The sequence below is a fragment of the Clostridium sp. JS66 genome (assembly GCF_033561535.1).
GTDB classification, from domain to species: domain Bacteria; phylum Bacillota; class Clostridia; order Clostridiales; family Clostridiaceae; genus Clostridium_AM; species Clostridium_AM carboxidivorans.
This window is the reverse complement of sequence record NZ_CP131467.1, coordinates 5,363,454-5,421,124: the sequence shown is the minus strand read 5'-3', so window position 1 is coordinate 5,421,124 and position 57,671 is coordinate 5,363,454. Positions and strand designations below refer to the sequence as shown.

The window sequence follows — 57,671 nt, the reverse complement described above, 5'->3', positions numbered from 1 at the left end:
GCAGCAGCACGATATGATATTCCAATATCTATTCATTTAGATCATTTTGAAGATGTTGCTGAAATTAAAAATTATATAGATATTGGTTTTAAATCATGTATGATAGATGCATCAAAAAAAGCCTTTGAAGAGAATATAAGAATTGTTAAAGATGTAGTAGAATATGCACATGAATATGACGTAACTGTTGAGGCAGAACTTGGTAAGCTAGGTGGGAGGGAAGATGATTTAGTAGTAAGTGAGAAGGATGCAATGTATACAAATCCAGATGATGCTGTAGAATTTGTGGCTAGAACAGGTGTAGATTCGCTGGCAATAGCTATAGGTACAGCGCATGGACTATATAAGGGAGAACCTAAACTAGACTTTGATAGATTGGTGGAAATTAGAAAAAAAGTTGAGGTTCCACTAGTACTACACGGTGCTTCAGATGTACCTGATGAATTAGTGAAAAAAGCTATATCTCTTGGAATTTGCAAAGTAAATGTAGCTACTGATTTAAAGATCCCATTTTCAAATGCTGTAAAGAAATACTTTAATGAAAATCCAGCTGCTAATGATCCAAGAAAATATATGACACCAGGAAAAGAAGCAATGAAGGACATAGTAAGACATAAAATAATAGTTTGCGGAAGTAATGACCAAGCTTAGAAAGACAGGTGGTGAAGAGATGATTTATACATTAACAACAAATCCAGCTATAGATATGAATTGTTATTCAAGCAGCAGTGAACCATTTAAAGTAAATAGAACTAATAATTTATCATATTCACCTAATGGCAAGGGGGTAAATGTATCACTAGTTTTAAATCATTACTCTATAGAAAGTAAGGCAATTGGCTTCTTTGGAGGATTTACAGGAAAGTATATTGTAGATGAGTTAAATAAGAGAAATATAGCTACAATACCTTTTTGGATAGAAGAAAATACAAGAATAAATGTGTTTATAACTGTTGAAGGTAACAAGGAATTTAAGTATGTAAATAAAGGTCCATTTGTTCCGGAAGAAACTCAAAAAGACTTATTAGAATATTTATCGTCAAACTTAAAAAAGCATGATTATTTAATAATAAGTGGAAGTTTACCTCAAAGTATAAAACAGGATTATTATAATGAAATTTTAGATATATGTGATGAAAAAAATGTAGAAATTGTATTAGATATTAGTTCTGAAAAATTAAAAGAATTATTAAAATATAAACCATTATTAATTAAACCTAATGATGACGAAGTTAAAGAAATATTTGGGGTTGATTTAAAGGATGAAAATGACATAAAGAATGCATTGAAATATATTAATAAGCTTGGTGCAAGAAATATACTTTTGACTTTAGGTGAAAATGGCATGTATTTTTATGATGGTAAAAAAACTTACTATTGTAATGCACCTAAAATTAAACTTTTAAGCTCTGCATGTGCAGGTGATTCATCGTTAGCAGCATTTTTAAGTGAATGGATATTTGAAGGTGATATTGAAAAAGCACTTAAAAAAGCATCTGCCACGGGAGCAAATGTTGCTGAGTCAAGTGCATTAGGAGACCTGAAGAAGATATCCACATATATGAAAATAATAGATGTTAAGGAGGTAATGTAAATGAAAAAAATTGTTGCTGTTACAGGATGCCCTACAGGAATTGCTCATACATTTATGGCAGAAGAGGCATTAAAAAAGGCAGCTGAAGAATTAGGTGTAGAAATAAAAGTAGAAACCAATGGTGCAGTTGGAGTTGAACATGAATTAACGGACAAAGATATAGAAGAGGCAGTTGGAGTAATAGTTGCATCAGATAAGGATGCCAGAGCTGACAGATTTATAGGAAAACCAACTATAGAGACTTCAGTTGTCGATGGAATACGTAAACCTAAAGAATTAATTCAGGCTGTACTAGATGGAAAAGTCCCTGTAAAAGGTGGAAAGGTATCAGAAAAATCCAGTACAAAGAAAAGTTCTGATGAAGTTGTAGGAAAACAATCTTTAACTAGGGATATATATAAGCATTTAATGAATGGTGTTTCTTACATGTTACCATTTGTTGTAGCTGGTGGTGTACTTATAGCGATATCATTTTTATGGGGTATATATTCCTTTGATCCAAAATCATCACAATATAATGCTACAGCAGCTATGATTAAGGGAATAGGTGGACAAGCATTTTCAGTTATAGTTCCAATATTTACAGCATATATTGCTAATTCCATTTCTGGAAGGCCAGGTATGGTTGCAGGATTTGTTGGTGGACTTATAGCCAATACTACAGGATCAGGATTTTTAGGTGGTATTATTGCAGGATTCTTTGCTGGATACTTAATGCTTTACTTTAAAAAGTTATTATCAGGGTTACCAAAACAATTTGAAGGTTTAAAATCAATATTTATATTGCCAATAATAGGAATATTAATAACTGGTGTATTAATGACTTTACTAGGTGGCCCAATAGCCGCTATAAATAAAGGTGCTATGGGATGGCTGGCATCTCTACAACAAGCAAACCCAATTTTATTAGGAATAGTTATAGGTTGTATGAGCGCGTTTGACTTTGGAGGTCCAGTAAATAAAGCAGCTTATTTAACAGGTACAATGCTTCTTGCACAAGGAAATTATTACTTCATGGCTGGTGTTTCAGCAGCATGTATAACACCACCACTTGTAATTGCTTTAGCTACAACATTTTTTAAGAAAAGATTTGATGAAGAAGAAAGAGCCGCAGGTTTGGTAAACTACATTTTAGGTTGTACTCACATAACAGAAGGAGCAATTCCTTTTGCAGCTAAAGATCCATTGAGAGTTATTCCAATATTAATGATTGCATCTTCTATATCTGCTGTATTAAGTTACTTAATGAGAATTCAAGTACCAGCTCCACATGGTGGATTCTTAATATTGCCACTAGTTAGCAGTCCATTATTATGGGTAGGTGCAATATTAGTAGGGTCAGCAGTTGGTGCAGTACTATATGGAACATATAGAGGATACGTTCAGAAAAAAGCACAATAATTAAGTTTATTATTGAATTAATGTTGTTATAAAGGGATGGATGATGAACTATGAAATTAAATAAACTAATAACAGAAAATACTATAGAATTAAATATAAATGCAAAGGATAAAGATGATCTCATTGATAAAATGATTAATGTGTTAGTAAATGATGGAGTAATACTTGATAGAGATAAATTTAAAGAAGATATTTATCATAGAGAATTTTTAAGCAATACTGGTATAGGCTTTGGAATAGCTATACCGCATTCTAAATCGACAGCTGTAAAGGAACCAAGGATTGCCTTAGGAGTAATTAAGAATGGCGTTGATTATGATTCAATAGATGGAGAACCAGTAAATTTAATATTTATGATAGCAGTAAATGATTCACAAAGTGATCTCCACTTACAAGCATTAGCTAACCTATCAAGAAAATTAATGCATGAAGAATTTAGAAACAGTATATTAAATGCAAAATCAAAATCAGAAATATTAGAGATAATATAATTAGAGATAATATAATAAGGTAAATTGAAAATAAGGCTATTGTATTGAATGCAATAGCTTTATTTTTGTGGCTTTTTTAAACTCAATTGTCATCTTCCTCTGAAAAAAGTTGCGTCGCATTATGCTTTTACTAAGTCAAAATTTTGTATGTTAAAAGCTTGAGCAACATAATTGATGAATTACAAAAATAAGTATGTATATCAATAACTACAAGTGGAGAAAATAGATCTGAGGTGATAACATATGAAAAAAATTGGTGTAGAACAAGGATTGTCTAGAATTGCAGAGTATTTAAGTTCACAAGGATATTCAGTAGAAACTTTGAGTGGAAATTTTGAAAACAATACTTCAAAGTATGAAAACTTGGATGTAATTGTTACAGCTGATTATAATACAGATATGATGGGCTTTAGTGATACTTCTACAAAAGTTCCTGTAGTTAATGCTAGTGGTTTGACACAAGAAGAAGTGAAGAGTATGATTGAACAGAAAATAACAAGATCATAGAGAAAAAATGTATAATTATTCATAAAACAGTGTATTTATAAAAAAATGCAAATAAATTTTGTAAAAAATTTGGTTATTATGCAGTCGCTTACACAACTGACAAAGAAGCTTTGTCAGTTGCTTTTTTTATAAAATTGAATTTATGTATATAAATGTATAAATTGTAATATTCCTTTGGGGGAATATGTAAAAAATATTGAAATTTGCAATTAGGAGTGTTATAGTAATATTATAAAAGAAAATCCGTACTAATGAGAAAAAGTGCGGATAAATTTATTATATGGTAAAAAATGTTATAGACTTATTTGGATTTAAATATGTTTTTTTAATTGGTATTTAATTTTATTATATTTACTTTTATGAGTATATTAAATTTAAATAATAATTGAGAATCATGGTGAATTGTTTTTTTGATATAATTAGTGATGTTAAATATATATAATGACCTTAAATTACATAATATATTATGTTTATGTTATAAGGTAAAAAGGGGAGGTTAAATTAATGGATAAGGGGCAAAAAAATATATTAGTAGTTGATGATTCTGCAACTATTAGAAATTTTATAAGGCTTATTTTAGAAGAAGCAAATTATAAAGTATATGAAGCTTCTAATGGTGAAGAAGGAATTGAGGTATATAAGAAATTAGGTAATATTGATTTAATAATTACCGATATATATATGCCCAAAAAAAGTGGTCTTGAACTTGTAATAGAATTAAAGGGAGAATATGAAGATGCAAAAATAATTGTTCTCTCAGATGGTGGAGAAAAGCATTTTTCTAATGAAATGGGTATTTGTGAAAAACTTGGTGCTACCTATTTTATCAAAAAGGATTTAATAAAAGATGAGCTAGTTAAACTAGTAACTAAGGTGTTTTCAGAATAAATTGTACATAAATTAATACAGAGATTATACTATGCTTATAAAAAGGTTGGAATGATGTTCCGGCCTTTTTATATAGGAAATCCAATTTGTGTTAATAATTAAAAATTAGTATAATAACATAATTACGAGGAGGGACGTTATTGAAAAACAAATATGTAATAGGAATTGATTTGGGAGGTACAAAAATATCTGGAGCTATTGCTGATTTTAATGGAGATATCATTTCAAAGTATATTATTCCTACAAATTCACATGAAGGAGAAAAAGTTGTATTAGAAAGGATAGCTGCAGTTATGGAAAAAGTAATAGAAGAATCCAAGATAGATAAAGATAAAATATCGGATATAGGAATAGGATCTCCGGGGCCTTTAGATGCTAAAAAAGGTATAATTATAACAACTCCTAATCTTCCTTTTAAAAATTTTAATATAGTTAAACCTTTAGAGGATAAGTTTAATATTCCAGTTCATTTAGATAATGATGCCAATGCAGCAGCTATAGGTGAGTATGTTTTTGGTGCCGGCCAGGGAACAAATAATATGGTATTTATAACAGTTTCTACTGGAATAGGTGGAGGTGCTATATTAAATGGAAAGATATACAGAGGAAACACTTGTAATGCATTAGAAATAGGACATACAACTATAGAAAAGGATGGACCAAAATGTAATTGTGGTAATTATGGTTGTGCAGAGGCTTTAGCATCAGGTACTGCTATAGGAAGAGCTGCAAAAGAAGAAGTAGAAAAAGGGGAAAAGACATCACTTTCCTCTTATGAAGAAATAACAGCTTATGAGGTATTCAAAGAAGCTGAAAAAGGAGATGCTGTAGCACAAAAGGTACTTGATAAAGCATTAAACTATTTGGGAATATGTGTAGCCAATGTTATTGCTTCTTTTGATCCTGAAATGGTCATAATTGGAGGAGGAGTTTCAAAAGGAGGAAATATAGTATTTCAGAAAGTGAAGGAAGTAGTTAGTAAGAGGTGCTTTAAAGCTATGAGTGAGAATACAAAAATAGTACCAGCGGCCTTGGGAACTGATGCGGGAGTTATAGGAGCTGTTGCTCTTGCTATAATGGAAAGTAGATAGTTAAAAGGGATAGGATTAATCAATATATAGTTGAATAATCCTATCCTTTTTTTACAACATGGTTAGCAATGATTAAGAAATGCTCAAAAAACGAACTATGCTCAAAAAACGAACGATACTTTTTCAACAATTTTGTATAAAAAATGAACAAAAAGATAATGAATTAATTGAAAACTCAGTAAATTTAACTTGTGGCATGGATATTGCTAATATAATTAACAAGTAAGTAAAAATTTTTTATTGTTAAACAAAAATTGGGGAGGTACAGTATGTTAAAAAAGTATTTGATTGTTAATGGTGTTAAAAGAACTATTATAGCAGATCCAGAGACATCTTTGGCAGATGTTTTAAGAAAACAAACATTTCTTACTGGAACTAAAGTTGGATGTAGAAAAGGAGAATGTGGTGCTTGTTCCGTAATTTTAGATGGTAAAGTTGTAAGGTCTTGTATAACTAAAATTAAAAGAGTTCGTGATGAAGCAGAAATTACAACAATAGAAGGAGTTGGAGATCACAATCATCTTCATCCACTGCAATTAGCTTGGATGATACATGGTGCAGCACAATGCGGTTACTGTACTCCAGGATTTATAGTTTCAGCTAAAGTTTTACTTGAACACAATAGCAATCCAACAAGAGAAGATGTTAGAGCTTGGTTCCAAAAAAATAGAAATGTATGTAGATGTACAGGATACGTACCATTAGTTGATGCTGTTATGGAAGCTGCAAGATTGATGCGCGGCGAAGTGACAAAAGAAGAACTATGGTATAAGCTTCCAAAGGGAGAAAGCTTATTAGGTTCAGATGCTATACGTCCTTCTGCTCTTGCAAAAGTAACAGGTACTTGGGACTTTGGAGCAGATTTAGGATTAAAGCTTCCAGAAGATACACTACACATTAAATTAGTACAAGCTACAGTATCTCATGCAAATATACTATCTATAGATACTTCAGAAGCTGAAAAAATGCCTGGAGTTTTCAAAGTTATAACATATAAAGATGTACCTGGTACAAATAGAATAAATGGATTGGCTTTCCCTACAAATAAAGGTGATGGATTAGAAAGACCTATATTATGTGATAAAAAGGTTTTCCAATTTGGTGATGCAATAGCTATGGTACTTGCAGATACACCATGTCAAGCAGAAGCAGCAGCAGCAAAAGTAAAAGTTGAAATAGAAGAACTTCCAGCATATATGAGTGCACCAGCAGCTATGGCTGAAGATGCAATGGAAATTCATCCTGGAACACCAAATATTTATTTTGAATGTGGTACTGTAAAAGGCGAAGATACAGCACCTTTAATGAAATCATTAGAATATGTAGTTGAAGATGATTCATATGTAGGAAGACAACCTCACCTTCCTCTAGAACCAGACGTTGGATTTGCATATATTAATGAAAATGGAAAATTAATTGTACATTCAAAGAGTATAGGATTACACATTCACGCTGCAATGGTAGCAGATGGTATAGGTGTTCCACTAGATGACTTAAAGATAGTTCAAAATCCTACTGGAGGCACTTTCGGATATAAATTCAGTCCAACTATGGAAGGACTTCTTGGAGTAGCTGCATTGTTAACAAAGAGAACTGTATACTTAGAATTTAACATGTATCAACAAATTACTTATACTGGAAAGAGATCACCTTTCTTTATGCATCTTAAATTAGGTGCTGATAAGGATGGTAAATTTAAAGCATTAGAAACTGATTGGTCTTGTGACCACGGTCCATATTGTGAATTTGGTGATCTTGTAACTACAAGAGGTTCACAATTTATGGGTGCAGGATATAATATTGAAAATATAAGAGGAGAAGGAAGAACTGTTGCTACAAACCACGCTTGGGGTTCAGCATTCAGAGGATACGGTTCACCACAAAGTTTATTTGCTTCAGAAGTTTTAGTAGATAAATTAGCTAAGAAAATGGGAGTAGATCCTCTTGAATTAAGATACAAGAATGTTTATAGAAAAGGAGATAAGACTCCTACTGGTTGTGATCCAGATGTAATTGCACTTCCAGGTTTGATTGAAAAAATAAGACCTCATTATAAAACTGCTAAAGAAAAAGCTGCAGAAAAAAATGCTAAGGGCGGAAATATGAAATATGGAGTAGGAACTTCATTATTAATTTATGGCTGCGGTCTTGATGGTCCAGATACTTCAAATGCATGGGCAGAGTTAACTAAAGAAGGAGTTACTATAGGAAACTCTTGGCAGGATCATGGTCAAGGAGCTGACATGGGAACTTTAACTATAGCTCATGAAACTTTAAGACCAATAGGAATAGCTCCAGAACAAATTAAATTACTTATGAATGATATGGAATTTACTCCAGACAGTGGTCCTTCAGGTGGAAGCCGTTCTAACGTTTTAACAGGAAATGCTACTAGAGTTGCCTGTGAAAACTTATTAGCAGCTATGAAAAAATCTGATGGTACTTACATGACTTATGATGAAATGGTAGCTGCAGGCAAAGAGTTAAAATATGATGGAAAATGGACAGCACCTTGTACAGCTCCAGATCCAGCAACTGGTCAAGGAAATCCATTCCCAACTTACATGTATGGTGTTCTATTGTCAGAAGTAGAAGTTGATACTACTACAGGAAAAGTTAAAGTAGAAAAACTTACTTTAGCAGCTGATGTTGGAACAATAGTAAATAAATTAGTAGTTGATGGCCAAATGTATGGTGGATTAGCTCAAGGTATAGGACTTGCTTTAAGTGAAGATTTTGAAGACTTAAAGAAACACACTACACTTACAGGTTGTGGAATACCACAAGTAAAAGATGTACCTGATCATATAGAAATAATTTACCAAGAAACTCCAAGACCACTAGGACCATATGGTGCTTCAGGTAGTGGTGAAATGCCATTGTCAGCTCCTCATGCTTCTATAATGAATGCAATTTATGATGCTACTGGAGCGCAAATAACAAAATTACCTGCACGTCCAGAAAAAGTTTTAGCAGCACTTGAAGCATTAAAAAAATAGTAAAATATAATTAAAATTGTCTCCCTAAAGGAATCAGAAACGATTAATTCCTATGTTTTAAGTGCCACATACCTCTTAAAAGTTTCTGATTCCTTTTCATTTAAAGGAGGGTAAAAAATTTTATGGATTTAAATAAATTATTGAGCAAGCAGGATTTATGTATTGAAGATAGACCTTCAGCTTGTATAGCAGCTTGCCCCCTACACATGGATGTAAAAAACTTTATAGAGGAAATAGAAAAATCAGATTTTAAAAAAGCTTATAAGATTATGGCTAAAAAGGTTCCCTTTATGAAGATAATAGGTAATATATGTGATCATCCTTGTGAAAATGCTTGTGTAAGAAGCAAATTAGGTGGATCTATAAATATACATGAACTTGAAAGAGCCGTAGTGAAACTAGGCTTTTCTTCTAATAAGAGAGTTATTCCAATTCCTAAAAACGGGAAAAAGGTTGCAGTAGTAGGCGCAGGTATAAGTGGTATTACAGCTGCTTTTGATTTAGATAGAAAAGGTTATGAAGTTACTGTATATGAGAAAAATGATAAAATAGGTGGAAGATTATGGGGTTTTCAAGGAGAGCAACTTTCAAAAGAAACCATAGAAGAAGAGTTGCAGGTAATAAATAAAGGAAATATAAAAATAAATTTAAATCATCCAGTAGATTCAATAGAAATAGATAAAATATTAGGTATGTATGATGCAGTTTATATAGGAACTGGTTCTTGGGAAAAAGATTTAAAGATAGATATGGAGACTTTTCAAGTAGAAGATACGCCTCTATTTGCAGGTGGCAGAATTGCAAATAGAAACGATTCAGTTATATTTTCTATAAGTTCTGGAAGAAGAGCTGTAGTATCCATTGATAGATATATACAAAAAATTTCTCTTACAGTATCAAGGGAAAATGAAGGTGCTTATGAAACCTCCTTAAGACTTAAATTAGATGATATAGAAAGTATAGAAGCAATTAAAAAAACTTCTTTAGAATATAATGAACAGGAAGCCATTAAAGAAGCAAGCAGATGTATAAAATGTCAATGTTCAGAGTGTGTAAAAGCTTGTACTCATTTAAAAAAATATGATATTAAGCCTAAAAGTTATATAAGAGTTATAAATCATAATGAATCCATAATATTAGGTGATCACTATGCCAACAAAATGATAAATTCCTGTACCCTTTGTGGACTTTGTAAAGAAGCTTGTCCTTCAAGTTTAAATGTAAAAGATATAATACAGGAGACTAGAGAAAGCATGGTAGAAAAGGAAAAGATGCCTGTATCTGCTCATGATTTTGCATTAAAGGATATGGAGTTTAGTAACAGTAATTATTTTTCTATGGTAAAAAGCCAGCCGGGTTATGAAAAGGTAAAATATATGTTTTATCCAGGATGTCAGCTTCCTGCTTCATCTCCTGAGTACATTGATAAAATATATAAATATCTTATGAGCAATATAGAAGAAGGCGTTGGTATTATGCTAGGCTGCTGCGGTGCACCAGCTGATTGGGCAGGAAGACAGGATTTGATGCAGAAAAATATAGAAGACATAAGAGAAAAGTGGAATAGCATGGGTAAACCAACTTTAATTTTGGCTTGCTCCAGCTGCTGCAGTATATTTGAAAAATATATGCCAGATATAAATTTTATTTCTCTATGGGAAGTTATACAGGAAAAGGGAATTCCAACTGATAATAAAGAAAAAGAAAATTTAGTATTAAATGTTCACGATGCATGTACTACTAGATATAATAAAAAAATTTATAACAGCATAAGAAATATAGCAGATTCCTTAGGACATAAAGTAGAAGAATTAAAATTTTCAAAGGAAAAAACTAAATGCTGTGGTTATGGTGGGCTTGTATACTTTGCTAATAAAGAACAAGCTAAAGAATTTGCTAAAGATAGAATAGAAGAGGGAAATTTAGATTACTTAGTTTATTGTTCTATGTGTAAAGATTTATTTATAGATGAAGGTAAGAAAACTTTTCATATTTTAGATTTAATTTATAGTGACGATTTAGGAAAAGCTGCTTTAAGAAAAATGCCAACTCTTTCAAGCAGACATGAAAATAGAATACTTGTTAAAAGAAAGCTTTTAAAAGAAATATGGAATGAAGAAGTAAATGATTTAACAAAAGACTATAATTTAAAATTAACTATACCTGAAGATGTGCAAAATCAAATGGAAGATAGGTTGATTTTAATTGAGGATGTAAAGAAAGCAGTAGACAATGCTGAAAGAAATAAGGAAAGATTTTTTAATCCACAAAATTCACATTATTTATGTAGATTTAGAATTACTAATGTGACTTATTGGGTAGAATATGAAAAGAATGACGATGAAATTTTAGTTAAAAGTGTTTATAGTCACAGAATGGAAGTAGTGGAGGAATAATTATGAAGATTAATAAAGACGAAAAAACTCCATGGATTTGTGATAAGTGCAATAAGGAATTAGAACTTAAACAAGTAAAGGTTCGCTATCTTGGAGGAAATTTTGAAGTGGAGCTTATGCAGTGTCCTGAATGCAAAATGGTAATTATAAATGAAGATTTAGCCTTAGGAAAAATGCTTGAAGTTGAAAAGGGGCTGGAGGATAAATGACAAATTGCTGCAATGCTTATGAAAGTGAACATATGAGGAATATTACAGGTGCAACCTTAAGGCCAGGTGGATTTACACTTACAGATAAAGCAGTAGAATTTTGTAAATTTTCTACAGAGGATTTCGTAATGGATCTAGGATGCGGCATGGGTGCTACATTAAATCACCTTTATGAAAAATACAATATAAAGGCTGTAGGAATAGATCCTTCTGAAAAATTAATAGATATAGGGAAAAAAAATTATGGACATTTAAATTTTGTAAGGGGAAGAGGGGAACAAATTCCTTTTGAAAATGAAAAGTTTCAGGGAGTTTTTGCGGAATGTACACTTTCCCTTATGGAAAATTTGGATGATGTAATAAGTGAAGTATTTAGGGTATTAAAAATTGGAGGATGGTTTATTGCCACGGATGTATATGCTAAAAAAACTGAATTCATTGATGAACTTCAAGGAATTTCAGTTAACAGCTGTATGAGAAGTTTGCATAATTTAAAATTACTTAGAGAAAGGATAGAAAAAGCTGGATTTGAAATAATGCTTTTGGAAGATTGCAGCGAGACGTTAAAAGCACTTATGGTTAAAACTATATTTTCTTACGGTTCCATGAGTATTTTCTGGAATAAGGCTGCACAGTGTTCTATAGATGGACAAGAATTTCAAAGTTTATTAAAGAATTGTAAACCAGGATATTTTATAATGATAGCAAGAAAGGTGGATGAATGTTATGAATGATACTGCTTTTCGTATATATAAATTGGCTTCCAGCGGCTTTTGCTGCACTCAAATAATGCTTAAATTAGCACTAGAGGATGAAGAAAAAGAAAATCCAGATTTAATAAGAGCTTTAAATGGCCTTTGCGGAGGTATAGGAGCTGATAACAAAACCTGCGGCGTTTTAACTGGAGCTATAGCTGTTATAGGACTTTATGCTGGAAAAGGTGAGGCTACAGAATATCGCAAAGAAAATTTTCAATCCATGTTAAGTGAATATATAGACTGGTTTCAAGAGGAATTTGAAAGTACAGAATGCAGAGACATAATAGGAATACAAAAAATAACTGATGACAGCGGAAACGTAAGTTATCCTGTAAAATGTGGGGACATACTAATGAAAAGTTATGAAAAAGTTCAACAGATAATATTTAAATATGGTTATGAATTTGGGGATCGAGAAGATATATGAAAAATATAATTTCTAGAACAGAAAGTTTATGTCCCATTTGTTTAAAAAAAATAGAAGCAGAAAAGGTTTTAGATGATAATAAAGTTTACATGGAAAAGTACTGCTCAGACCATGGTAGTTTTAAAACTATTTTGTGGAAGGGAAGTATTCCAATGGAAAGCTGGATTAGAAATAAAGAAAGAGCTTATATAAAAAAGCCCTATACTAAGGTTGAAAAAGGATGTCCTTTTGACTGTGGTCTCTGCAGTGAACATAGGCAGCATACTTGCACAGCTTTAATAGAGGTAACTGAAAGGTGTAATTTAAAATGCAAATTTTGTTTTGCAGATTCTTATTCAGATAAGGAAAAAGATGTGCCTATAGAAAAAATAAGATTTATGTATGAAAGGATATTAGAAGCTTCAGGTGTATGCAATATACAAATATCAGGGGGAGAACCTACATTAAGGGATGATTTGCCTGAAATAATAGAGCTTGGAATAAATTTAGGTTTTAAATTCATACAAGTAAATACTAATGGCATACGTATAGCACAAGATGAGGATTATGTTAAGAAGTTAAAAGAATCGGGACTTAGTTCAATATTTTTGCAGTTTGATGGTACAAATAATTTAATATATGACAAATTGAGAGGATCAGAACTTTTAGATATAAAAATAAAAGCAATAGAAAACTGTAAAAAGTATGATATAGGTGTAGTATTGGTACCTACCATAGTTCCTGAAGTAAATGTAGATAATATAGGAGAAATTATAAATTTTGCTTTGAATAATATACCTACAGTAAGAGGAGTGCATTTTCAACCCGTGAGTTATTTTGGAAGGGTACCAGCTATTCCTAAGGACGAACAGAGGATTACACTTCCTGAAATTATGGAAAATATAGAAAAGCAGACAGAAGGTAAGGTTAAAATTGATAGTATGAAACCGCCGGGATGTGAAAATGCATTATGTTCTTTTCATGGTAATTATATATATAAAAATAAAAATGAATTAATAAATGTTACAAATAATAAAAGCAGCTGCTGCTGTACAAGTGAAAAAGCAGAAGAAGGTGCAAAAAAGGCAAAGGAATTTGTTTCACGAAGTTGGTCTTTTAGAAAAGCATCTGATTCAAATATAAAAATAAAATCTAATAAAGTAAGCAGCTGGGATGAAATATTGTATAGTATAAGAAATTATTCTTTTAGTATATCTGGTATGGCTTTTCAAGATGTATGGAATGTGGATTTAGAAAGAATTAAGGATTGCTGCATTCATGTAGTGAATAGTGAAGGAAAACTTATACCATTTTGTATGTATAATATTACGGATGCAAAAGGAAATTACATTTATAGAAATTGCAAGGTTAATATGGAGGACGCAAAATGAAGCTGACACCACTTGAAGCATGGATACTAAATGAAACAGGGATAAAAGAAAGAAATAGAGAGGATTTACAAGAATATCAATTGAATAAAATAAAAGAAGCTATAAAGTATGTGAAAAAACATAGTGAATTTTATAGTGAACATTTTAAAGATATTGATGAAGCTGATATAAAATCATTTAAAGATTTTGAAAAAATTCCTTTTACACTACCTGAATATATAAGAGAATTTTCTAATAAGTTTTTATGTGTACCTCAAAGAGACATTTCTAGAATAGTTACATTAAAAAGTTCAGGGACAAGTGGAGAAGAAAAAAGAATATATTTTACTGAAAATGATTTAAAGCTTACAGTTGAATTTTTTAAGCATGGAATGAGATCTCTAGTAAATGAAAATGATAGAGTACTTGTTCTTTTGCCTGGTAATAGTTATGGCAGTATAGGTGATTTGCTAAAAAAGGCTTTAAATGAAATAAATATAGGGTGTTATGTATATGGTATGCTCTCAGATCTAAAAGATGCTGCAGAGTTTATAAAGAATAAAGAAATAACTTGTATAGTGGGAATCCCGATACAGGTTCTCCATTTTTCAAGGATGGAAAGTGAAATTTTTAAAGATAATATAAGAAAAATTCTCTTAAGTACGGATTATGTACCAGAAACTTTAATAAGAGAAATTACAAATAAGTTTCAATGTAAAGTTTTTACACACTATGGCATGACAGAAATGGGTTATGGTGGTGGTGTAGAATGTGAAGCCTTAAATGGATATCATATGAGAGAAAAGGATTTATATTTCGAAATAGTAAATCCTTATACAGGTGAGGTAGTAAAAGATGGAGAATATGGTGAGATAGTATTTACTACACTTACAAGAGAAGGAATGTCTTTAATAAGATATAAAACTGGAGATATAGCACGTTTTAATATAAGCAGTTGTGCTTGTGGTACTTTTTTAAAAACTATGAGCAGATCTCTTGGAAGGATAGAAAATAGAATTAAAATAGGTGAAAATGAATTTATATATATGAAGGATTTAGATGAAATAATTTTATCTTTAGAAGAGGTAATAAATTACAAAGCATGTATTGAAAAGGGAGACTTAATATGTATAGATATTGCTGCAAAAAAAGAAGAAGATTTTTATAAAATAGAAAAATTTATTAAGGACAGTATAAAAGAACTTGTTTCAGCAAATAAAAAGTTTAATGAAGAGAATTTAGATGTTTCTATAAGATACTTGAAAGAAACAACTGAGGTGAAGAATAGTATGGTAAAACGGAAAATATGTGATTGCAGGAGGGATGGATAACTATGAAAGACATATACGAAACTATGATTGAACTCATAGATAATAAAGAAGATTTTGTATTAGCTACTATTTTAGAAAAGCATGGGTCTGCACCTAGAGAAGAAGGTGCAAAGATGATTATAAAAAGAGACTTTTCAATTGTAGGCACTATAGGTGGAGGTATATTTGAGGCTATGGCCATAAAACTATCCTCAAAAGTTTTTCAAGATGGAGTTTCCATGGTTAAAAGTTTTTCGTTAACTAATGAAGGAGCTGCAGCATTAGGAGCAGCTTGTGGAGGAAATCTTAAGCTGCTTTTAGAGTATGTAGATTATAATGATAGTAAAATGGTGGATATATATAAAAATGCATTTCAACTTAAAATGAAGGGTGCTAATTTTGTAATTATAACCAAAATACCTAAAGAAGACAGCAGTGTAAGGAAAATAAATAAATGGATTTGCAGTGAATCATCATTTTATGGAGAAGAAGATGATACAGTTCAGTTGATATGTAGGGAATTAAGAGAAAATTTTAAAAATATTGTCATGAAAAACGTCAATTTAGAAGGAGAACAGTATTTAATAGAGCCTATTTTAAACAATGAAGTTATATATATAATAGGAGCTGGACATGTATCGCAAAAAATTGCACAGATAACTAATATGTTGGATTTTAAAACTGTTGTTATAGATGATAGAGATGAATTTGCAAATAGAGAAAGATTTAAAACTGTTGAAGAGGTGATGGTAGTTTCTTCATTTGAAAATATTCTAGAACATATAAAAGTGAATAGTAATAGTTATATTATAATAGTTACAAGAGGACATGCATATGATAAAGATGTGTTAGCACAAGTATTAAAAACTGATGCTAAATATATAGGGATGATAGGAAGTAAGAAAAAGAGAGAATTTGTTTATAACAGCCTTCTAAGTGAAGGATATACTTCAGAGGATTTAAAAAAGGTATATAGTCCTATAGGTGTTTCCATATTTGCTCAAACCCCTGAAGAAATAGCAGTAAGTATTGTTGCAGAATTAATTAAAGTTAAAAGAGGGCCACTAAATGAAAAAAGATAATTTTGGAGCTATAGTTATATCTGCAGGATATTCTTCCAGAATGAAGGGGTTTAAACCCCTTTTAAAGTTTGGAGAGTATACTGCAGTAGAAAATGTTGTTAATACTCTTAAAGCATCAGGAATTAATAATATTATAGTAGTAGTAGGCCATAGAGCAAATGAAATAATAGAAACCTTAAAGGATTCAGGAGTTAAATGTGTAAAAAATGAAAATTATTCGGAAGGCATGTTTTCTTCCATAGTAACAGGAGTAAAAGCTTTAGATGATACAATTGATGGATTTTTTATGCTCCCTGTTGATATACCGCTTGTAAAAAAACACACAATAGAAAAGTTGAAACGTGAGTATTTGAAATGTAATAAGGGAATTATATATCCTAGTTTTAAATTTGAATTAGGACATCCTCCTCTTATACACCCAAAATATAAGGATGAGATAATAAATAGTGATGGAGAGGGAGGACTTAAGAGAGTATTAGAAAAGTATAAAAGAGATTCTATAAATATTCCCGTTTGTGACAAAAGTATATTAATGGATATGGATACTAGAGAAGATTATGAAAAATTAAGAGAATATTTTAATTTTAATTCGCCAACTATAGAAGAATGTTATTGCATTTTAGGCTTATATGATGTACCTTATAATATAATAAGACATTGTGAAGAAGTAGAAAAAATTGCTTTGAAAATTTTAAAAAAGTTAAATGAAAGAGGATGCAATTTCAATAGAAATGTCGTGAGAGCTTCAGCACTTTTGCATGATTTAGCTAGAAGTGAAAAAGATCACGCAGTGGCAGGAGCAAAAATAGTGAAAGATTTAGGCTATGAACATGTTGGAAAGATAATATCAACTCATATGGATATTGAAGTACATGAAAATAGTGAAATTACGGAAAATGAGATATTATACTTAGCAGATAAGCTTGTAAAAGAGGACAGATATGTAGAACTCCAGGAAAGGTTTTCTGAATATTCAATGAAGTTTTGCGAGGATAACCTGGCTTTAAAAAAGGTGGAAAAAAGATTTGAGGATGCCGAAAAAATTCAAGAAAAGATAGTAAAGTTAACAGGGGAAAAATTTTATTTATATACTAAAGAGTTATTAAATTATGAGTAGAAAAATTTATTTAGTAAGGCATGGAAAAATAGATATAGGTAATGAGAAACGCTATATCGGAATCTCAGATGTACCACTAAATAAAGAGGGGATATTGCAAGCAAAAAAACTTAAAGAAATTCTTTATACCATACAGCTGGAAAAAGCATATTTAAGTCCATTAGTAAGGTGTGTTGAAACAGCAAATATAATTTTGCAAAACAGGAATGTTGAAAAAGTTTTGCTTAAAGAATTAATGGAAATAAATATGGGTAAGTGGGAAGGCAAAACCTTTGATTATATAAAAAGTTATTTTCCAGAGCAATTTAAAGAAAGGGGGAAAAATATAGATAGTTTTGTACCTGAATGCGGAGAAAGTTTTAATAATGTTAGAGAAAGGGTTAAACCTGTTTTGGAATCCATTATAAAAAATACACATGGAAATATACTTATAATTGCTCATGCAGGAGTCAACAGAGTAATAATAAGCACTATTTTATCATTACCGCTGAAATGTATGTTTGATATAGAGCAAAACTATGGCTGCATAAATGAATTTTCTTGGGATATAGAAAATCAAAAGTGGAAATGGAGACAGTTATCATAGTTATAATGGAGGGATTATAATGAATATACTTACTTCTAAGTCAGATATAGAACTTTCACATGAGAGATGTGAAAGATTTAGCATTGATTTACATCAAGTTTATAGTAGAAAAATTATATCTGAAGGAGAGCTGCAGAGAAGATTTGCAGATAATAGGAATTTAATAGTAACTGCAGCACCATACATGGAACAATTAATTAATTTTGTAAAAGGATTTAATTTTTTTATGCTGCTTACAGATGGGGAAGGATGTATACTAAATGCTATAGGTGATGAAAAGATACTTTCACAAGCATTCTCTTTAAAAATGATACCTGGAGCTTTCATGGATGAAGAAAATATTGGGACTAATGCTATGAGTATGGTTATAAATAGTAAAGGGCCAATTCAAGTATCAGGAAGAGATCATTTTATAGAAGCATATCATAAATGGACTTGTTCAGCAGCACCTATAAAAGATAGTCATGGAAAACTTATAGGTGTTTTAAATCTTACTGGGTATATTGAATGCGTACATTCACATACATTAGGAATGGTTATAGCTGCTTCTAATGCTATAGAAGAGATGCTGAAGGTAAAAGAATATAATAAAATACAAAATATAAACAATAAGCATATAAAAAACTTATTTAATTCTATTCCTGTTGCTATAATAACATCCGATATGAATGGAAAAATAAAGATTTGTAATAATAAGGCATTAGATATGTTTGGAAGTAACAGTGTCAATAAATTAAAGGTATACGAAATGAATGAACTTGTGGAAAATTGGGATGAAATAAGAAAAGCTATATATCTAGGTGAAAGTTTTTCACGAGAGGTAAATATAAGGACATTAAGAAATAATTTTAGATGTAATTTAATGGTTAGTTCAATATATAATTGTGAAGAGGATGATATTGAAATAGTCTATGTTTTTGAAGAAGTTAAAAAAATAAAGAGGAAAAACAATGGTCAGGCTTATTATACTTTTGATAAGGTAATTGGACAAGACAAGAATTTTATAAAAGTTGTAGAATATGCTAAGAAAATTTCAGATAGCAAATCAACTATACTTATAATGGGAGAAAGTGGAACTGGGAAAGAGGTATTTGCACAATCCATTCATAATTATAGTAGCAGAGTTGATGGACCTTTTATAGCTTTAAATTGTGGAGCAATTCCAAAGCAGCTTATAGAATCTGAACTTTTTGGATATGAGGAAGGGGCTTTTACAGGTGCCAAGAAAGGCGGTAATCGTGGAAAGTTTGAATTGGCAGATGGTGGAACTATAATGCTGGATGAAATAGGAGAAATGCCTCTTGATATGCAAACAAAACTTTTAAGAGTTGTACAAGAAGGTGTGATAACAAAGATTGGAAGTTCAAAATCTATACCTGTAGATGTAAGAATAATAGCTGCTACAAATAGGGATTTAAAGAAAGAAGTGGAACTTGGAAGGTTTAGAAAAGATTTATATTATAGACTTAATGTATTACCATTATTTTTACCTCCTTTAAGAGAAAGAAAAGGGGATATACCGCTTATGATTAAATATTTGGCTAAGAATATATCAAAAAGGTTAGAAAAGAAAGAACCTTCTATATCAGAGGAATGGTTAAAAGAAATTATTAATTATAATTGGCCGGGCAATATAAGAGAACTAGAAAATGTTGTTGAATTAATTATAAATACTGAATCTATACCTGCAGGTTATTTTCAAAATGGAAACTGCTATAATGAGGTATTGATAAATATCAGTGAGGATTCACTAAAGTTGGACTTTGCAGAAAAGGAACATTTAATTAAAGTATTAAAAAAGTTTAAAGGAAATATTACTCGTTCAGCAGAAGCATTAGGTATAAGAAGAAATACTTTATATAGTAAAATAAAAAAATATAATATAGAAATAAAATAGTAATTTAATACAATTTGCAAAGTGAAAGAGATATATGTTGTGTATATCTCTTTCACCTTCTATATGTTTTTGCTTATTAAGGAAATACGATAACATAGGTGTTCTAAAATGGAACACTGTACTATTTTTGAGCACTAATAATGTAGGATAATGGTTCTTTTTTGAACGTTATTTATTATTTCAATTAGTATTATCAGAATTGTCAGAACTTAAACAAAATATATGGAACACAGATAGAAAACTTTAGAGAGGTTTATTTACCTAGGGTGGTATGAGGAAGATTATTAAAAAGTATAACATTAATTACAATTAAGTATATTATTGGAATGGATTTTGCTAATCATATATGTGGAGGATCTATTAATAACATTTTGTTTTGGTGATTTTTATATGTCACTGAAGTTCAAAGTTATTAAAAGCAAGTATTTAAATAAATTATATTAGGGGGTATAAAAATGTCAAGATTCACATTGCCAAGAGATATTTATTTTGGAGAAAATTCTTTAGAAACCTTAAAAACGTTAAAGGGTAAAAAAGCTGTTGTTGTTGTTGGTGGAGGGTCAATGAAAAAGTTTGGCTTTCTTCAAAAAGTTGAAGAGTATTTAAAAGAAGCAGGAATCAAAATTAAATTAATAGAAGGCGTTGAACCAGACCCATCAGTTGAAACTGTTATGAATGGTGCAAAGGTTATGAGAGAATTTCAGCCAGATTTGATAGTAGCTATAGGTGGAGGATCACCAATAGATGCAGCTAAAGCTATGTGGATATTCTATGAGTATCCTGATTTTACTTTTGAGAAGGCTGTTATTCCTTTTGGAATACCAGATTTAAGACAAAAAGCTAAATTTGTAGCAATAGCATCCACAAGCGGAACAGCTACAGAAGTTACTGCTTTTTCAGTAATAACTGATTATAAAGCTAAGATAAAATATCCTTTAGCTGATTTTAACTTGACACCAGATATAGCCATAGTAGATCCAGCTCTTGCACAAACAATGCCACCAAAATTAACAGCTCATACAGGTATGGATGCTTTAACTCATGCTATAGAAGCCTATGTAGCAAGCTCAAGATCCTATATTTCAGATCCGCTTGCCATACAAGCAATAACTATGATACAAGAATTTTTAATAAAATCTTATGAAGGAGATAAAGAAGCAAGAGGTGAAATGCATGTGGCTCAGTGTTTAGCTGGAATGGCATTTTCAAATGCATTACTTGGAATAGCACACAGTATGGCACATAAAACAGGTGCAGTATTCCACATACCACACGGATGTGCCAATGCTATATTCCTTCCTTATGTAATTGATTTTAATAAAAAGTCATGTGGAGATAGATATGCAAATATAGCTAAAGCTTTAGGATTTAATGGGAAAACAAAAGATGAGTTAATAGATGATTTAACTGATTTTGTAAAAACTTTAAATAAGAAAATGAATATACCTCAAACATTAAAGGATTATGGAATAAAAGAAGCAGATTTCAATGCAAATCTTGACTTTATAGCACATAATGCCATGGGAGATGCATGTACTGGATCAAATCCAAGAGCCATAACTGAAGCAGAGATGAAGAAATTATTCCAGTGCACATTTACTGGAGAGAAAGTAGAATTCTAAGTAGACAAGTGAAGAATCAAATCTATGATTTTCATATGGTTGCTTACTTTGGGAGTATTACTATGATGATAAAAAGAGGAATTTCATAATAAATATACAATATTATAAAATTAAATCTCAAAAATGAAATAGTAATTATATCATTTTTGAGATTTTTTTATCATTATCAAGTAAACATTTTAAATATTATTTAAAAGAACAAGAAAGTTTTAGTATAAAAACAAATGGGTGATCAGGAATAAATTGAGAGGTATAGGTGAAGTGATAAGTGATATGAGAAAATTTAATAAAGATGAACAAAAAAAAATGATATTAGAATCTCATAAAAGATGTGAAGCTCTTGGAATAAAAAAGAATAGAGTTCTCAATAGAAAAATAATTACATCTCAAGAATTACAAAAAAAGTTGGAAGAAAGCAAGAAATTAATTGTGAATACATCACTTTTTATGAATGGAATGTATGACTTTACCAAAAACACAAAATGCCTCTGGATATTAACAGATATGGAAGGATGCATATTAAATGTAATAGGAGATGAAGATATACTTAGGGAGGTATTTAAATTAAAAGTGTTCCCAGGAGCATATATGAATGAGGAAAGCATAGGAACTAATGCTATGAGTATAGCGCTTATGAATAATCTACCTGTTCAAATATCTGGAGAAGATCATTTTTTAAATTCTTACCGTAAATGGACATGTTCCGCAGCACCAATAAGAAATGGATCAGGGGAAGTGATGGGGGTACTGGATTTGACTGGATATAGTGAGTGTGTTAATCCACACACGCTTGGGATGGTGGTTGCATCAGCTAATGCTATTGAAAAAATACTTGAATTTAAAAATTATAATGCTATAAAAAAGGAGCGAAAACTTGCTAAAAGGTTACTAAATAATCAAGCTATATATACTTTTGATAAAATCATAGGTAAAAGTAAAAAAATTACAAATACTATTAAATATGCTAAAAAAATATCAGATAGTACTTCAACAATACTAATTACTGGGGAAAGTGGCACAGGAAAAGAAATTTTTGCTCAAGCTATACACAATTATAGTCAGAGAAAAGATATGCCTTTTATTGCAATAAATTGTGGAGCATTACCATCTAATCTTATTGAATTGGAGTTATTCGGATATGAAGATGGAGCATTTACTGGTGCTAAAAAAGGAGGTAATGCAGGTAAGTTTGAAATGGCAGAAGGAGGAACTATATTTCTTGATGAGATTGGTGAGATGCCATTAGATATGCAAGTAAGCCTTCTAAGAGTTATGGAAGAAGGTATAATTAACAGAATTGGAGGTTGTAAGCAAATTCTTCTAAATGTAAGAATCATTGCAGCAACTAATAAAGATCTTAAAGAAGAAGTATCGAAAGGAAGATTTAGAAAAGATTTATTTTATAGACTTAATGTACTACCGATCCACATACCATCACTGAGAGATAGGAAAGAAGATGTGCCTCTCTTGGTGGAATATTATATGAAAAAATCTAGCAAAAGACTTAATAAGAAAATAGTTGATATTGATGAAAATTCTATGGAAAATTTGAAGCAATACGAATGGACAGGAAATGTAAGAGAATTAGAAAATGTTATTGAGCTTACTGTAAATACGGAAAAATTACCTGAAGAATTTTGTTATTCTAAGGTTTACGAAATAAATATAGAAAATACAGTTTTTAAACAGAATACTCAGATTGGCAATATGAACCTTGAACTTTTAGAGAAAAATCATATAATCAATGTGCTTCATAAATTTAGGGGAAATATAACCTTAGCAGCTAAAGCTATGGGAATTGGAAGAAATACTTTATATAGAAAAATTCAAAAATACCACATAATGTGTTCTGAAATAGAGCATTATATTGTTTTAAAACGCTAACATAATAATTGAACAATTTTTACATTAAGAGTATAATAAATCGGATACTTTCTATAAGGAAGGTATCCTTTATTATGCAAAAAAAACTGATATATAACAGAATACGTGTATAGATATTATGAAAAACAATGTGCTAATGGCGTTGTTAAAACAAAAATGCTGTTGTATAATAAGTCAATATATGAATTTTGCAAAACAAATAAGAACATTTGTTTTTATTTTAAGTTTTTGATAAAATGTATACTATTAAGAATAAAATTATGGAGGATAGGAATGGAACAAAGAGAGGAAAAAGTACAGGTTTATGATGTTACTGCCTTGACTTCTCTAGAAAAGTTAGAACCAGTTAGGGTTAGACCTGGTATGTACATAGGTTCTACGGGAAGTAAAGGACTTCATCATTGTATATGGGAGATTTTAGACAATTCTATAGATGAAATATCCAATGGCTTTGGAGACAAGGCTATAGTAATTTTAAATAAAGATAAAAGTGTAACTATTATAGATAATGGTAGAGGAATACCTACGGGAATACACCCAGTGAAGAAAAAGTCTGGTGTAGAAATGGTATTTACAGAGCTTCATACTGGCGGTAAGTTTAATAATGATGTTTATAAAACTTCTGGAGGACTTCATGGCGTTGGTGCTGCAGTAGTTAATGCACTTTCAAAGTGGGTAGTAGTGGAGATAAAGCAAAATGGTCATATATACACCCAAAGATTTGAATATGCTTATGATAAATCTTTAAAAAGAGAAATGCCAGGAACTCCAGTAACTGCACTAAAGGTAACAGGAAATTCGCAAGAAACTGGAACGAAGGTAACCTTTTTGCCAGATAAAGATGTATTTTCCAATACAGAATTTAAGTTTGATGTAATAGATGAAAGACTTCAGGAATTGGCTTTTCAAAATAAAGGTATAACATTAAAAATTATTGATAAAAGAGAAGATGAAGTGGTAGAAAAGGAATACCATTCAGAAAGAGGTCTTTTAGATTTTATAGAATATTTAAATGAAAGTAAGACAGCGCTGCATACTCCACCAATACTTTTCGAAGGAGAAAGAGAAGTAAATAATATAAGTATGTACAGCGAAGTTTGTATTCAATTTACAGATTCTACAACAGAGTATATAGCAAGTTATGTAAATAACATTCCAACTACAGAATCAGGAACTCATGAAAGTGGATTTAAGGCAGGAATGACAAGAGCTTTTAAGGAATGGACCAAAAAACTAAATCTATTAAAAGAAAAGGATAAAGAATTTGAAGGCGATGACTTAAGAGAAGGAATGACTGCTATAGTTAGGATAAAAATAACTAATCCTATATTTGAAGGACAAACAAAAACAAAGCTTGGTAATACTGAAGCTTATACGATGATGAATGATTTGTCTTATACCAAGTTTTCTGAATGGATAGAGGATAACAAGGATACAGCTACTTCGATTATTAATAATGCTATAGATGCAGCTGCAAGACGTGAAAAAATAAAAAAGATAAATGAAGCAGAAAAGAAAAAGATAGGTAAAGGAACTGCTCCACTTGCTGGAAAAATAGCAGTTTGTACATTAAAGGACCCTTCTTTTAGTGAATTCATAGTTGTGGAGGGAGATTCAGCCGGTGGATCTGCTAAGCAAGCTAGAGATAGAAGATTTCAAACTATAATGCCTTCTAAAGGTAAGATAATGAATACTGAAAAACAAAAGTTAGAAAATGTACTTGGAAGTGAAGAGTTAAAAATATTCAATACTGCAATAGGTACAGGAGTTCTACAAAATTATAAAGAACAAGATCTTAAATATAATAAAATAATAATAATGTCAGATGCTGATGTAGATGGATATCATATAAGAACTTTATGGATGACATATATATATAGGTATATGAGACAGATAATATCTAATGGTCATCTCTATATAGCACTTCCTCCTCTATATAAGGTATATAAACAGAATAAGAACAAGGAAATAGTTAGATATGCTTATAGTGATGAAGAATTAGAAAAAGAAAAAAAACAAGTAGGAAAAGGTGCTTTAATACAAAGATATAAAGGACTTGGAGAAATGAATCCAGATCAACTTTGGGAAACAACATTAAATCCTGAAACTAGAACTCTTCAGCAGATAACAATAGAGGATGCTGCAAAAGCAGAAAAAATGGTATCACTGCTTATGGGGGATGTGGTTGCTCCTAGAAAAAATTATATGTACAAGTACGCTGTATTTAACGATTAAACTATACTAAAAACTCACATTAGGAGGTAATTGATGTCTAAGAAAACAACAATTCCAATAGATAACAATATAATAAAAGTTTCTATAGAAGAAGCTATGCCAGAGAACTATTTGCCCTATGCTGTAGAAGTAGCTAAGGATAGGGCTCTTCCTGATGTACGTGATGGACTTAAACCTGTACATAGAAGAATACTGTATGGTTCATATATGCTTAAGGCTTTTCCAGATAAGCCTTATTATAAATCAGCTAGAATAGTAGGAGACATACTTGGTAAATATCATCCTCATGGTGATACATCCGTGTATGATGCTATGGTAATACTGGCTCAAAATTTTACTACTAGAAAACCACTTATAGATGGTCATGGTAATTGGGGAAGTCAGGATGGAGATAATGCTGCTGCTATGCGTTATACTGAGGCAAGACTTACTCCAATTGCTATGGAGCTAATAAGGGATATAGATAAAGGTGTAGTAGATATGGTGGATAACTATTCTGCTTCTGAAAAAGAACCAGAAGTACTTCCAGCTAGGTATCCAAATCTTTTGGTAAATGGAGCCTTCGGAATAGCTGTAGGACTTGCTACCAATATACCACCACATAATTTAAAAGAAGTAATAGATGCAACTATTGCATACATTGATAAATCAGATATAGATACAAAAGAACTTATGGAATACATAAAAGGACCTGATTTGCCTACAGGTGGAATTATAATAGGAAAGAAATCTCTTCTATCTGCTTATGAAACAGGAGAAGGTAGAGTTACATTAAGAGCTAAAACTTCTATAGAAAGGTTAGAAAGTGGAAGACTAGGTATTGTTATAACAGAATTCCCTTATAGAAGAAGTAAAGCAAAATTACTTCAAACTATATCTGAAATGACAGCAGATAAAAAACATTCAAAAGCTTTAGAGGCTATTTCTGATATAAGAGATGAGTCAGATAGAACAGGAGTTAGAGCTGTAATAGAATTTAAAAAGTCTTCTGATGAAGAAACAGTAGACAAAGTATTGAAATATCTCTTCAAGAGAACAGATATGCAATGCAATATTTCATTTAATATGGTAGCTTTAGCAAAAGGAAAACCTCAAACTTTGGGGTTAAAAAGCATACTCTATCACTACATAGAACATCAAAAAGATGTAGTAAGAAGAAGAACTGAAAGAGAAATGGAAATAGCATCTAAAAGATTTCATATAGTTGAAGGTTTTATAAAAGCTATAGGCATAATGGATGAGATTATTAAAGTTATAAGAAGTTCTAAATCAAAAAAGGATGCAGGAAAAAATTTAATGGAAGGTTTTGGTTTTACAGAAGTTCAGTCTGAAGCTATATTAGAACTTATGCTGTATAGACTTACAGGACTTGAAATTGTAGCCTTTGAAAAAGAACATAAAGAACTTGAAAAAGAAATAAAGAGATTAAATAAAATACTTTCCAGCGAAAAGGAGCTTTTAAAAATAATAAAAAAAGAGCTTATAGAAATAAGAGAAAAATATGGCGATCATAGAAAAACTACAATAGTTGAAAATGATGATGAGGCTAAAATAAATTTAGAGGAACTTATAGTAGAAGAAGACATAGTTATAACTATGTCTAATGAAGGATTCATTAAAAGGATACCATTAAAAACTTACAACAGAATTAATGCTGAAGTAGGAGACATAGAGTATAGAGAAGGAGATTTTAATAAATTCCTAATTAATTCAAATACTAAAAGTACTTTAATGTTTTTTACTGATAAAGGAAATATGTATCAAAGCAAAGGTATAAATATTCCAGAGTTTAAGTGGAAGGATAAAGGAGAAAGAATAGAAAGTATAATAAAAACGCTAGATGTAAGTGAAGAAAATATTGTGGCAGTTTATTCTGCAAATGATTTTATGGAGTCTCAGAATTTAATTTTCTTTACTGACAAGGGAATTGTAAAAAAGACAGGTATAGATAAATTCAATACTAATTACACTAAGATTATGGCGTTAAAGTTAAAAAATGAAGAAAGAGTTATAAAAGTTATTATTGCAGCAAAGGATAGGAAAGAGACCTTTATAAACATTGAAACAGAGAAAGAACTTAAATTTGTGGTCGAAGAACCTAAAATAGAAGAGTCAGATAGAAATATAATGGGGCTGCAATTAGTAAATTTGAGTCCTAAGGATAGGATAATAAATATAGATTTTACTGCGGAATTTGCGTTTAAAACATTTACTTTAAGTATAAATAGATTTGGAATAATTAAGAGCAGTGATAGAAATAGAATGAGTAGTAAGCCTTTAAGTGTAAGTACAGATTCAAAAAGTAAAATTTTGATTTTTTCAAAGGATGGAAGTGTATTTTCTACACCAGCCTTCATGTTACAGAATGTTGGAGAACAGGGAATAAGTATAAAGGATATATGGGATGACATAGATAAAGATAATATTGTTAACATTATATCTGTGAAAGATTTTGATGATGGCAATATATACTTTTTTACAAAGAAGGGTATGGTTAAGAAAACATCCTTGAAGGAATTTGAAGGAGATTATTTTTCTACCATAGCTTATAAATTTAAAAGTGATAAAGATATTTTAATAAATGTTCAGTTATCAAAGGATACTGAAGAAGAGATAATCATGGTAACAAAAAGGGCTATGTGCATAAGATTCCAAAGTGATACTATAAATGCAATGGGAAAAGTAGCTTCTGGTGTTACTGGCATAAGTTTAAAAGAAGATGATGAAGTTGTTTATTCAGAAATTTTAAATTGTAAAAAATGGTTAAATACAAGATTTATATTAAAATCTTCACAAAGTATTGTAACAGAGGTTAATGTTAATGATGTTAAACTTCAAAATAGAGCAGGAAGAGGAAAGTGCATAACAATACTGGAAATAGAAGATTACATAAAAGAAGTAAAAACTCAACAAGGTTTAGTTTAAGTATTGTTATGGAAAAATATGATAGATAAAGGAATAAAATATGCAAGAAAATAGTGAAAAAAATGTCAATATATAAACAAATTCATCTAATTTGAACTTTTAAAAAATATTGATATATTCATCTATATGTGCTATTATTAATATAAGCTATTTTATAAAGTAATGATTGATTGTGGCAGAGATTGAGAGAGCCGCTTTAGAATAGGTCTATATTAGACTTGTTTTAGAGTCGGCTCTTTTTGTTTCCATATACATTGGTATTTATTTTATAAAATGGATATTTTATTCAAGCTAGCTTGTAACCGGTTACAAGCCGGACAAAAAATTTATAGGGGGTAGGATGTTATGTCACATGTAATGGCTGAATTTTTAGGAACAATGATTCTAATTATTCTAGGAGGCGGTGTATGTGCAAACTGTACATTAGCCAAGAGTAAAGGACAAAATGGAGGGTGGATACTTATAACAGCTGGATGGGCTTTTGGAGTTGGAATACCCGCATATATTTTTGGAGGTATCAGTGGAGCTCATTTTAATCCAGCAGTAACAATAGGATTAGCTATCGCAGGAAAATTTCCAGCAGCAGAAATAGGTGGATATATTATAGCCCAAATGTTAGGTGCCATAGTTGGAGCTGCTATAGTTTGGTTAGCTTATTTACCACACTGGGCAGAAACAGAGGATAAGGCTGGAAAATTAGGTGTATTTGCTACAGCTCCTGCAATAAGAAATTTACCAGCGAATGTTTTAACAGAGGCAATTGCTACATTTGTACTTGTATTTGTAATTTTAGGAATGAGTACAGTAAAATCAGTAGATGGCATTGGAACAATTATTGTAACTGCATTGATCTGGGGCTTAGGTGCATCACTTGGTGGACCAACAGGATATGCTATGAACCCAGCAAGAGATCTAGGACCAAGAATAGCACATGCTATACTACCTATAGCAGGTAAAGGTGATTCAGATTGGTCATATTCATGGGTTCCAGTTGTAGGACCAATAATTGGAGGAATTGTAGCAGCAATACTATTTAAAATGGTATTTTAAATTTTAAAAACTTTGGGATTTTTAATTTTCTAACTTGCAGGGAATACTAAAAGTGATAAAATTAAGATATACAAAAATAGAAAATAAGCAAAGGAGTCCTAAAGTTATATGAGATTAAAAGAAATATTAATTGAAAACCCAATAATAGTAGCAATAAGAAATGACCATGATTTAGAAAAGGCTTTATTGAGCAAGGCTTCCATTGTATTTGTACTATATGGAGACATTTTAACTATAACTAATATATGTTCTCGAATAAAAGAAAAAAATAAAATGGTTTTTGTGCATGTAGATTTAATTGAAGGCCTTAGAGGAGATTCTGCCGGAATAAGGTATATAAAGGAAAATGTGAATCCTCAAGGTATTATAAGTACAAAGACATCAAATATAAAATATGGCAACCAATTAGGATTGTATACTATACTGAGAGTGTTTATAATGGATTCACTTTCCATAAAAACAGGAATAAAAAATATTCATGAAAATAAACCAAATGCAGTAGAGGTTATGCCTGGGGTTGCAAGTAAAATAATAAGTGTTATACAACAAGAAACTAATAGTTGTATAATAGCAGGCGGACTTATAAAAACTAAAAAAGATGTTATGGAATCATTAGCTGCAGGTGCAGTAGCTATATCAACTACTGCATCGCAGTTATGGAATTTATAATGTGCTAAAAGTTTCATATTATTAAATGGGAAAATTATAAAAAACGTTAGTATTTTATATAAATTTGAGGAGGAATGGATTATGGCAAAGTATGTAATGGCATTGGATCAAGGAACTACAAGTTCAAGGTGTATATTATTTAATGAAAAGGGCTTAATTGTAAGTGTGTCTCAAAAAGAATTTAAACAAATATATCCAGAAGCAGGCTGGGTTGAGCATGATCCAATGGAAATATGGGCTACTCAATTTAGTGTAGCTTCAGAAGCTTTACTAAAAGCTAATATAAGTGCAGATGATGTAGCTGCTATAGGTATTACAAATCAAAGAGAAACTACAGTAGTATGGGATAAGAGAACGGGATTACCTATATATAATGCAATAGTTTGGCAGTGCAGAAGAACTTCCTCATATTGTGATGAATTAAAAGCTAAAGGTGTAGATAAAATTATAAAGGAAAAAACTGGTCTTATTTTAGATGCATATTTTTCAGGAACAAAAGTAAAATGGATACTTGATAATGTACCAGGTGCTAGAAAAGAAGCAGAAGCAGGAAATTTAGCTTTTGGTAATATAGATACTTGGCTTATGTGGAATTTAACAAAAGGTAAAATCCATGTAACCGATTATACAAATGCATCTAGAACTATGCTATTTAACATACATGAATTAAAATGGGACAAAGAATTATTGGAAATTTTAGATATACCAGAATCCATGCTTCCAGAAGTAAAACCATCCAGCTGTGTATATGGCGAAACTGATGAAAAATTATTTGGAGCACCAATTAAGATAGCAGGTGATGCAGGAGATCAGCAAGCTGCATTATTTGGACAAACATGCTTTAAACCAGGAACAGCTAAAAATACTTATGGTACAGGATGTTTCTTACTTATGAATACAGGAGAAAAAGCTGTTGAATCTAAAAATGGATTATTAACAACTATAGCAGTTGGTATAGATGGAAAAGTTGAATATGCTTTAGAAGGAAGTATATTTATAGGAGGAGCTGCAATACAATGGCTTAGAGATGAGCTTAGAATGATTAAGTCTGCTCCAGAATCAGAAAAATATTGTACAGAAGTAGAAGATACTAATGGAGTATACTTAGTTCCTGCTTTTGTAGGAATAGGTGCGCCATATTGGGATCAATATGCTAGAGGTACAATGGTTGGATTAACTAGAGGTGCTAAAAAGGAGCATTTTATAAGAGCTACAGTAGAGTCTCTTGCATATCAAACTTATGATGTACTTAAAGCTATGCAAGAAGATTCAGGTATAGAACTTAAAGCTTTAAAAGTAGATGGAGGAGCATGTGCTAACAATTTCTTAATGCAATTCCAATCAGATATATTGGGTGTACAAGTTGATAGACCTGAAGTAATTGAAACTACAGCACTTGGAGCTGCTTATCTTGCTGGTATTGCTGTAGGATATTGGAAAAATAGAGATGATGTAGTTAAGAACTGGGCTCTATCAAAAAGCTTTGAACCTAGCATGGAAGAAGACAAAAAAGGAAAATTATTAGAAGGATGGCATGAAGCTGTAAAGAGATCTATGGGATGGGCTAAATAACAACCTTTGAATGAAGCAAAGACCTGCTAAGGGTTCCTTTAGGAAGCCTTAGCAGGTCTTTATTAATATTGAAAAATAGGGGTGATGGTTTTGAAAAGTACATGGACAAGAAGTATTTTTATTGCAATAACTATTGCTTTCTTTAACTTAATTATATGTTTTTTACTAAATCTAGGATTTAAATATATTATGATAGTAACATTAGTTGACATTCTAATTGTAATATTAATGCTTAATATATTAGATACCAGTAAAAAAACAACAAAAACATCATTAAAAGAAGACAATGTACATGATGAAGATAAAAATTTAGAAAAATTATTTTCCTGTTGGCAAACTTTAGGGTTTGATATTCATCAATTACTGTGGCTTTGTAAAGATAGTGTAGATACTCTATTAAAAGTAGTTAATGTTTCTCATGAAATTCAAAAATATAGTGAACAAAATAGCGCTAGTACACAAGAAATAAACGCTGGAATTAATGAATTTGTAGAAATATCACAAAAACTTAATAATGATGTTATAGCAATAGAAGAGAACTCAAAAAAATCTTTTAATGTATTAGAAAGTAACAAAGGAAATGTTAAAAATATAGGTGATTATTTAACAAAGTTAGTTGAAGGTATAGAAAATTTATCAAAGAACAATTTAAAATTTCAGGATTCTTCTAAAAAGATAAATAACTTTGTAAGTTATATAAAAGAAATATCTAATCAGACAAACTTATTAGCATTAAATGCTTCAATTGAAGCAGCTAGAGCAGGGGAAGCTGGAAAAGGATTTGCAGTAGTAGCTGAAGAAATAAGAAAATTATCCGATGAAACAGAAAAAGCAGTTGTAAGTATAGATGAAATTGTTAAAGAAATAGTTGAAGATATTGATCAATCAGATACGTCTATGAATAAATTTAAAGGTGAAATAGATGGTCTTCAAGATGTTGTTATGAATTCATTTCAATTACTATCTAAGGTACAAGATACAGTGAAATATAATGTACAATCTGTAAAAAATCTCAAGGATATGTCTACAGAACAAATGAATACCTCAAATAATATACAGACAGCAGTTGATATGGTAGCTACTGCTATAGAAAAAACCTATTCTTCAACCTGTGGTTCTATAGAAATGATAGATGCACAGGAAGGTAAGAGTAGAGAATTACTAAACTATTGTAATGAGTTAAGTAATACGTCAGATTACATTCAAAATTTAGTTGTTAAGATGAAAAAAGATAATGAAATAATTTTTGGAATAAATCCCTTCACTTCGCCTAAAAATATAAAAACTATGTATATTCCTATATTAGAAAGGGTATGTAAAAATGTAGGATTAAAAGCTAATGCTATTATTGTAAAAGATTATGATGCCTTGGGAACTGGCATAGAGAATAATACTATAGATGTTGGATGGTTTTCGCCTTTTGCCTATGTAAGCGCTCATAAGAAAAATAATGTAATTCCTATAGTTACACCTAAGATTAATGGAAAAACTTCTTATAATGGATATATAATAACAAGAAAAGATAGTGGTATAGAAACCATTAAAGATTTACAAGATAAAAAGTTTGGTTATGTAGATAAAGAAAGTGCATCAGGATATTTATATGCTAAACATATATTAAAAACTAATGGATTAAATCCAAAACAATTATTTAAAAAAGTCAATTTTATGGGCAGTCATGATAATGTTATAAAAGGGGTTTTGGCAGGAGAGATAGATGCTGGTGCAACATACAGTGAAGCTCTGGAAAATGCAAAAAATAGTGGAGTTGATATAAGTAAGATTAATATAATTAGTAAAACAGATGATATTCCAAAGGACGCTATAGCTGTAAATCCTAGATTAAATAAGGAAATTGTAGAAAGATTAAAAAATGCATTTATAGAATTCAAGGAGTTTGATGGAATTAATTCTAATGTAGATGGGTTTGTAAGCAGCAGTGATAACAATTATAATGTTATCAGGGAAGTAGTGAAAAGTTAGAAGGGATTGATAGATTTATGAAAAAAGCCATAGTCTTATTAGCAAAAGGATTTGAGGAAGTAGAAGCACTAACAGTAGTGGATGTACTAAGAAGAGGCGGCGTGCACTGTATAACATGTTCTATAGATAGTGAAGAGGAAGTTCTTGGCTCACACAGCATACACGTAAAAGCTAATAACCTCTTGGAAAAGGTAGATGTGGATAAATATGATGCAGTGGTTATTCCAGGAGGGATGCCTGGAGCTTCTAATTTAAGAGATGATGAAAAGGTAATAGAACTTGTAAAAAAATTCAATAAAGAAAACAAAATTGTAGCAGCTATATGTGCAGGACCTATAGTTCTTGGAAGAGCAGAAGTACTTAATGGTAAAAATGTTACATCTTATCCAGGTTTTGAAGATCAATTAGGAGATGTTTTTTATAGTAAAGAGATAGTTGTACAGGATGGTAATATTATAACAAGTAGGGGACCGGCTACAGCTATACATTTTGCATTTAAGATACTTGAAAATTTGGAAGATGTGAAAGTTGTGGAAAACTTAAAGGAAGCTATGCTTTTAAATTTAGTAGAAAATAGGTAATAAAACTTATCTTATGTGATAAGGCATCTAAGAGAATATTATGTATAAAATGTAATTTATTAAATTTAAAAAAAGTTAACAAATTTAATTGTTGAAACGATAAAAAAGAAAATATAATAATTTAAAAAAATGAAACTAAATTTATGTTAAAATTCATACAAATTTAGTTTCATTTTTTTTATAAAAAGTATTTTAACGTTGGAAGTAGTCTAGTTGGTCTTATTTTATAATTTTAGTAGATATATATGATGTTTATGATTTATAACAAATAAATAATGATTAAATGAGAAATAAATATTCAATAAAGCTATAATTTTGAATATTAAAATAATTTTTAATATACCAATATTTATTCTAGGACTAGCATTAATTAAAAAACAAACGTAATAGAAATTTTATCTGAATAAAACTACCAAATTTAAAATAAAATAAACCGAAAATGCAAGAATAAGAACTATGACAAAAAGATAGAATGATATATAATCATTCCATAATTTAAAAAAGATTAAAATATAACTTTGTAGAGGTGTAAAAATGGAGTTAAAGTTAGGTAAATTCCTTATAGGAAAAACTTTAAAAACAGATGAATTGAAAAATGAAAAGTTTAATGTATTTTGGGGACTGCCTATCTTGTCTAGTGATGCTATATCATCTGTGGCATATGCTGGAGAGGCAATTTTGCTCATTTTAATATCTACTATGGGAGCTGCGTCATATAAGTATATGTTCTATGCAACTTTGTGCATAGTGACTTTAATGTTTATACTTGTATTTTCTTATAGACAAACTATAGATAGTTATCCAGATGGTGGTGGGTCATATATAGTAGCTAAAGATAATCTTGGAACTGTACCAGGTCTTGTAGCAGGAGCAGCATTATCTATTGATTATGTTCTTACTGTTGCAGTTAGTACCTGTGCGGGAACTGCAGCAATAACTTCGGCAGTACCTTCACTAATTCCACACAGGGTTTCGATAACAATATTTCTTATAATAATTATGACAATAGGAAACCTTAGAGGAATAAGAGAGTCTTCCAGAATTTTTGGAGTGCCTACGTATATATTTATATTTGCAGTTATTGGAATGATATTATATGGAATAATCAAAGTTCATGTGTTTGGATACACTCCAGTTGCTCAATATGCGATCCCACAGGGGACAGGCCATATGAGTATAGGATTGTTCTTAACTGCCTTTGCTTCTGGATGCACAGCTTTAACAGGTATAGAAGCAGTTAGCAATGGTATTCCTAATTTTAAGGAGCCTTCACAAAAAAATGCAAAAGTAGTACTTGAATTATTGGCATTAACTATATTTTTCGTATTTGGAGGTTTATCTTATTTAGCAACATTGTATCATGCAGTACCTAGAGCCGATGTTACAGTGGTAGCACAAATAGCTACTCAAGTTTTTGGAAAAAACTTTTTCTTCTATTTAATTCAAATAACAACAGCAATTATACTTATTATGGCTGCTAATACTGCTTATAGCGGATTGCCATTATTATTAGCTCTTATGGCAAAGGACGGATTTGTGCCAAGACAATTTGCAAAAAGAGGAAAGAGATTAGGATTTTCCAATGGTATAATACTAATATCTGTATTTTCATGTATTCTTGTTATAGCATTTAAAGGAGATACTAACTTGTTATTACCTTTATATGCAGTAGGAGTGTTTATATCTTTTACTTTGTCTCAATCAGGAATGTTTCTTAAATGGGTAAGAAGTAAAGAGGGTGCATGGAGACATAAAGCTTTTATAAATGGATTAGGAGTTATAGTTTCTTTTGGTACAGCGTTAATAATTGGAGTAACCAGATTTAAACATGGTGCTTGGATAGTATGTATTGTAGTGCCAGCTCTTGTGCTTTTAATGACAAAGATAAAACATCATTATACAGTAGTTGCTGAGCAGCTAAAGTTGAATGTAGATCAAAGACCAAAGGAAATAAATTTTGAAGAACAAAAAAGATATGTGATACTACCAATTGATACATTAAATAAGGCTTTTTTAAAGGCGTTAAATTATGCAAGAACTATATCAGATGAAATAATAGTTTTTCACGTATCTGTAGATGATGCTGCAACGGCAAAACTTCTTAAAAGATGGGAAGAATATAATGTAGGTATTCCTATAATTATAAAGAAATCACCTTATAGAAATATAGTAACGCCACTAGTTAAGTTTATAGAATCAGAAGAATATGCAGCAGGTCCTAAGGATACTGTAACTGTAATAATGCCTCAATTTGTAGTTGGAAAGTGGTGGGGTAATATACTTCACAATCAAACAGCATTATTTATAAAGACTATGCTTTTAAAAAGAAGAAATATAGCAATGATCACGGTACCATATATAATTCAAGAATAGTAAAATAAAGAGAGAGTACAGCTCTCTCTTTATTTTTGATTAGAAAATTAACATTATAAAAATAATACGATGCAAGTGTGCAGTGGAAGTTTGGATTTTAACTTTTACTCCGTAATATATGATAAGGGTGTCATCACGGCTAAATGTTTTAATTATTCTAAAGCTCGAAATTTTTGAAAGCCTAAGAACTTTGTCAAACTCGGTTTCCTCAGACAGGACTAAAGTTCTAAGGCTTTCAAAAATTTTGAGCTAAGAATAATACTAAAACAATTTAGCTAATGTGATGACACCCTTATCATATATCACTGCATAAAAGTTAAAATCCAAACTAGTAACTTCAAATATATTCATATAATTAAATTATTATAAGTCATTTTAGTAATTAAAAATTATATTTATTGAATATCTTATAAAACTTAAAAATTAAAGCAAATAGTAAGTATTATGAAAGCTATACTTTATATTATAATGTATTATAAGCGATTTTTTATATTAGGATTACAAAAGTTGTGTTGCAATGAATGTGATCTTAAAAATATTTAAGGGAAGTGTTTTATGTTATGAAGAAAATGACATTAGAGAATGGAATGAAATTGATATATGAACATAGAGAAGGAGATTTATCATCTTTTTGCATTGCATTTAATGGTGGAGCGCTAGAGGAAACAGGGAGATTTAAATTAGGTACAGCTCATGCAGTGGAACACATGATATCAAAGGGTACTAAATTTAGAGATGAAGAAGAAATAAATAAAATATGCAGTGAAATATTTGGATTTGAAAATGCTATGACTAATTTTTCATATGTAATTTATTATGGAACTTGTCTTTCTGAGGATTTTGAAAAAGGTTTAGAGATTTATTCTGATATAATTTTAAATCCTACATTTCCTGAAAAGGGGTTTAAAGAGGAAATGAATATTATTTTAGAAGAGCTTAAAGAGTGGAAAGATGATATGTACCAGTATTGTGAAGATAGTCTATTATATAATTCTTTTTCAAGTAAAAGAATAAGAAATAGAATAATAGGAACGGAAGAAGATATAAAGAATATTACATTGGATGAAATAAAAAAATTTTATAATACTCATTATAATCCGAAAAATTGTGCTGTGGCTGTTTGTTCTTCTCTTGATTTTGAATATGTAATTAATATAGTAAATAATTTTTTTGGAAATTGGAGTAGAAGCTTTCATAAAATTATAGATGAAGGTAAGGAAAAAAATAAGGAAGGTTTATTTGTAGAAAAACTTACAGATATAGAAGGAGCTAAGATACAGTATCTTTTTTCTATAGATGAATTAAATGAAGAAGAATGCAGAGCTTTAAATTTGTTTAATTCAGCTTTTGGAGAAGGTACTAACAGTATAATATTTGATGAAATAAGAACTAAAAATGGATTGGCATATGATGTTAAGAGTTATATAAAAAATGAAAGAGGAGTAAAAAACTTTATTATAAGCATGGGAACTTCTGCAGAAAATGTGGATAAGGCTATAAATTTAACTAATGAAAAGATTAGAGAAATAAAAAATAAAAGAGGTTACTTTAATAGAGAGAAAATAAAAGCTTTAAGTAAAAACATAAAACTAAAAAGACAGTTAAAACTAGAAAGAGCTATTCAATTATGTAAAGAATTAAGTACATATGAAATAATGTATGATGATGCAGAAAAACTTTATAAGGAAGTTGAAGGATTAGAGAATATTAATGAGGAAAAAATAATTGAAGTTATAAATAAAGTTTTAAATAACCCTAGTATTCAAGTACTAACTAGTAAATGATAGATGTTTATAAAGTAATTTTTTAACAATATGCCAGTTTTATGTTATAATAATTGTAAATATATTTGAATTTTAAGAAAATTTTCGGAAAGGCAGATGGTTTACTATGAATAAAGAAGTATTAAAAGATTTTTTAAAAGCTAATGTGTTTAAAGAATTAGATAATATTAAAACAGATCAGGAAAAGGAATTGGCTCAACCAGCAGTTCAAAAAAGTTCTTCATCTTCAATTCCTTTAATTGATTTGGTATCTATTCAAGATATAAATTTAGGGGAAACCAGTGTTTTCGAAGCGTTGAAACATAGAAAAACAAGGAGAGTTTTTTCAAATCAGCCTCTATCTTTAGAAGAATTATCATTTTTGCTTTGGAGCGTACAAGGAGTTAAAAAAATAGTTAATAAAGGATATGCTACATTAAGAACTGTGCCTTCAGCTGGAGCTAGACATTCATTTGAAACTTACATAGCTGTTTCAAAAGTTGAAGGCTTGGAAAAAGGAATTTATAGATATTTACCTCTTGAACATAAATTATCCTTTTTGTTTTCTGTTGAAGATTTACAAGGGAAACTAGATGAGGCTGTATTTAATCAAAGATTTGTAGGAAAAAGTGCAGTAACTTTTATTTGGACTACTATTCCATATAGAATGGAATGGAGATATGATATAGCTTCACCTAAACTAATAGCCTTAGATGCAGGTCATGTCTGTGAAAACTTATATTTATCAGCAGAGTGCATAAATGCAGGAGTATGTGCTGTAGCAGCATATGATCAGGAGAAGATTGATGAGCTTATAAATGTAGATGGTAATGAAGAATTTGCAATTTATTTAGCTGCTGTTGGTAAGGCAGAATGAAAAACTTTATAAAATAAAAAAGTTGTTTGAAACTCATATTCTGCACAATAGATTAGAAAATTTCTACATTTATTTTTAAATGTTTCTTCTTTAATAAATACTATTCAAAGTGACTATGGATTCTTTTAGTCACTTTGAATATTTTTTGAAACAATCGTAAAAAATTTTTTAGATGGCAGCCTGCCAGATTTGAATACATTAAAATTACATCGTTTTAATATAAGTACCCTAATCATTTTTATTCTTAAATTTTATTACATTGTGCGGAAGGATTTTAGTAAAATACATAGAATACCTTTTATTAGGATTAAAAAACAATATTTACCAATCAATGATGATGTAAGGATGCAGAGGGGTGAAAATGATGGTGGCTGTTGTAGGTTATATTTTAATAATTGTGGTGTTAACTACTGGGATTTCTTTGGGATTAAATGCAGAGAGAAATGGGAAGCTTAAGGAGAGGATAGAGAGTTGTTGGGGAAAGGATGCAGATGAAAAACTAAGAAGTGATGACTTAAAAACAATAGCAGAATACTTCAACAATAGAAAACAAGATGAAAAAAGAGCATTTTTTATTGATGAAATTACCTGGAATGATTTGAGTATGGATAGCATTTTCAAAAAAGTAAATACTACTGAAAGCAGTCCTGGTGAACAATACTTGTATAATATTTTAAGAGAGCCTTTATATGATGAAGAAAAACTTAAATATAGGGATAAATTAATAAAATTCTTTCAGACTCATGAAAAAGAGAGGAAAAAGATACAATACATCCTTGCTAAATTAGGTAAAAAGAGAAATTGTTTTATATCAGACTATTTTTATAATCCCGAAGGGGAAAAAAAGAAATCCAATTTGAATTTTTACAGAGCTTTAGCAATAGTACCTATAGTAGGTATATGTATTGCATTCCTAAGCCCATATATTGGTTTATTTATAGTTTCTATAGCTTGTGTTATAAATGCGCTTGTGTACTATATTGACCAAAATAATATTAAATATAAGATTGAATCCTTTAAGTACATAGTCCAAATAGTTAAAACTGCAGATTTAATTTTAAAAGAAAATCTAGAAGAATTAGAAATTTGTAATAAAAAATTAAAGGAAGCCATTACTCTAATAAAAAGTATTAAGAATGCTTCGTTTACTTTGGGGAACAATGGCACAGACGTTGGAGTTATGAATGAATATATTAGTATAATTTTTCTTTTGGATTTAATTAATTACGAAAAAATCTCGAATACGCTTATAGAAAAAAGTGAAGAATTTAAAATCATATTTGAAGCTGTAGGTATTATAGATAGCTCAATATCTATTGCATCATACAGAGAAAGACTTGAAGGCTATGTTACTCCAGAATTAGTTAAATGCTTAAGTAAACAAGATGCAGCTATTATTTTCAAGGATATAAATCATCCTCTTATGAAAGAACAAGTATCTAATTCCATGAAAGTTTCAGATTCTATTTTAATTACAGGATCTAATGCCTCTGGAAAATCAACTTTTTTAAAAACAGTGGCTATAAATATTATTTTAGCCCAAACTATATATACTTGTTTGGCTAAAGAATTCAAATGCTGCTATTTTAAAATATATACTTCTATGGCTTTAAAGGATGATATATTTAATAATGAGAGTTATTATATTGCTGAAACTAAATCATTAAAAAGAATTATTGATGCATTAAACTGCGATATACCTACTATATGCTTTATAGATGAAATTCTTAGAGGAACTAATACTGTAGAGAGAATATCAGCTTCATCACAGGTTTTAAAATATTTAACTTTAAATAATTGTATATGTGTTGCAGCAACACATGATGTAGAACTTACATATATATTAGAAAGATATTTTTCTAACTATCATTTTGAGGAAAAGATTATAGATAATCAAATAACATTTGATTATCTAGTACACCAAGGAAGATCAAATACACAAAATGCTATAAAGCTTTTAGGCATTTTGGGATATAGTGATGTTATTGTTAAAAAAGCAGAAGAAAAGGCATATAAGTTTTTGAAAGATGGAGTATGGGAAGCAGAATAAAAAATTTTATAAGAAAATAGTTATATGATTTTGTAAATTATTATTTTATCTTAAGTATTTTCAAAGAATAATAAGTCCATATGCTAGTCTATTTTGTGTTATGTGGCGTTGGCAGAACCCTTAGATAGCTTTTATTATCTGCGGAACCTTCTTCATTGCCTGACACAAAATATTCGCCGTATCTGGACTTATTATTTTCTTTTAGATGCCTTAAACATAAATTTTTTCTATTTCAGTAACTTTATATCCAGCATTTGATATAGCAGATTTAATTATATCATTATCAATAGTCTTATTGCTTTCTAAAAATGCAATTTGAGTTTTTAAATCTATATCTACAGAAGTTACTTCGGAAATATTCATTAGAGCATGGTAAACACGATTTACGCAGTGCATACAACTCATTCCATCAATTGTTAATTTCTTTTTCATCTTAAGTCCTCTCTTTCAATTTTTATCATAGTATACATTTTGTACATTTAAATGAATTTTATAACAAAATTAGTATTTAACTTAAAATATTGTGGCAAATTAAAGCTAAAGGCATAATATAACAGTTACATATGCTTTTAACTTTCTGTTTTAGAATATATAATAATATAGTAAAGAAAGAGGTGGAAAGTTTGAAAAAAAAATGGATGTTAAAAAGATGCAAGGGAGATGCAAGACATATAGCTAAAAATTTAGGGATAAGTGAAATTTTAGCATGCATTTTAATAAATAGAGGAGTAAAAACGGAGGACAAAATAAGGAAGTTTATGAATCCTTCATTGGAGTATTTATATGATCCTCTACTTATGAAGGATATGGATAAGGGAACAAGCATTATAAAGAATGCTATATTGAAAAAAAATAAAATAGTAGTATATGGTGATTATGATGCAGATGGAATTATAAGTACATACATTTTGTATTCTGCTCTTGTAGAGTGTGGAGCTGAAGTAAAATATCATATACCAGACAGGATTACAGAAGGTTATGGTATAAATAGTGAAAGTATAAAAGCACTTAAAGAAGAAGGGTATGATACTATAATAACCTGTGACAATGGTATATCAGCCTTGGAACAAATAAAAATTGCCAAAGAACTTCATATGACAGTGGTAATAACAGATCACCATGATATACCATTTACAGAAGAAGCTGATGGGGAGAAAAGTTTTGTTATACCTGAAGCAGATGCCATAATAAATCCAAAACAAGAAGACTGTAATTATCCTTTCAAATCACTGTGTGGCGCAGGGGTAGCATTTAAATTTGTACAAGTGCTTTATAGTAAAATGGGAATAGACGAAAAAAAATCATATAAATTCATAGAATATGCAGCCATTGGAACTATATGTGATGTAGTAGATTTATTAGATGAAAACAGAATTATTGCTAAAAATGGTTTGGACATGTTAAACAAAACTGAGAATATTGGATTGAAAGCACTTATAAAGGAAACGGCTTTGGATGAAAAGAAAATAAATTCATATCATATAGGTTTTGTTATAGGACCATGTATAAATGCTACAGGAAGACTAGATAGTGCTACGTTGGCTTTGAAACTTCTTTTATGTAATGATGATGAAGAAGCTAAATGTTTTGCAAAAAAACTTCATGAATTAAATTTGCAAAGACAAAACATGACTATGGATAGCGTAAATCAAATTATAGAGACTATAGAGAATTCAAATATGAAAGATGATAAAGTTTTAGTCATTTATAAGAAAGATGTTCATGAAAGCATAGCTGGTATCGTTGCAGGAAGATTGAAAGAAAAATATAATGTACCATCTATTGTAATTACAAAAGGAGAAAAAACGCCTAAAGGCTCAGGTAGATCTATTGAAGAATATAATATGTTTCATGAGCTTACAAGATGCAAAGATATGTTAAAAAAGTTTGGAGGTCATCCTTTAGCGGCTGGATTGTCTATAGAAGAACAAAATATAGATAATTTTAGGAAAGCTTTAAATGATAACTGTTGTCTCACAAAAGATGATATAACACCTAAAATAAGGATAGATAAACAATTAAGCTTAAATGAAGTTAACTTTGATTTAATAAATGAAATTCAAAAATTAGAACCATTTGGAAAGAGCAATTCTCATCCTTATTTTGCAGAAAAAAATATAAATGTATTTAGAGTATATTTTATTGGTAAGGAAAAAAATGTAGTGAAATTTTTCTGCAGAAATACAAATAACTTTGAAAAATTAGATGCTATTTGTTTTGATGGTGGAGATAAATTTAAACAAATCATAGAAGAAAGTTATGGTGAGAAAAGACTTAAAGAAATTTTGCAAAGTAATATAGCCAATTTGAAATTGGACTTTATATTTTCACCAGAAATAAATGAATTTAATGGGAATAGGTCATTGCAATTAGTGGTAAAGGATTTTAGGTTATCCATGTAAAAATTTACTGCTATAAATACAATAAGGGGAACTTTGTGGTAAATAAAGAAATTAATTATGTTAAATGTATAATCTAATTTATCATAATTGTGAATTGGGGGAAATTTATTAATGAATAACTCTATAAGTGATATATTCAGTGGCAGCAATTTAGCGGAAAAATTAGCAGAAACATTTCCGAATTTTTTATGTGTAACAAATAAAGATGGGGATATAATTTATATTAATGATAAGGCAAAAAGCATTCTACTTAAATATCAAATAAATGATTTTAAAAATTTTTTTGATGCCTCATGTAAGTATAAACTTTCTACGGAAACTAATAAAGAAGTTGAAAAAAAAGATAGTCCATTATATAGAGCTATAAACAATCAAGAAGATACAAAAAATGAAGTTTTAAAGTTTAAATGCAATTCTAAAATTAAACATGCTTCATTAACATGCTTTCCTTTAATAAAAAAAAATAAAGTTGAAGGAGCAGTCTTGATATTTGCAAGTACAATAGATGATTATATGTATAATGCAAAAATTAAGGATGAGAGAAAAAAGTTTTTGGAATTGTCAACAGAATTAAAGACTAAGTGCGACATTATAGAAATATTAAGAAATAGAGAAAAGCAGCATCTTATGCATTTAAAGGATGTTATAAACAATATTTCAGAAGGAATCATGGTTTTTGATACCAATGAAAAATTAAGTTTGTGTAATAAGGCAGTTTTTAAAATATTAAATTTAAAAGTTATAGAATTAATAGATGGAAATGCATTTTCACAAAAGTATAAAGCAATTTATATTAATGATGAAGGACAAACTAGTGAAAAAACCATTTATGATTATATTAAAGTAAAAAAAACTATGAGAAATATGATATTTAAAATTGAGGATAGAGTTACTTTTGAAATTAAATATCTAGAATTAAATATATCACCCATATTAAATAAAAACGATGAAATAATCTATACTATAATGACAATAAAAGATGTCACGGAATCCAGACTTCACCAAATAAACGCAGAAGAGCAAGCTGCTTTTATAAAAGATGTAGTAAATACTGTAGATGTACCTATAGCTGTAGTAGAGTATCCAGATATAAGCTATAGGCTTATAAACAAAAAGTATGAACAAATACTTGGCTATAATAACTATACTATGTTTGATGAAAAGGCTTTAGATTTTGAAAAAGGAAATTACAAATATGTTAACGAAAATTTATATAAAATATTAAATAGTGTAGGAGAAAAAAACAAACCATATGCTGTTAATCCTTATAAAATACAAGATGATAAAGGTGAGGAGAGATTTTATAAGATAAAATTTACGCCTTACAAAAATAAAAATAGCAATACTAGAATACATATTTATGGATCTGATATTACAGAAGAGGTAAATCACAATATTGAGCTTGAGAAAATAACAAAATTAAAGGATGAATTTTTTACGATAATTTCTCATGAATTAAGAACTCCGTTAACTATAATTTGTTCATCATTACAATTGGCTTATGATGTTTATGATAAAGAAATAACTCCCAATATGGATAAAACGCTTTCTAGAATTAATCAAAATTGTAGTAGATTGTTGAAACTTATTAACAACATATTAGATATATCAAAGGCAGAAGCAGGTTTTCTAAGTGTAAATAATACTGATTTTGAAGCAGTCTATGTAAGTGAGGTTATTATAAACTCTTCTAATTCATATGCTGTAAGTAAAGGTATAGAACTTATCTTTGATACTAATCAAGAAGAAATTAATGTAAGGTTAGATAAGGATAAATATGAAAAAATTTTATTGAATCTTCTTTCAAATGCTATAAAATTTACGCCTGAAGGAAAAAAGATTATAGTAACGCTTAAAAGTGAAGAAGAATATTTTTATTTAAGTGTAAAGGATTTTGGTATAGGTATACCTGGTGATAAAATAAACTCTATATTTGATAGATTTTCACAGTTAAATAGTTCATTGACCAGGAGAGCTGAAGGAACTGGTATTGGACTCGCTTTAGTAAAAAAAATAATAGAACTTATGGATGGAGAAATTGAAGTCATAAGTGAGGTAGGCAAAGGTACTGAGTTTATAGTGAAATTAAAAAAGGTTAGTGAAAAAGAAAATCATATAGGTAATTATGCTATTTTAACAGAAAATATAAATGATAGAATAAATGTGGAATTTTCAGATATAAATTAAAAATCTAGGCCCATTAATAACGAAAAGTACAATATTATAGACTAAACAATATTAAAGTAGTATTATATAAATTGGAAATATAGATTCTATTATTTGAAATAAGTGTTGGGAGGAAAAAGGTTGAAAAAAATAATAATGACTGGTGGAGGTTCAGCGGGACATGTTACACCAAACCTTGCTTTAGTACCGAAACTAAAAGAACTAGGATATGAAATAAAATATATAGGAACCAAGGATGGTATAGAAAGAAAAATAATTGAACAAGAAAAGATTGATTATTATGCAATATCTAGTGGAAAACTTAGGAGATATTTTGATATAAAAAATTTTACAGATCCTTTTAAAGTAATAAAAGGAATATGTCAAGCAATATTGATAATGAAAAAAGAAAAACCTAATATAGTGTTTTCAAAAGGTGGATTTGTAGCTGTACCAGTGGTTATAGCGGCTCATCTAAATAAAATTCCAGTTATTGCTCATGAGTCTGACATGACTCCAGGACTTGCAAACAGACTTTCAACTCCTTATTGTACTAAAGTATGTGTAACTTTCCCTGAATCCGTAAATAAAGTAAAGGATAACAAAGCGGTACTTACAGGGACGCCTATAAGGGAAGAACTATTAAATGGAAGTAGAATATTAGGACGCAAAATTTGTGGATTTGGGCAAGAAAAGCCTGTGCTTTTAATAATAGGGGGAAGTCTTGGATCTAAATTCATTAATGATATTATAAGAAACAATATAGACAAATTTTTAGAAGACTATAATATTGTTCATATATGTGGAAAAGGAAACCTAGATAAAGGATTAGTGGAGAAAAAAGGTTATAAGCAATTTGAATACATAAACGAAGAACTTCCGCATATTATGAATGCAGCAGATATAGTTTTATCAAGAGCAGGTGCTAATGTAATATTTGAACTTCTAGCTTTAAAAAAACCTAATATACTAGTTCCACTTTCAAAGAAATCCAGCAGAGGAGATCAAATTTTAAATGCAGCTTCTTTTGAAAAGAGTGGATATAGTATTGTGATACAAGAAGAAGAATTGAATGAAAATGTTTTAATGGAAAATTTAAGAGAATTATGTAATAATAGAAATAAATATACAAATAATATGGAAAATAGCACAGTTAAAAATGGAACCGAAGCTATAATAAATACTATAAAAAAGTACACAAAATGAAAATGTTTAAAAAATATTAAACAGTTAGTTAAATACAAAAAAACAGTTTGTCGAAAATTGTGTTAAGTCAATGGTTTCAAATGATAAGGAAATTAGTACAGTAAAATAAGAAGTATTTAACAGCAAAAAAAATTTTTAATTAATACTTGAATAAAAGTACCTTTATATAGTAATATAAAATAAGAGATTGATAATGTGTTAAAAAGCTATTTAAATGGGATTTTACAACAAAATAAATTTGTTGTATAGTAAAAAAGTAGGCTTAATAGAAAAGTTTAAATACAATTAAAACAATAAATGTAACTTTTACAACTTATTAGGCATATATAAACTAAAAGAAATGACATAATATCATTTATTATGGCTATAATTAATATGCAGAAATTATCTGCATAATCTTTTTATAGATTTTAATATAAGAGAAAGAAGGGAAATTTTTTATGAGAAAAATGAAGACTATGGATGGAAACACAGCTGCAGCTCATATTTCATATGCATTTATTGATGTAGCAGCAATATTCCCTATAACACCATCATCACCAATGGCTGAACATGTTGATGAATGGGTAGCACAAGGAAGAAAAAATATTTTTGGACAATCTGTAAAGGTTATGGAAATGGAATCAGAAGGTGGCGCAGCAGGTGCTGTTCACGGTTCATTACAAGCAGGTGCATTAACTTCTACATATACTGCATCACAAGGTCTTTTACTTATGATACCTAATATGTATAAAATAGCTGGAGAACTTCTACCAGGAGTATTCCATGTATCAGCAAGAGCACTTGCTACAAATTCACTTAACATATTTGGAGATCATCAAGACGTTATGGCTTGTAGACAAACTGGTTTTGCAATGCTTGCAGAAAGTTCAGTACAACAAGTTATGGATCTTTCAGCTGTTGCTCACTTATCAGCAATAAAGGGAAGAGTTCCATTTTTAAATTTCTTCGATGGATTTAGAACTTCACATGAAGTACAAAAAATTGAAGTTTTAGAATATGATGAATTAAAAGATTTAGTTGATATGGATGCTGTAAATGCATTTAGAAGAAGAGCATTAAATCCAGATCACCCAGTAACTCGTGGTACTGCTCAAAATGCAGATATATACTTCCAAGAAAGAGAAGTTTCAAATAAATATTATGAAGCAATTCCTGAAATAGTTGAAGGCTACATGGCTGAAATGACTAAATTAACAGGAAGAGAATATCACTTATTCAATTATTATGGAGCTCCAGATGCTGATAGAATAATAATAGCTATGGGTTCAGTATGTGATACAATTGAAGAAACAATAGATTACTTAACAGCTAAGGGAGAAAAAGTTGGTTTATTAACAGTTCATTTATATAGACCATTCTCATTAGATCACTTCTTTAAATATATACCAAAGACTGCAAAGAAAATAGCAGTTCTTGATAGAACTAAAGAACCAGGTTCAATAGGAGAACCTTTATTCTTAGATGTTAAGAATGCATTCTACGGAAAAGAAGAACAACCAGTAATAGTTGGAGGAAGATTTGGATTAGGTTCAAAAGATCCTGTACCAGCTCACATTCTTCCAATATTTGAAAACTTAAAATTAGAAAATCCTAAGAATGGATTTACAATTGGTATAGTTGATGATGTAACTAATACTTCATTACCAGTTGGAGAAGATATAGATACAACACCAGAAGGAACTAAAGCTTGTAAGTTCTGGGGTCTTGGATCAGATGGTACTGTTGGAGCAAACAAGAGTGCTATAAAGATTATCGGAGACAAAACAGACATGTATGCTCAAGGATATTTCTTCTATGACTCAAAGAAATCAGGTGGAATAACAGTTTCACACTTAAGATTTGGTAAGACTCCAATCAAGTCACCATACTTAATAAATAAAGCTGATTTCGTAGCTTGTCATAATCAATCATATGTTTACAAATATAATGTATTAGAAGGATTGAAAAAAGGCGGTAAGTTCTTATTAAATACTATTTGGACTCCAGAAGAAGTAGAAGCACATTTACCAGCTTCATATAAGAAATTCATAGCTGAAAATAATATTGAATTCTATACATTAAATGCTGTTAAAATAGCTCAAGAAATTGGTCTTGGCGGAAGAATTAACATGATAATGCAATCAGCATTCTTCAAGCTTTCTAACGTTATTCCAGTTGATGACGCTATCAAATACTTAAAAGATGCAGTTGTAACTTCTTATGGTAAGAAGGGACAAAAAGTTGTTGATATGAACAATGCTGCTATCGATAAGGGTGTTGAATCAATAGTTAAGATAGATGTTCCAGCTTCATGGGCTAATTTAGAAGAAGAAGCTGCTGCAACTACTGAAATTCCAGAATTCATCAAAAAAATCGTTAACCCAATGAACAGACAAGAAGGAGACAAACTTCCTGTAAGTGCATTCGTAGGAATGGAAGATGGTACATTCCCACAAGGAACTGCTGCTTACGAAAAGAGAGGCGTAGCTATAAATGTTCCAGAATGGCAAATGGACAAGTGTATACAATGTAACCAGTGTGCATTTGTATGTCCACATGCTGCAATAAGACCAATTCTTGCTAATGAAGCAGAAGTTGCTGCTGCACCAGCAGGATTTGAAGCTAAGGATGCATCAGGAGCTAAAGGACTTAAATTCCATATGGCAGTATCACCACTTGATTGTTTAGGTTGTGGAAACTGTGCAGATATATGTCCAGCTAAGGAAAAAGCTCTTGTTATGAAGCCTCTTGATACTCAATTAGAGAAGTCTGCTGCATGGGATTATGCTATGACAGTATCACATAAAGAAAACCCAGCTAAGAAATTCTCTGTAAAGGGAAGCCAATTTGAAAAACCATTACTTGAGTTCTCAGGTTCATGTGCAGGTTGTATGGAAACTTCATACGCTAAAGTTGTAACTCAATTATTTGGTGACAGAATGATGATAGCTAATGCTACTGGATGTTCATCAATCTGGGGAGCATCAGCACCAGCAACTCCATATACTACTAACCATAGAGGACATGGTCCATCATGGGCTAACTCATTATTTGAAGATAATGCTCAATTTGGTCTTGGAATGTTCCTTGGAGTTGAACAATTAAGAGATAAATTAGCTATGACTGTAAAAGAAGTACTAGGCGGAAATGCAAGTTTAGACTTAAAAGCAGCTCTTCAAGACTGGTTAGACAACATAAATGTTGGAGAAGGTTCAAGAGAAAGAGCTGATAAAGTAATAGCTGCAATCGAAGCTGAAAAGACTGACTGCGGTTTAGTAAAAGAAATATATGACAACAAAGATTTCTTAGTTAAGAGATCACATTGGATATTCGGTGGAGACGGATGGTCTTATGATATCGGATACGGCGGATTAGACCACGTTCTAGCATCAGGAGAAGATGTAAATGTATTTGTATTTGATACAGAAGTTTACTCAAATACAGGTGGACAATCATCAAAAGCTACTCCAACAGCTGCTATAGCTAAATTTGCAGCTAGTGGTAAGAAGACTAAGAAAAAAGATCTTGGTATGATGGCTATGAGCTATGGCTATGTATATGTAGCACAAGTTTCTATGGGTGCTGATAAGAACCAATTAGTAAAAGCTTTAGCTGAAGCAGAAGCATATCCAGGACCATCATTAGTAATTGGTTACTCACCATGTATCAACCACGGCTTAAAAGCTAGCATGGGTAAGAGCCAATTAGAATCTAAGAAAGCTGTTGATTGTGGATACTGGGCATTATACAGATACAATCCAGCATTAAAAGAAGAAGGAAAGAATCCATTCTCATTGGATTCAAAAGAACCAACTGGAGACTTCAGAGAATTCTTAATGGGCGAAGTAAGATATGCTTCACTTTCTAAACAATTCCCAGAAGCTGCAGAAGCATTATTTGAAAAAACTGAAAGAGATGCTAAGGAAAGACTTGCTGGATACAAAGAACTTGCAGCAAAATAATATAAGAAGAAAAGAAGTGCTTAGGCACTTCTTTTTTTATGAATAAAAATATTTATGACATAAATTAAAAAAGTGCTTTTAAAATTCGGTAATTAAGGGTACAATTAGAACATAACATATTTAAGGAGGATTTTTATTTATGGATAAAGAAAATTTACATGACTGCGGTTGTGGCTGTAATGATGAAAGTTGTGGATGTGGAGAACATACTCATGAACATGAACATGATTGTGGCTGCGGCTGTGGAGAACATGAAAGTATAATAGTTGATTTAGAAGATGAAAACGGAAATACAGTTCCATGTGAAGTAGTTGATGGATTTGAATATAAAGATAGTGAATATGCTATAGTACAACATCCAGATAATGGAGCAGTATATTTATTTAAAGTAGTAGGTGAAGGAGAAGAAGGAGAACTTGTAATTCCTGATGATAAGGAGTTTGAAGAAGTATCAGCTTACTATGAAGAAATGGTAAAAAATGAAGAAAAAGAACAAGAATAGTTGAATTTAACCAGATATTTTAATGCAACTGAAGCTTGAAAATTTTCATGTATTAGTTAAAATTTTAAATTAGGTTAAATAAAAGAAAGCCGTTGCAGTAATGCATTGGCTTTCTTTATTAAGCAGACATCCAAAATCTATGATTTCGAGATGACCGCTTACTCATCCGACGCTAAGGAGGAGGAGTTTCATTTTAATAAAAAGGAGTGTTACTTTGGAGAGACTAGCAATCTTTGATGTGGATTATACTTTAACAAAGAGAGAAACCCTTATGGAGTTTTATTTATTTATGCTAAAAAAGGATCCTAAGCTTATAATACATCTTCCTAAAAGCTTTGTATCTGTATTGTTTTATGCATTTAAAGTGTTAGATGCAGGAAAGGCAAAGGAAAATTTTATATCATTTATAGATGGAATAGAAGAAATTAAGATGAAAAGGCTAGTTGAAGAATTCTATAGAACTAGACTAAGTAAAATATTCTATAAAGATGCCATAGACACCATTAAAAAGTTAAAAGCTGAAGGTTGTAAAATATATTTAATATCAGCATCGGCGGAGTTTTATTTAGATGAATTATACAATATAAAAGAAGTAGATATGGTAATAGGTACAAGGTTTACCTGTGAAAATGGTAAATACAGAAGAAAAATCGTGGGAGAAAATTGCAAGGGAGAAGAAAAAGTAAAAAGGTTAATGGAAGTTTTAAAGAAAGAAAATGTAGAAGTAGATTTTAAAAACTCATATATGTTTTCTGATTCATTATCAGATATGCCACTTTTCAATTTGGTAGGAAATCCATTTCTTATTAATTATAAAAAAGGACATGATAAAATTAAAATATTAAACTGGAAGTAAGTGTGGTATAATAATTGTTATCAAGTAATTCTTAAGTTCAGATAGAGTTTTCTTATAAGGATAACTTTCTCAGGAGTAAAGCTCGTAAAATGCTATTTAGCCATTTTACCAAGCTGAACTTTAGAAGAACTTATCCAGGCGCGTAACAGTGCTTATCCCACACCTTGATAGAAGGTGGGGGTGTTAGCAATGGTAGCGATCGGATAAAATAAAAATTATTTAATGGAGTGATTTTAATGAGTGAATGCTTTAGCAAATATTTTATATGTAATTCAGAAGTTAAAAAATCTGAAGAATTTGATGAGAATATATTGCATAAAGGCAAATCCTTATATGAAGTTATAAGAATAGTAGATGGGAAACCTTTATTCTTAGATAAGCACTTGGAGAGAATGGATAATTCCTCTAGAGTATCTAAGTTAAATTTATGGCTTAGTAAAGATGAAGTAAAAGAAAAAATGCTTCAGTTAATAAAAGTAAATAAAGCTAGTTTAGGTAATATAAAATTCTTATTCAATTTTCAAGAAGAAAATAAAAAGATTTTTTTGTGTTATTTTGTAAAACATCATTATCCTAATTTACAAGATTATGAAAATGGAGTACATACAATACTTTATCATGGTGAAAGGGAAAATCCTAATGCAAAGATTATAAATGCAGATTTTAGAACTATGGTAGATAAGAAAATAGTAGATAGCAATGCATTTGAAGCAATATTAGTGGATAGAAATGGACATATAACAGAAGGAAGTAAATCTAATATATTTATGATTAAGGGGAAAAGTGTTTTAACAGCACCTCTTGAAGATGTTTTACCAGGAGTTACTAGAAGCGTTATAATGCGCTTATGTGAAAAAAATGATATAGCTGTGAAAGAAGAGAAGATTAGTTGCAATGATTTAGAAAACTTAGACGCACTATTTATATCAGGAACTTCTCCCAAGGTTTTACCTGTAAGTTCTGTAGATGAAATTAGCTTTAAATCTGCACAAAATGAAGTAGTTTCTAAGATAATGAAAGCTTATGATGAAGCTTTAAAAGAGGATATTTCAAACTTCATATAATTATAGATAAATTTATTATAATATGTAATGTACTGTGAATGAGCTTATACTTTTTAAGCTCATTTTATTAATATTTTCTCATAAAGTAGAGAATAGGTATTTTATGTCACTATATGCACATGGTATAATAAACTTATACATAATGTTTGTTTATGAAAGAAAACTTAAATAATATAAACATTAGATAAAGTAGGGAAAAAATAAAACGATAATATTAAGAACCTTTTGAAATTTGAAAGAGTTTGATTTATATCTAATATGGGGGGGAAGATCAATGAAAAAAGTATATGAAGAATCTTCTTTAGAGAAGTGTATAAAAAAGGCTTGTGATGAATTTTGTGTAAATACAGAACAATTGAAGTTTAAAGTTTTAGATGAAAAGAAACATTTATTTAGAAAAAGGGTGACTGTAGAAATAGAGTTTCCTGATGATATAAAAATTGAAGTTAGTAAGGAAGATAAGGAAGATAAAGAAACTGAGAATAATAATGAAAATTTAACTATAGATGAAAACGATGGTAATGTAAAAATAGTAGATGGAAAAATAGTAGTTAAAAATCCTAAAGAAAATGGAGCACCTGCTGCTATAGCAGTGAGTGATAACATAAAAGTTCTAGTAGATGGTGAACAAATTAGAGGAAAAAAAGAAGTTTTTGAGGAAAGTAAAATAGAAGTTTTTTTTGAAGAAAGTAAAGCTCAAAGGCAGTTGAAAATTACTTTATCTGATGATGCAATGGAAGCTTATGCAACAATTATATATAAACCTGAAAATATATATAAATTAAAGGATATATCAGAAACTACAATGGCTGTTTTAAAACCAGAAGCCATTAAGAAAAATTGTCCTCCTAGATATAACATTGAAGAACTTAAGCAAGAGTTAGCCAATAATAATGTAGTATATGGTATAATAGAAGAAAATTTAAAATCCTGTGTAGAAAATCCTTGTAAGAACTTTATAGTTGCTACAGGTCAACAAGTAGAAAATGGAAAAAGCGATTTTGTAGAAATAAAATTTAGCACTGATGAAGATTTAAAAAAGTTAAAAGAAGACAAAGTTGGAAACATAGATTTTAAAAGCATAGGTTCTGTAGCAGCAGTAGAAAAAGGAGATTTAATAGGAGAGATACATTCTGGGGATGAAGGCAAGGATGGTTGTGATGTTAATGGAAGAATTAAAAAACATAAACCAGGGAAAAAGTTAAAGATAAAGATAGGAGAAGGATGTACAAGCAGTGAAAATTTGATATTTGCAGCTATAGCAGGTAAACCATGTATAAAAAGTAATGCTTTTTATGTTTATCCAATTCATGAAGTTAGAAGTGATGTAGATTTAAAAACAGGAAACATAAAATTTATGGGAGACATAATTATATATGGTAATGTAAAAGAAGGCATGGAAGTAGAATGTGGAAACTCATTGACTATAGAAAAGGATGTTGAAAGAGCTAATATAAGGTCAAATGGAGACATAAATGTTAAAGGAAATGTAATTGCTGCTGAAATATTTGCTGGAGGAGAAGATGTAGGAAAGCTTAAGACTATAAAGGATTTAGAGAGCTTTAAAGAAACACTAAACAATTTAATAGGAGCAGTAGAAGAAATAAAAAAGTTTAATCTTTTAGGGCCAGATAAGAAGGATGGAGAGATAATAAAGATTCTTATAGAAAATAAGTTTAAAACATTTTCAAAGCTGTGCATAAATGTTGTTGCAGATTTAAATAGACAATTGAATAGTTATGAAGAAGAAAATTTAGTAAAACTTATAAAAACAAAGTTAATAGGAATAACTCCTATTAGTATAGAACATCATTCAATATTGTACAAGATAGTAGAAGCTGTAGAAGAAAAGCTAATAGGTTTCCAAAATGACTTATCCATACCTGTAAACGTAAAGCTATCTTACTGTCAGGATTCAAATGTGCAAAGTTCAGGTGACGTTGTTATATCTGGAAAGGGTGAATATATATCTAATATTACAGCAAATGGAAGTATATATTTTATGCAGGAGAGAAGTGTAGCTAGGGGCGGAAGTTTAAATGCTAAAAATGAAATTAAGTGTAGAATAGTTGGAAGTACGGCAGGTGTATCTACAAAATTAAAAGTTGAAAAAGGTGGACACATATGGATTGATGAAGCTTATCAAAATACGGTGTTTTTAGTAGGAAATAGGGAATATGTACTGGATACACCAAGTAGAGGAGTACATGCATATATAGACAGTAGTGGTGACATAATAGTAGACAAGCTAAAACTGTAATTGAATTATTTAAGCACACATTTTGCAAAGTTTTAGACTATATTTAGCAAAGTGAGGAGGAGTTGTGAAAAAATGGACAGTAAAGAAGCTAAGATATTAATATTTAACATAAATGGAGAAGACTATGCTACAGATATTATGGAAGTTGAAAGAATTTTGGGATATGAACAGCCAACTAAACTTCCTGATTCTCCAGCCTTTGTAGAAGGAGTTATAAATTACCAAGGCGATGTATTACCGGTAATTTCTTTAGCTAAAAGGTTCAATTTAAGAAAAGAAGAAAAGAAAAATGATGCTAAAATAATAGTATCAAAGCAAGAAGATAATAAATTTGGAGTAATAGTTGATGTGGTATCAGAAGTGAGAAACATAAATGAAAATGAAATAGAAGCTCCACCTGAAATAGCAGTAGGAATTTCAAAGAGATATATAAAAGGCCTGGTGAAAATACAAGGAAGAATAATTATATTTCTAAACCTTGCAAGCATATTGACAGAAGATGAAAAAAAGCTTATTTAATTTATAAAATGAAAGGTGCATATATATGGAGATAAAAGAGATAAAAGTAGGAATTGCAGATTTAAATACAGCTTTTTCTCCTGACAGAATAATAACTGTGGGGTTGGGTTCTTGTATAGGAATAGCTATGTATGATAATACAAAATCATTAGGTGGGCTTGCACATATAATGCTTCCGGATAGTACTCAGTTTAATAATGTAACAAATCCGCTGAAATTTGCTGATTTAGCAGTTCCTATATTAATAGAAAAACTGGAAAAGCTAGGAGCATCAAGAAGAAATCTTAAAGCTAAAATAGCTGGAGGAGCTTCTATGTTTAATTTTTCAGATAAAAGCATGATAATGGATATTGGAAATAGAAATGGTATAGCAGTAAAAAATGCTTTAAAAGAATACTCAATACCTATAATGGGAGAAGATATCGGTGGAAATAAAGGAAGAACTATGATACTGGATGCTGGAAGTGGAGATGTAAAAATAAAAACAGTAGGAATGGGAGTAAGGGAACTTTAATTTGATGGTGAAATATGCCATAGGCTTAAGTAAAAAAGAGGTGGTAGTTTGAATAAGATTAAAGTTTTGGTTGTAGATGATTCTGCCCTCATGAGAAAATTTATATCGGATATGATAAATGAACAATATGACATGGAAACTATGGATATTGCAAGAAATGGAGAAGATTTACTAATTAAATTGTCAAAAGGTAGTGTGCCTGATGTTATAACGCTAGATGTTGAAATGCCTAAAATAGATGGAATTACTGCTTTAAAGGAATTAAAAAAAAAGAATATCAATGTGCCAGTAGTAGTTTTAAGTAGTATTTCAAAAAGAGGGCCTGAGCTTACTATGGATTGTCTTGCAGCAGGAGCATTTGATTTTATACCAAAACCTTCTGGACAAATATCTCTTGATATAGATAAAATTAAAAATGAACTGATTGAAAAAATAAGATTGGCATTTAAAAAGGGGTTGCCAAAAAATAAAATGATTAATGACAGTATACAAGTGGAAAATAAAATTAAAACAAAAGTAGAATATAGTAATAATTTAAAAAGTAGATCAGAT

The 57,671-nt window shown here is 30.2% G+C and carries 43 protein-coding genes (2 of these 43 cut by a window edge); 42 read left to right on the top strand and 1 reads right to left on the bottom strand.

The features are described 5' to 3' along the window. From Q6H37_RS25065 to Q6H37_RS24915, 31 genes are all read left to right on the top strand, one after another. A protein-coding gene (locus Q6H37_RS25065) for a tagatose bisphosphate family class II aldolase (RefSeq protein WP_318737477.1) crosses the window boundary here: on the top strand, window positions 1-651 show its 3' portion. 210 nt of this gene lie to the left of the window's left edge; the window shows 651 of its 861 coding nt (coding positions 211-861); its start codon lies beyond the left edge, outside the window; its stop codon occupies window positions 649-651. A 19-nt stretch (window positions 652-670) separates the two neighbouring features. Continuing rightward, window positions 671-1,594 carry a 1-phosphofructokinase gene (pfkB, locus tag Q6H37_RS25060; RefSeq protein WP_318737476.1) on the top strand — a complete coding sequence of 308 codons (924 nt, stop codon included), beginning with the start codon at window positions 671-673 and terminating at the stop codon, window positions 1,592-1,594. Further along, window positions 1,595-2,995 carry a PTS fructose transporter subunit IIBC gene (locus tag Q6H37_RS25055; protein WP_318737475.1) on the top strand — a complete coding sequence of 467 codons (1,401 nt, stop codon included), beginning with the start codon at window positions 1,595-1,597 and terminating at the stop codon, window positions 2,993-2,995. It begins immediately after the preceding gene. A 50-nt stretch (window positions 2,996-3,045) separates the two neighbouring features. Continuing rightward, complete coding sequence (locus Q6H37_RS25050) at window positions 3,046-3,486, top strand: fructose PTS transporter subunit IIA (protein ID WP_318737473.1); 441 nt, start codon at window positions 3,046-3,048, stop codon at window positions 3,484-3,486. A gap of 243 nt (window positions 3,487-3,729) precedes the next feature. Beyond that, window positions 3,730-3,993 carry a YkuS family protein gene (locus Q6H37_RS25045; protein WP_318737472.1) on the top strand — a complete coding sequence of 88 codons (264 nt, stop codon included), beginning with the start codon at window positions 3,730-3,732 and terminating at the stop codon, window positions 3,991-3,993. A gap of 504 nt (window positions 3,994-4,497) precedes the next feature. Continuing rightward, complete coding sequence (locus tag Q6H37_RS25040; RefSeq protein WP_318737470.1) at window positions 4,498-4,881, top strand: response regulator; 384 nt, start codon at window positions 4,498-4,500, stop codon at window positions 4,879-4,881. A 140-nt stretch (window positions 4,882-5,021) separates the two neighbouring features. Beyond that, complete coding sequence (locus tag Q6H37_RS25035) at window positions 5,022-5,972, top strand: ROK family protein (RefSeq protein ID WP_318737468.1); 951 nt, start codon at window positions 5,022-5,024, stop codon at window positions 5,970-5,972. A 269-nt stretch (window positions 5,973-6,241) separates the two neighbouring features. Next, the gene (locus tag Q6H37_RS25030) at window positions 6,242-8,971 is read left to right on the top strand and encodes a molybdopterin-dependent aldehyde oxidoreductase (protein ID WP_318737467.1); all 2,730 of its coding nucleotides are present in this window, start codon (window positions 6,242-6,244) and stop codon (window positions 8,969-8,971) included. Between the two features lie 122 nt (window positions 8,972-9,093). After that, the gene (locus Q6H37_RS25025) at window positions 9,094-11,367 is read left to right on the top strand and encodes a pyridine nucleotide-disulfide oxidoreductase/dicluster-binding protein (RefSeq protein WP_318737466.1); all 2,274 of its coding nucleotides are present in this window, start codon (window positions 9,094-9,096) and stop codon (window positions 11,365-11,367) included. Window positions 11,368-11,369: 2 nt separating this feature from the next. Next, the gene (locus Q6H37_RS25020) at window positions 11,370-11,576 is read left to right on the top strand and encodes a DVU_1557 family redox protein (protein ID WP_007062578.1); all 207 of its coding nucleotides are present in this window, start codon (window positions 11,370-11,372) and stop codon (window positions 11,574-11,576) included. After that, on the top strand, window positions 11,573-12,310 hold the full coding sequence (gene trsM, locus Q6H37_RS25015) for a DVU_1556 family methyltransferase (RefSeq protein ID WP_318737462.1): 738 nt from the start codon (window positions 11,573-11,575) through the stop codon (window positions 12,308-12,310). The genes Q6H37_RS25020 and trsM overlap by 4 nt, the downstream gene beginning before the upstream one ends. Beyond that, the gene (locus Q6H37_RS25010; RefSeq protein WP_318737460.1) at window positions 12,303-12,761 is read left to right on the top strand and encodes a DVU_1555 family C-GCAxxG-C-C protein; all 459 of its coding nucleotides are present in this window, start codon (window positions 12,303-12,305) and stop codon (window positions 12,759-12,761) included. Before trsM ends, Q6H37_RS25010 begins: the two co-directional genes overlap by 8 nt. Beyond that, complete coding sequence (gene trsS, locus Q6H37_RS25005) at window positions 12,758-14,131, top strand: radical SAM (seleno)protein TrsS (RefSeq protein ID WP_318737459.1); 1,374 nt, start codon at window positions 12,758-12,760, stop codon at window positions 14,129-14,131. The genes Q6H37_RS25010 and trsS overlap by 4 nt, the downstream gene beginning before the upstream one ends. Continuing rightward, the gene (locus Q6H37_RS25000) at window positions 14,128-15,441 is read left to right on the top strand and encodes a DVU_1553 family AMP-dependent CoA ligase (protein WP_318737457.1); all 1,314 of its coding nucleotides are present in this window, start codon (window positions 14,128-14,130) and stop codon (window positions 15,439-15,441) included. The genes trsS and Q6H37_RS25000 overlap by 4 nt, the downstream gene beginning before the upstream one ends. Before the next feature lie 2 nt (window positions 15,442-15,443). Next, complete coding sequence (locus tag Q6H37_RS24995; RefSeq protein ID WP_318737455.1) at window positions 15,444-16,502, top strand: XdhC family aldehyde oxidoreductase maturation factor; 1,059 nt, start codon at window positions 15,444-15,446, stop codon at window positions 16,500-16,502. Further along, the gene (locus tag Q6H37_RS24990) at window positions 16,489-17,619 is read left to right on the top strand and encodes a DVU_1551 family NTP transferase (protein WP_318737454.1); all 1,131 of its coding nucleotides are present in this window, start codon (window positions 16,489-16,491) and stop codon (window positions 17,617-17,619) included. Before Q6H37_RS24995 ends, Q6H37_RS24990 begins: the two co-directional genes overlap by 14 nt. Beyond that, complete coding sequence (gene cobC / locus Q6H37_RS24985) at window positions 17,612-18,205, top strand: alpha-ribazole phosphatase (protein ID WP_318737453.1); 594 nt, start codon at window positions 17,612-17,614, stop codon at window positions 18,203-18,205. Before Q6H37_RS24990 ends, cobC begins: the two co-directional genes overlap by 8 nt. Window positions 18,206-18,224: 19 nt before the next feature. Next, window positions 18,225-20,102, top strand: a complete 1,878-nt coding sequence (locus Q6H37_RS24980; RefSeq protein ID WP_318737452.1) for a sigma-54-dependent Fis family transcriptional regulator — start codon at window positions 18,225-18,227, stop codon at window positions 20,100-20,102. A gap of 455 nt (window positions 20,103-20,557) precedes the next feature. Continuing rightward, window positions 20,558-21,724 carry an iron-containing alcohol dehydrogenase gene (locus Q6H37_RS24975; RefSeq protein ID WP_318737450.1) on the top strand — a complete coding sequence of 389 codons (1,167 nt, stop codon included), beginning with the start codon at window positions 20,558-20,560 and terminating at the stop codon, window positions 21,722-21,724. A gap of 273 nt (window positions 21,725-21,997) precedes the next feature. Beyond that, complete coding sequence (locus Q6H37_RS24970; RefSeq protein WP_318743156.1) at window positions 21,998-23,608, top strand: sigma-54-dependent Fis family transcriptional regulator; 1,611 nt, start codon at window positions 21,998-22,000, stop codon at window positions 23,606-23,608. 273 nt (window positions 23,609-23,881) lie between these two features. Then, window positions 23,882-25,843: a DNA topoisomerase IV subunit B gene (locus Q6H37_RS24965; RefSeq protein ID WP_318737448.1), complete on the top strand. Its 1,962-nt coding sequence runs from the start codon at window positions 23,882-23,884 to the stop codon at window positions 25,841-25,843. Between the two features lie 33 nt (window positions 25,844-25,876). After that, a complete protein-coding gene (locus tag Q6H37_RS24960) occupies window positions 25,877-28,768 on the top strand; it encodes a DNA topoisomerase IV subunit A (protein WP_318737446.1) in 2,892 nt (963 codons plus the stop codon). A 345-nt stretch (window positions 28,769-29,113) separates the two neighbouring features. Next, window positions 29,114-29,818, top strand: a complete 705-nt coding sequence (locus Q6H37_RS24955) for an MIP/aquaporin family protein (RefSeq protein ID WP_318737445.1) — start codon at window positions 29,114-29,116, stop codon at window positions 29,816-29,818. A 108-nt stretch (window positions 29,819-29,926) separates the two neighbouring features. Then, window positions 29,927-30,487: a glycerol-3-phosphate responsive antiterminator gene (locus tag Q6H37_RS24950; RefSeq protein WP_318737444.1), complete on the top strand. Its 561-nt coding sequence runs from the start codon at window positions 29,927-29,929 to the stop codon at window positions 30,485-30,487. A gap of 81 nt (window positions 30,488-30,568) precedes the next feature. Then, a complete protein-coding gene (glpK, locus tag Q6H37_RS24945) occupies window positions 30,569-32,059 on the top strand; it encodes a glycerol kinase GlpK (protein ID WP_318737442.1) in 1,491 nt (496 codons plus the stop codon). Window positions 32,060-32,149: 90 nt separating this feature from the next. After that, window positions 32,150-34,042, top strand: coding sequence for a phosphate/phosphite/phosphonate ABC transporter substrate-binding protein (gene phnD, locus Q6H37_RS24940; RefSeq protein WP_318737440.1), 1,893 nt, complete (start codon window positions 32,150-32,152; stop codon window positions 34,040-34,042). 17 nt (window positions 34,043-34,059) lie between these two features. Further along, the gene (locus Q6H37_RS24935) at window positions 34,060-34,623 is read left to right on the top strand and encodes a DJ-1 family glyoxalase III (RefSeq protein WP_318737438.1); all 564 of its coding nucleotides are present in this window, start codon (window positions 34,060-34,062) and stop codon (window positions 34,621-34,623) included. A 534-nt stretch (window positions 34,624-35,157) separates the two neighbouring features. Next, complete coding sequence (locus tag Q6H37_RS24930; RefSeq protein WP_318737437.1) at window positions 35,158-36,996, top strand: APC family permease; 1,839 nt, start codon at window positions 35,158-35,160, stop codon at window positions 36,994-36,996. Between the two features lie 560 nt (window positions 36,997-37,556). Then, window positions 37,557-38,780: a pitrilysin family protein gene (locus tag Q6H37_RS24925; RefSeq protein ID WP_318737436.1), complete on the top strand. Its 1,224-nt coding sequence runs from the start codon at window positions 37,557-37,559 to the stop codon at window positions 38,778-38,780. A gap of 106 nt (window positions 38,781-38,886) precedes the next feature. Beyond that, the gene (locus tag Q6H37_RS24920; protein ID WP_318737434.1) at window positions 38,887-39,636 is read left to right on the top strand and encodes a SagB/ThcOx family dehydrogenase; all 750 of its coding nucleotides are present in this window, start codon (window positions 38,887-38,889) and stop codon (window positions 39,634-39,636) included. Window positions 39,637-39,997: 361 nt separating this feature from the next. Then, on the top strand, window positions 39,998-41,686 hold the full coding sequence (locus Q6H37_RS24915; RefSeq protein ID WP_318743154.1) for a MutS-related protein: 1,689 nt from the start codon (window positions 39,998-40,000) through the stop codon (window positions 41,684-41,686). 210 nt (window positions 41,687-41,896) lie between these two features. Here the strand turns inward: Q6H37_RS24915 and Q6H37_RS24910 are convergent, their stop codons facing one another. Then, window positions 41,897-42,118, bottom strand: a complete 222-nt coding sequence (locus tag Q6H37_RS24910; protein WP_318737433.1) for a heavy-metal-associated domain-containing protein — start codon at window positions 42,116-42,118, stop codon at window positions 41,897-41,899. 191 nt (window positions 42,119-42,309) lie between these two features. Here Q6H37_RS24910 and recJ point away from each other — a divergent pair, with 191 nt between their 5' ends. The 11 genes from recJ to Q6H37_RS24855 form a co-directional block, all read left to right on the top strand. Continuing rightward, window positions 42,310-44,088, top strand: a complete 1,779-nt coding sequence (gene recJ / locus Q6H37_RS24905; protein WP_318737431.1) for a single-stranded-DNA-specific exonuclease RecJ — start codon at window positions 42,310-42,312, stop codon at window positions 44,086-44,088. Between the two features lie 111 nt (window positions 44,089-44,199). After that, on the top strand, window positions 44,200-46,275 hold the full coding sequence (locus Q6H37_RS24900) for an ATP-binding protein (RefSeq protein WP_318737430.1): 2,076 nt from the start codon (window positions 44,200-44,202) through the stop codon (window positions 46,273-46,275). 135 nt (window positions 46,276-46,410) lie between these two features. Beyond that, a complete protein-coding gene (locus tag Q6H37_RS24895; RefSeq protein WP_412523951.1) occupies window positions 46,411-47,460 on the top strand; it encodes an undecaprenyldiphospho-muramoylpentapeptide beta-N-acetylglucosaminyltransferase in 1,050 nt (349 codons plus the stop codon). A 440-nt stretch (window positions 47,461-47,900) separates the two neighbouring features. Beyond that, on the top strand, window positions 47,901-51,404 hold the full coding sequence (gene nifJ, locus Q6H37_RS24890) for a pyruvate:ferredoxin (flavodoxin) oxidoreductase (protein ID WP_318737427.1): 3,504 nt from the start codon (window positions 47,901-47,903) through the stop codon (window positions 51,402-51,404). Between the two features lie 139 nt (window positions 51,405-51,543). Next, window positions 51,544-51,906: a DUF1292 domain-containing protein gene (locus tag Q6H37_RS24885; protein ID WP_318737425.1), complete on the top strand. Its 363-nt coding sequence runs from the start codon at window positions 51,544-51,546 to the stop codon at window positions 51,904-51,906. A gap of 214 nt (window positions 51,907-52,120) precedes the next feature. Then, window positions 52,121-52,762 (top strand): HAD-IB family hydrolase, encoded by a 642-nt coding sequence (locus Q6H37_RS24880; protein ID WP_318737424.1) that lies wholly within the window; start codon window positions 52,121-52,123, stop codon window positions 52,760-52,762. 236 nt (window positions 52,763-52,998) lie between these two features. Beyond that, on the top strand, window positions 52,999-53,826 hold the full coding sequence (locus Q6H37_RS24875) for an aminotransferase class IV (protein ID WP_318737422.1): 828 nt from the start codon (window positions 52,999-53,001) through the stop codon (window positions 53,824-53,826). A 274-nt stretch (window positions 53,827-54,100) separates the two neighbouring features. Beyond that, the gene (locus Q6H37_RS24870; protein WP_318737421.1) at window positions 54,101-56,086 is read left to right on the top strand and encodes a flagellar assembly protein A; all 1,986 of its coding nucleotides are present in this window, start codon (window positions 54,101-54,103) and stop codon (window positions 56,084-56,086) included. Window positions 56,087-56,158: 72 nt separating this feature from the next. Continuing rightward, window positions 56,159-56,605, top strand: a complete 447-nt coding sequence (locus Q6H37_RS24865; protein WP_318737420.1) for a chemotaxis protein CheW — start codon at window positions 56,159-56,161, stop codon at window positions 56,603-56,605. 25 nt (window positions 56,606-56,630) lie between these two features. After that, window positions 56,631-57,119, top strand: coding sequence for a chemotaxis protein CheD (locus Q6H37_RS24860; protein WP_318737418.1), 489 nt, complete (start codon window positions 56,631-56,633; stop codon window positions 57,117-57,119). Between the two features lie 48 nt (window positions 57,120-57,167). Beyond that, on the top strand, window positions 57,168-57,671 hold the start of the coding sequence (locus Q6H37_RS24855) for a chemotaxis response regulator protein-glutamate methylesterase (protein WP_318737416.1). Its footprint extends 573 nt past the window's final position; the window shows 504 of its 1,077 coding nt (coding positions 1-504); it begins with the start codon at window positions 57,168-57,170; its stop codon lies beyond the right edge, outside the window.

Coding starts and splice junctions, on each gene's coding strand:
- Q6H37_RS24860 (WP_318737418.1), top strand. CDS start 56,631: ATGGAGATAAAAGAGATAAAAGTAGGAATTGCAGATTTAAATACAGCT.
- Q6H37_RS24990 (WP_318737454.1), top strand. CDS start 16,489: ATGAAAAAAGATAATTTTGGAGCTATAGTTATATCTGCAGGATATTCT.
- Q6H37_RS25020 (WP_007062578.1), top strand. CDS start 11,370: ATGAAGATTAATAAAGACGAAAAAACTCCATGGATTTGTGATAAGTGC.
- Q6H37_RS24900 (WP_318737430.1), top strand. CDS start 44,200: ATGAATAACTCTATAAGTGATATATTCAGTGGCAGCAATTTAGCGGAA.
- Q6H37_RS24970 (WP_318743156.1), top strand. CDS start 21,998: ATGAGAAAATTTAATAAAGATGAACAAAAAAAAATGATATTAGAATCT.
- trsS (WP_318737459.1), top strand. CDS start 12,758: ATGAAAAATATAATTTCTAGAACAGAAAGTTTATGTCCCATTTGTTTA.
- Q6H37_RS24920 (WP_318737434.1), top strand. CDS start 38,887: ATGAATAAAGAAGTATTAAAAGATTTTTTAAAAGCTAATGTGTTTAAA.
- Q6H37_RS24865 (WP_318737420.1), top strand. CDS start 56,159: ATGGACAGTAAAGAAGCTAAGATATTAATATTTAACATAAATGGAGAA.
- glpK (WP_318737442.1), top strand. CDS start 30,569: ATGGCAAAGTATGTAATGGCATTGGATCAAGGAACTACAAGTTCAAGG.
- Q6H37_RS24875 (WP_318737422.1), top strand. CDS start 52,999: ATGAGTGAATGCTTTAGCAAATATTTTATATGTAATTCAGAAGTTAAA.
- Q6H37_RS25000 (WP_318737457.1), top strand. CDS start 14,128: ATGAAGCTGACACCACTTGAAGCATGGATACTAAATGAAACAGGGATA.
- Q6H37_RS24935 (WP_318737438.1), top strand. CDS start 34,060: ATGAAAAAAGCCATAGTCTTATTAGCAAAAGGATTTGAGGAAGTAGAA.
- Q6H37_RS24870 (WP_318737421.1), top strand. CDS start 54,101: ATGAAAAAAGTATATGAAGAATCTTCTTTAGAGAAGTGTATAAAAAAG.
- Q6H37_RS25050 (WP_318737473.1), top strand. CDS start 3,046: ATGAAATTAAATAAACTAATAACAGAAAATACTATAGAATTAAATATA.
- Q6H37_RS25010 (WP_318737460.1), top strand. CDS start 12,303: ATGAATGATACTGCTTTTCGTATATATAAATTGGCTTCCAGCGGCTTT.
- Q6H37_RS24915 (WP_318743154.1), top strand. CDS start 39,998: ATGATGGTGGCTGTTGTAGGTTATATTTTAATAATTGTGGTGTTAACT.
- Q6H37_RS25045 (WP_318737472.1), top strand. CDS start 3,730: ATGAAAAAAATTGGTGTAGAACAAGGATTGTCTAGAATTGCAGAGTAT.
- Q6H37_RS24980 (WP_318737452.1), top strand. CDS start 18,225: ATGAATATACTTACTTCTAAGTCAGATATAGAACTTTCACATGAGAGA.
- Q6H37_RS24995 (WP_318737455.1), top strand. CDS start 15,444: ATGAAAGACATATACGAAACTATGATTGAACTCATAGATAATAAAGAA.
- Q6H37_RS25040 (WP_318737470.1), top strand. CDS start 4,498: ATGGATAAGGGGCAAAAAAATATATTAGTAGTTGATGATTCTGCAACT.
- Q6H37_RS24930 (WP_318737437.1), top strand. CDS start 35,158: ATGGAGTTAAAGTTAGGTAAATTCCTTATAGGAAAAACTTTAAAAACA.
- Q6H37_RS24925 (WP_318737436.1), top strand. CDS start 37,557: ATGAAGAAAATGACATTAGAGAATGGAATGAAATTGATATATGAACAT.
- Q6H37_RS25025 (WP_318737466.1), top strand. CDS start 9,094: ATGGATTTAAATAAATTATTGAGCAAGCAGGATTTATGTATTGAAGAT.
- Q6H37_RS24950 (WP_318737444.1), top strand. CDS start 29,927: ATGAGATTAAAAGAAATATTAATTGAAAACCCAATAATAGTAGCAATA.
- Q6H37_RS24975 (WP_318737450.1), top strand. CDS start 20,558: ATGTCAAGATTCACATTGCCAAGAGATATTTATTTTGGAGAAAATTCT.
- Q6H37_RS24960 (WP_318737446.1), top strand. CDS start 25,877: ATGTCTAAGAAAACAACAATTCCAATAGATAACAATATAATAAAAGTT.
- Q6H37_RS25055 (WP_318737475.1), top strand. CDS start 1,595: ATGAAAAAAATTGTTGCTGTTACAGGATGCCCTACAGGAATTGCTCAT.
- nifJ (WP_318737427.1), top strand. CDS start 47,901: ATGAGAAAAATGAAGACTATGGATGGAAACACAGCTGCAGCTCATATT.
- Q6H37_RS24895 (WP_412523951.1), top strand. CDS start 46,411: ATGACTGGTGGAGGTTCAGCGGGACATGTTACACCAAACCTTGCTTTA.
- Q6H37_RS25030 (WP_318737467.1), top strand. CDS start 6,242: ATGTTAAAAAAGTATTTGATTGTTAATGGTGTTAAAAGAACTATTATA.
- Q6H37_RS24955 (WP_318737445.1), top strand. CDS start 29,114: ATGTCACATGTAATGGCTGAATTTTTAGGAACAATGATTCTAATTATT.
- Q6H37_RS24910 (WP_318737433.1), bottom strand. CDS start 42,118: ATGAAAAAGAAATTAACAATTGATGGAATGAGTTGTATGCACTGCGTA.
- pfkB (WP_318737476.1), top strand. CDS start 671: ATGATTTATACATTAACAACAAATCCAGCTATAGATATGAATTGTTAT.
- Q6H37_RS24965 (WP_318737448.1), top strand. CDS start 23,882: ATGGAACAAAGAGAGGAAAAAGTACAGGTTTATGATGTTACTGCCTTG.
- trsM (WP_318737462.1), top strand. CDS start 11,573: ATGACAAATTGCTGCAATGCTTATGAAAGTGAACATATGAGGAATATT.
- cobC (WP_318737453.1), top strand. CDS start 17,612: ATGAGTAGAAAAATTTATTTAGTAAGGCATGGAAAAATAGATATAGGT.
- Q6H37_RS24885 (WP_318737425.1), top strand. CDS start 51,544: ATGGATAAAGAAAATTTACATGACTGCGGTTGTGGCTGTAATGATGAA.